A 56,237-nucleotide genomic window follows, 5' to 3' on the forward strand; every position below is an offset into this window, starting at 1 on the left:
TCTCGGCGCCCGTCGCGGGGTCGCGCCGCCGCTCGATGACGCCGGGCGCCGCCTCGTGCCGCGCGCGCACCCGCACCTCGGCCTCCAGGGGGAAGACCGCGTCGTCGGACCACACGGCCTCGGTGATCTCGGCGCCCGCCGCGTAGAGGTCGGCCTCGTCGCCGAGGCGCACCGCGCCGGTCGCCGCGTCGAGGCCCACGACGAACGCCGGGCGGCCGAGCGAGACGCCGATGCCCTTGCGCTGGCCCACGGTGAAGCCGTGCACCCCGCCGTGCGACCCGACCACGCGCCCGTCCCGATCGACGATCGGCCCGGGCCGGAGCCTGTCCGCCGCGCGCTCGGCCACGAAGGGCGCGTAGCGGCCGGAGGGGATGAAACAGAGCTCCTGGCTCTCCCCCTTGTCGGCCCCCGGCAGCCCGCGGGCGATCGCCTCGGCGCGCACCTCCTCCTTGGTCGACTCGCCGAGCGGGAAGAGGAGCCGCGACAGCTCGTCCGACCGGAGCATGTGGAGGAAATAGCTCTGATCCTTGTGCCGATCGCGGCCGCGGTAGAGGCGGGCGCCGCCCTCCTCCACGACGACCCGCGCGTAGTGGCCCGTCGCCACCCACGAGACGCCCAGCCGCTCCGCCAGCGGGAACAGCTCCCGGAGCTTGACCGAGCGGTTGCAGGCCACGCACGGGCTCGGCGTCTCGCCCGCGAGGTAGGCGTCGACGAACGGATCGACGACGTGCTCGCGGAACAGGGCGCGGCGATCGAAGGTGTAGTGCGGGATGCCGAGGTGGTCGGCGACCCGGCGGGCGTCGTGCTGATCCTCGGGCGCACAGCAGCGGCTCTTGACGCTGCCGTCGTCGGGGTAGTCCCAGAGGTGCAGCGTCACGCCGACGACCTCGTAACCAGCGTCGCAGAGGCGCGCCGCGGCGACCGAGGAGTCGACTCCGCCGCTCATCGCGATGAAGACGCGAGCCCCCGGGGAGGGCCGCTCGCCGGGCCGCGCCGCGCCGCCGGCCTCTCGGACAGGAGTTGCCATTTCCGTTCTTATAGCGTGAATCCCGCGCCGCGGTCGGGCGCCGCGGGCAAACACGCGCCACCACGCTCCGTCGGCGGCGCGCGGCGCCGCGCGGCGCCGCGCGGCCCGAGGTTCGGACCGGCTCGCCGCCATTCACCCTTGGCCACCCCCGCGGCGCGCGTGTACCGTCTGCCAGATGCCGAGCGGGGTCGTGCTCGTGATCGAGGACGAGGAGTATGTCGCGGACCTGCTCGCCACCGCGATCCGCGAGGCGGGTTACGAGGTCATCTACTGCGCCACCGCGGAGGCCGGGCTCTCGACCGCCTGCACCCTGGAGCCCGAGTGCATCGTCTGCGACGTCGGCCTGCCCGACCACGACGGCTACTGGGTCGCGCGCAACGTCCGCACCCAACCTTCGCGGGTGTCCGTGACCCCCTTCCTGTTCCTCTCCGCCCTCGATGACCAGCAATCCCGCCTCGAGGGGTTCCACGTCGGCGCCGACGTCTACATGACCAAGCCGTTCCGGGTCACCGAGGTCGTCGCGCAGATCGGGGCCCTCGTGCAGATGGCGTCCCGCCTGCGGCAGCGGCGGGACAGCCTCATGTCCATCCCCGCCTCCGTCGACCAGACCGCCATCGAGGGCGACCTCAGCCAGATGTCGATCGCGACCGTCCTCACGGTCCTCGAGATGGAGCGGCGATCGGGCGTGTTCGAGGTGATCAGCAAGAAGCGGCGCGCGCAGCTCGACATCGCCGAGGGGTGCATCGTCCAGGGGACCGTGGGCGGCACGCGCGTGTCGGCGCTCGCCGCGCTCCGCACCATGCTGGCCTGGAAGGTCGGGCGGTTCGCGTTCGTTCCGGGCAGCCGGCCGGTGCCGCCGGAGCGAAAATCGATCGCCGCCTACCTGCTCGAGGCGACGCGGCTCGAGGACGAGAGCGCCCGCGTCGAGCTGCCGATGCCGCCGTCGCGGCGCCGTCCGGAGCCCCGGATCGCGACGACGGCGCTCGGCGGGCCGTCGTCCATCCCGGACGACGTCGCGCCGCCGTCGTCGCGCGCGCCGCTCGGGGAGCTCCTGCGCCGCCAGCCCGGCGTCGCGCCGCGGAGGGCGGCCGACGGCGCCCTGGCGATCTCCGACGCGCCGCCGTCGCTCGAGCTGAGCTTCGAGCTCGAGGCCGCGCCGCCGCCGACGTTGCGGTCGCTCGCCCGCATGACGGCGAAGCCGCCGTCGAGCCGGCGCGGCGCAGACGAGAGCGATCCGCCCAAGAGCGATCCGCCCACGGTCCCACGCGGCCACGGCCGGCTCTCCCCGTCGAAGCCGCCGTCCCGCCGGCCGACCGCGCCGCCGTCCTCGCCGGGCCGCTCGGGCGAGCGGGGCGAGCTCTCCCGCGGGAGCGTCGCTCCCCTGACGACCCAGCCGGCGAGCCATGAAGCAGGTTCGTCGCGGTTGAGCCCGGTCCCCCAGCGACCAGCGCCCGCCCGGCCTCCCCGCCCCGACTCAAAGAAGCGCTGAGGTCGCTCCGCTCGCTCAATGAGCGTTACCACGCGAGCAGACGGGCGGTGGCCAAGAGCGTCGCCGATGACCCGGTGCGTTATCCTGCGACGACGGGCTCGAAGAGCCAGGTCGTATCGCCCTCGGCCGGCGACGAGCGCGGTCGGCACGCAACATGGCCAGCCGCGGTCGTTCCGACCTCGTTGGCTCGGATCCGCCTGTGCTCGACGTCACGGCCGAGCGCCTTCATCCAGATGCTCCCGCGCTCCCAGGAGCGCCGCGCTTCCGCCCGGCGACGGACGTTCGCGTCGCTTGCGCTCGTGTCGGATGGACCGACGGGGATCTTCATGCTGGCAGGGTTCGTGGAGCTCTCGCGCGCGAGCTTGTCGTTGCAGAACGCCGTGTACGCGACCACGCCGTCGATCCGGATGCCGAGGACGCCCCCGATGGCCAGGAGCCGCACGGCAGCCCACTCGAGCTGCTTTTGAACGTGCTCCCACGTGTTCGTCCCGACGGACCGCTTGAGCTCGACGATGTGCGCTTCGAACGCGTCGTCTCCCCGGGCCAGCAGCAGCGCGAAATCCGCGCATGTCGTCTCGCGCAGGAATTGCACGTCATCCGGTATCAGACGGAGCTCGACACATGAAGCGGCGCCGGCGAGAGAGCAGCTCACGCGAACGCCTTCGTCCTCGAGCTCGGCGATCTCCGTCGCGCGGAGCAGCTTCCAGCGACCGGCCCGGATCACCGCGAGGCGCTCCTCGATGGTCCCGGGCAGCCTCATCCCTCGACGTCGGGTTGCTCGAGGTCCATGGCCTCGTCGGTCAGCGCCGCGAGCTCGCGGTTGAACGTCGGGATGACCAGACCCGACGCCGTCTTCTTCATCTCGGTGACCGTGGTGCGCCCGCCGGGCGCGTCTGCCTCGAACTGGTAGCCCGCCACGTCGTCCACCTCGAGATAGTCGATCTCCTCGTAGCCGTGCTTGCGCTGCATCTCGGCCCGCCGGGGGTGCGCGCCGAGCTTCATGAAGTTGTTGATCTGCTGGCAGAAGTTCTCGCTGTGCGTCGTGATCCAGACGAAGAGCCCCTTCCGGACGAGGCGCACGATGACCTGCGCCAGCCGGCGCTGGAGCCTCGGATGAAGGTGCGCCTCGGGCTCCTCGATGATGAGCACGCGGTAGCCGCTGACGTGACGGAGCGTGACGACCACCGGGGCGAGCTCGGTGACGAGCGACGACGAGAGCTCCATCGGCAGCGCCGGCTCGCCCTCGGCGTACTCGTACATCACTTCGTTGAGCCCGACCCCGGATCGAAGCGCGAGCCGGCCTCCCATCGCTCGCTCGAGGAAGGCCGCTTCCTCGGGGTAGGCGCCCTCCTCGGGGCGAAGACCGACGAGCAGGTCGACGAAGTCGATGGCCGGCCGGGTCAGGTCGGGCGCGGGCGCGCGAGCGGCGCCGGTCTTGATGAGGGCGTCGCCGACGAGCTGCCGCGCGAGGCTTCGGTAGAGGAGCATGAAGCCCGTCCGTGACGCAGGGAGAAACACGGGGCCGGGATGGAAGGTGGGGCCCATGAGACGGAGGAAGACGGTGTCGCTCGCGAAGGGGTCGCTGGCACCTCCGAGCACGTCAGCGACGTGCTCCTTCGCCAGAAAGGCGATGACGGAGGCTCGTCGTTCCGCGTCCTCGGTCCCCGTGGCGTGCCAGAGCATGCCGTCGCGCTCACGAGCTGACAGCGAGACGAAAGGCTCCCCTTGCTCGTGACCGGCTTCCCAGCGGAACGAGATCTCCTTGGGAAGGGTGACGTCCCGCAGTTCGATCCTGCCGAGCTCGAAGCCTGACCGGTTGAACGTTCGCCTGGCGAGCTCGGCGCCGTGCTCTCGCAGCGTGTCGTTGACGATTTGCACGAAATCGGCGTGAACCTCGGGTGTGAGATCGAACGTCGGCTCGCGCTCGCGGCGCGCGAAACGCTCCTCGATCCACGCAACGCAGCGCTGGTAGGCAGCGCCGCGCGCCACGGGCAGCTCCCTCGTCAGCGACAGCAACCCCCAGAGCAGCGAAGCGAGGTAGGTCTTGCCGGTGTTGTTCCCGCCCACGAAGAGGAGCAACGGCCGGGCTTCAATCTCCGCACGGGCGATGCGGCCGAGATCCTCGACGAGGAGCTTCCAGGGGGGCTGCATGCGGAGGCGGCTCTTGTGCCACGTCCGGATCGCCAGGACCACATCCCGGCGAGTAGACCTGCCGCCATCGCACCGCCGGGGTTCGACCCCCCTTCGACCCTCCCCCTCGGCCACCCCGGACGGGGTTCGACCCCCCTCGCCCCTCCCCTTCGGCCACCTCCGCCGGGGGCCGAACCCCCTTCGACCCTCCCCTTCGGCCACCCCGGACGGGGTTCGCCCCCCCTCGCCGCTCCCCCTTCGGCTATCTCCGCCGGGGGTCGAACCCCCTTCGACCCTCCCCTTCGGCTATCTCCGCCGGGGGTCGAACCCCCTTCGACCCTCCCCTTCGGCCACCTCCGCCGGGGGTCGATCGCCAGCCGATCGGTCTGGCTTCGCGAAGGCGGCGAGCCCCCTCCCAGGGGGCCGGGCAGCTCGACAACGCCTCTCCTCAAGGGAGGCCTTCGTCCGGCCGGCCGGACAAGCCCCTCAGAGCGTCGCCTGCTGCTCCGCCTCGCCGGGATCGTGGTCCCGCAGGTAGCTCAGGTTCACGGCGTTCACGACGGCGTGCGCCACGAACGGCCCGACGAGCGAGCCGGTCGCGGCGAAGATGGCGCCGAGCCCCGCGCCGACGCCCGCGGCCCAGCCGACCCACACCCAGCGGCTCGGGCCCCGCATCTGGTGCATCAGGCCGAAGAGGAGCGCGCTCAGCGCCACGCCGAGCAGCGGCGTCAGGAGCCCGCGGAAGAGCAGCTCCTCCCCGAGGCTCGAGAGGCCCGCGAGGAGCAGGACCTGGCCGAGCGAGAGGTCGAGCGCGACCGGGCGGAGCTCGCTGTGCAGGCGCCGCGCCCAGCCGAACCGGGCCACGGCGACGCGCGTCATCGCGACGACCCCGGCCGCGAGCGTGAGGCCGAGCGCGGCGCTCATCAGCAAGGCGGCCAGCGGGGGCAGCGAGAGCCAGGGGCTCGGGTGGATCCACGGCCATCCATCCCGCACCACCAGGGCCAGCGCGATCGCCAGCGCCGAGAGGACGAGGTAGCCGGACGCGGCCCGCAGCGTCGCGTCGGCCCGGCCGGTCCGCGCCCACCGCGAAGCCCGTAGCGTCGCGTCGGTCCGGCCGGTCCGCGCCCATCGCGAAGCCATGCCCCATCATGGCACGCCCCCAGAACCCGGTGAAGCGGCGCGCAGCTTCAGGACCCCTGGCCGAGCGCCGGCAACCGGACTACGTGGACGGCCATGCACGCGACCGTGGTCATCTTCCCGGGCTCCAACGCCGATGCCGAAATGATCCATACGCTCCGCGACGTGCTCCAGGTCCGCACGTCGACCGCCTGGCACCGCGACGCCGAGCTCCCCGCTGGCACCGACCTCGTCGCGATCCCCGGCGGGTTCTCCTACGGGGACTACCTGCGCTGCGGCGCCATCGCGCGCACGAGCCAGATCGTCCCCGCCATCCGGCGGCACGCGGAGCGCGGCGGCCTGGTGCTCGGCGTCTGCAACGGGTTCCAGATCCTCACCGAGGCGGGGCTGCTCCCGGGGGCCCTCACCCGCAACGCGCACCTCCGCTTCGAGTGCCGCGACGTCTTCGTGACGCCGCGCGCCGAGGGGCCGTTCACGAGCGGCCTGCCTCGGGTGCTCCGCCTGCCGATCGCCCACGCTGAGGGGCGCTACCAGGCCGATCCGGAGACGCTCCGCAAGCTCGTCGAGGATCGCGCCATCGCGCTCCAGTACTGCGACCGGGAGGGGCTGGTCGGAGGTGACGCGAACCCCAACGGATCCGCCATGGACATCGCCGGCATCTACGGCGGCCCCCGGCGCAACGTGCTCGGGCTGATGCCCCACCCCGAGCGGATGAGCCAGCCCTTCCAGGGGCAAGGCTGCGCGGACGGGCGCGCCCTGTTCGACGCCGTGCTCCGCAGCGTGAACGGCGCCCGCGCCGCGTCCGCCGCGAGCGCGCCGTGACGCAGGCGCCGTCCGGCGACGCCCGCTGCCGCGTGTGCGCCGCGGCGCTCGCGCCGGGGAGCGCGCGCTGCCCGCAATGCAGCGCGGACCAGCGCGCCGAGGCGTGCCCGCACTGCGGCGGGGTGGCCGGCGTCTCCGCGCACCCCGAGCTGCGCTTCCGGTGCGACGTCTGCGGCGGCCCGCGCGTCCCGGTCGACGGCGACCGCGCGAAGCGATCCGGCCGCGAGGTGCCGCTGCTCCAGAAGGCGCGCGCCGCGGCCTCGGCGCGCTCGGTCTGGCGCGCGGCGGGCATCGCGGCGAGCGCGCTCTTCGGCTTCGAGGTGTTCCTGTTCGCCGTGATGCTGCTCGTCCTCAGCGCGAGCGTCGGGCTCTTCGCCGCGGGCCTGCTGACGATGGCGCCCGTCGCCGCCTTCGCCCTGTGGGCGTTCCGGCGGGCCAAGTCGCGGGGCCGGGACATCGCGCCCGCGCTCGACGCCGCCTGGGTCTCCGTCGCGTCCGACGTCGCCCGGCAGGCCGAGCGCCCGCTCACCGCCGGCGCGCTCGCCTCGGCCCTCCGCATCGGCGAGGCCCAGGCCGAGGAGCTGCTCGCGCTGCTCGAGGTGAACGACGTCGTGCGCGGCGCGGTGAGCCCCGCGGGCGAGTTCGGCTACGCGCCGAGGCTGCGCGTCGGCGCGGCGCCCGCGGGCGAGCCCGAGGCCGAGCGCGCGGCGCACGCCCTCGCCGCCGAGGAGGAAGCGCTCGCCGACGTGCCCCTCACGCAACGGACCGCCCATGTCGAGCCCACGAAGCGCTGATCCGAAGACGAAGCCGGGCGCCCCGCGGCAGAAGCCCCGCGCGCCCACGGAGGCTCGCGCGCCCCAGGAGGCCCGTGCGCCCCAGGAGACCCGCGCGCCCCAGGAACCCCGCGCGCCCCGCCCTGCGCCGCAGGCGCGCCGCGCGCTGACCAACGTGGGCGGCGAGACGCGGCTCGAGGGCGATCCGGGCGACGCGGCGATGCTCGCCCACGCGCTCGACGTGGCCAGCGCGAGGGACGCGGAGGAGGCGGCCCGCGCCCACGTGCACGGGTTCCACAGCTACCCGGCCCGGATGCACCCGGACACGGCCCGCCGGCTCGTCGAGGCGCTCTCGAGGCGGGGCGATCGGGTGCTCGACCCGTTCTGCGGCAGCGGCACCGTCCTCGTCGAGGCCCGGCTCGCGGGCCGCGCGGCGATCGGCGTCGACGCGAACCCCCTCGCCGTGCGCCTCGCCCGGCTGAAGGTGCAGGGCAGCACCCCGGGCGAGCGCGAGCGGCTCGTCGCCGCTGCGCGCGAGGTCGCGGCCGCCGCCGACGAGCGCCGCAAGGCGCGCGCCGGCCCGAGCCGCCGGTACGGCCCCGAGGACGTCGCCCTGTTCGAGCCGCACGTGCTGCTCGAGCTCGACGGGCTGCGCGTCGGCCTCGACCGCCTCGCGGGCCACGGCGCCGACGCCCTGCGCGCGGATCTCGAGCTCGTGCTCTCGGCCATCCTCACGAAGCTCAGCCGCCGCACGTCCGACACGTCGGAGCACGAGCTGCCGCGGCGGATCGCCGCCGGCTATCCGGCGCGGCTCTTCGTCCGCAAGGCGGAGGAGCTCGCCCGGCGCCTCGCCGACGTCGCCGCGCCGCTGTCCGCGAGCCCGCCCGCGCTCGTCGAGGAGGGCGACGCGCGCGCGCTGCGCGGCGTCGCGCCCGACTCGGTCCACCTCGCGGTCACGTCGCCGCCGTACCCGGGCGTCTACGACTACCTCGCCCACCACGAGGCCAGGCTGCGCTGGCTCCGGCTCCGGAGCGCGAGCTTCGAGCAGGACGAGATCGGCGCCCGCCGGCACCTCGATCCGCTCGGCCCCGAGGCCGGCCGCGCGCGCTGGCGCGAGGAGCTCGGCGGCGTGCTCGTCGCGCTCGCGCGCGTGCTGCGGAGCGGCGCGCCGCTCGTGCTGCTGATCGCCGACAGCGTCGTGGCCGGCGCGCCGGTCTACGCGGTCGACGTGGTGAAGGCCGCGGCCTCCGGCGCGCGCTTCGCGGTCCGCGCGGTCGCGTCGCAGCCGCGCCCGCACTTCCACCGCCCCACGGCGCGCGCCTTCCAGCGCCGCCCGCGCCACGAGCACGCCATCCTGCTGATCCGCGCCTGATCGGCCGAAAATTGCCCCGCGGCGCGCGCCCGTGGCAGGGTGCGCCGCGATCGAGCGGGGCGCGACGCGGCCGGCACCGGACGCCGGCGACGCCCCGGGCGCGCGACGATGACGATGACGAGAGCACTCCTCGGACTCCTCCTGTGCGGCACCTCCGTCCTCGGCTGCGGCAAGGCCGGCGGCGAGCCGGGGAGGGCCGAGCTCGAGAGCACGGGGGTCGACGCGTGCGACGGCTACCTGGCCGCGATGCTCGCCTGCGCCGGCAAGCTGCCCGCGGAGACGAGGAAGGGCCACGAGGCCGCGATCCGGATCGCGCGCGACGCGCTCGAGGCGAAGGCGGAGGCCGACGACGACGCGCTCGAGGGCGACGCGAGGGACGAGGCGCGCAGCGCGCTCGCGGCCGCGTGCCAGCAGATGAGCGAGGCGGTCGCCGAGCGCGCCCCCTGCGGCGGGTGATCGCGCGCGCGGGGGCCAGCGCGCCGCGCGTCACGTGAAGGTGGGCACCTCCGCCGGATAGTACTGCCGGAGGAACGACGCCCACTGCGGGCGCTTCTCGGCGTGGAACACGTCGCCCGCGAGCATGCTGGTGATGAGCTTGCGCATCGTGGGCCGCTGGTTCGGCTCGAACAGCGTCTCCCGGAAGTGGCCCTTGTAGAAGCCCTGCACGACGCCGAGGAACAGATCGACGGCGTAGCGGACCTCCGCCTCGTAGCTCGCGAACGCGGCGCGCGAGGTGTCCCCGGCCTCGAGCGCGCGGTGGATCGCCGTGGCCGCCAGATCGGCGCCCTTGATGGCGAGGTGCGCGCCCGTCGAGAAGAGCGGGTCGAGGAACCCGCCGGCGTCGCCCACGAAGAGCCAGCCGTCGCCGGCGAGCTGGTCGATCCGGTACGAGAAGTCGGCGAGCGCCCCCACCGGCCTCACGCGCCGCGCGCCCGCGAGGAGCTCCCGCGCCCAGCTGCTCTCGGCGACGGTGCGCTCGAAGAAATCGTCGAGGCTCTCCCCTCGCCTCCGGCTCCGGATCCAGCTCGACGACACGACCGCGCCGACGCTCGTCACCTCGCCGCGGAACGGGATGAACCAGAACCACCCGTGGTCGAAGATGACCAGCTGGATGTTGCCCTGGTGGATCCCGTCCTCGCGGACCACGCCCTCGTAGTGGGCGAAGAGCGCGGTCTTGTCGAGCTCGGCCAGCTGCGCCTTGCGCCGCAACCTCGAGGCGAGCAGCGTGTCCCGCCCCGTCGCGTCCACGATGATCGGCGCCCGGAGCTCCACGACGTCGCTCGCGCCGGCGCGCGCGGCCGGCGCGGCGTCCAGCGCGGCGCCCTCGGACCTCGCGCGCGGCCGCGCCCGCACCCCGACCGCGCGCGACCCGTCGAACAGCACCTCGACGGCCTCCCACGACTCGCGCACCTCCGCCCCGAGCTCCGCCGCGTGCCGGAGCAGCAGCTGGTCGAACACGTCGCGCTCCACCTGGTAGGCGAACTCGAACTTCGGATCGAACGCGTCGGCGAAGCTGTACGTCCGCGTCCGCCCCGTCGACGAGCACAGGAAGCGGGCGCCGTATTTGCGGAGGAAGCGCGCGTCGAGCTTCTCGTCCAGCCCGAGCCGCTCGAAGACCTCGCGCGAGCGCGGCAGCAGCGACTCGCCGATGTGAAAGCGAGGGAACGTCTCCCGCTCGAGCACGAGGGAACGGCGGCCGAGCTTGGCCAGCGACGCGGCGAGCGTCGACCCACCCGGCCCGCCGCCGAGAATGATTGCGTCCCAGCGATCGGTCATGCCTCCGTCGTATAATGCGAGGAGACGCCCGCGAAAATGCGGTCGCGGCGCGCGAGGCCAGCGCCGCGCCGACGCGCCGCTCGCCATCGGCGCGGGGCCCCAGCCAGGGCGCAGGAGGAAGCGGAGATGCCCACGGTCGTGTTCGAGGCCAGCGAGCTCGGCCCTCCCGTCTCCGCCGAGGCCGAGGCCGGCAGGCTGATCGACGTCTGCGACGACGCGCGCGCGCCGGTCGTGTTCTCGTGCCGCGACGCGCGCTGCGCCACCTGCCGCGTCGAGGTCGTCGAGGGGGAGCAACACCTCGAGCCGCCGGCGCGCGGCGAGCTCGAGCTGCTCGAGCGGCTCGGCGCCCCGCCGCGCCTGCGCCTCGCCTGCCAGGCGGTGCTCCGCGCCGGCCCTGGGCTGGTCCGGCTCCGCGGCGTGCGCGGCATTGGCGGGACCGGCGAACGGTGTTAAGGCAGCCCCGTCCTGAGGCCCGGCTCCGATGGAGGGCGAGACCCGGCGCCCCACGGCGCCGCCCGCGCGCGGCGACGGCGGGCGCCGCTCGCTCGGGCCGCGCTCCGCTGCGCAGCGGGCGCGGTCGCTCGCCGGGCGGACGGTGACGAGGCCGCGCGGAGGAGAGGAGTGGAGGAGACGTGACCAAAGCCAGGAAGCTGCGCGAGCTCATGGCCCGTCCGGGCCCGATCGTCATCGTCGGCGCGCACAACGGGCTCTCCGCGAAGATCGGCGAAGAGGCAGGGTTCGACGGGCTCTGGGCCTCCGGCTTCGAGATCTCGGCGAGCTACGCGGTGCCGGACGCGAACATCCTCACGATGGCGGAGAACCTCCACGCCGCCAAGATGATGAACAACACCTCGCTCCCCGTCGTCGCGGACTGCGACAACGGCTACGGCAACGCCGTCAACGTCATCCGCTGCGTCGAGGAGTACGAGGCCGCCGGCGTCGCGGCCATCTGCATGGAAGACAACATCTTCCCGAAGCGCTGCAGCTTCTACGCGGGCGTGAAGCGCGAGCTCGCCGAGGTCGAGGAGCACGCGCTCAAGGTCCGCGCGGCGAAATCGGCGCAGAAGGACCGCGACTTCGTGGTCATCGCGCGGACCGAGGCGCTCATCGCCGGCTGGGGGATGGATGAGGCGCTCCGCCGCGGCCGCGCCTACGCGGACGCGGGCGCCGACATGGTCCTCATCCACTCGAAGAGCAAGGACCCGGACGAGGTGCTCTCCTTCGCCCGCGCGTGGGATCGCCCGGGCACGCCGCTCGTCTGCGTGCCGACGATCTACCGCACGACCAACGTCGACACCCTGCACAAAGCCGGCTTCAAGCTGATCATCTTCGCGAACCACGCGATCCGCTCGTCCATCAAGGCGATGACGGAGACGCTCCAGACGCTCAAGCGCGAGATGTACACCGGCAGCGTCGACGACAAGGTGGTGCCGCTCGAGCGCGTCTATCAGCTCGTGGGCGTCGACAAGATGAAGCAGGAGGAGTCGAGCTTCCTGCCCTCCGGCAGCCCGGGCGTCACCGCGGTCATCCTCGCCGCCGGCCAGAGCCAGGGCCTCCTGCCCCTCACGGAGGAGCTGCCGAAGCCGATGCTCGACCTGAAGGGCAAGAGCATCCTCGAGCGGCAGATCGACGTGCTCAACGCGTGCGGCGTGAAGGACGTCGCCGTCGTGCGCGGGTACAAGAAGGAGGCGATCAAGCTCCCGAACGCCCGCTATTACGACAACGACGAGTACGCGACGACGAACGAGGTCGCCTCGCTCTTCCGCGCCTCCAAGGAGCTGAACGGGCCGTTCGTCTTCCTCTACGGCGACATCGTGTTCGAGCGCGGCCACCTCGAGAAGCTGCTCAAGAGCCCGGCCGACATCTCGATCGTCGTCGACCGCGCCTACGCCGAGGGCCAGCGGCCCAAGGACGCGCGCGGCGTGCCGGATCTCGTGGTCCTGAAGGACGCGCAGGAGGCCGGCTACCGCTTCGTGGGCGCCGACGCGCCGCACCGGGTGGCCCGCGTCGGCCGCGCGATCCCGGCGGGCGAGGCGCACGGCGAGTTCGTCGGCATGGCCATGTTCACCGCGAAGGGCGCGCGCCTGCTCACCGACTGCTACCGCCAGCTGCAGGAGACCCGCGCGAAGGGCAGCTTCCACGAGGCCGAGTCGCTCCGCAGCGCGACCTTCACCGACCTGCTCCAGGAGCTCATCGACCGCGGCGCGGACGTGCAGGCGATCGACGTCTACAAGGGGTGGCTCGAGATCGACACGTTCGAGGACTACCGCCGCGCCTGGGCCCTCATCAAGGAGTGAGCCGATGTCCCACGGTTCAGGAAAATCGTACGCGCCCGAGTTCGTCGCCGCGCTCAAGGACGCGGGGTTCGACTTCTTCGCGGGCGTGCCCTGCTCGCTCTTGAAGGGCCTCGTCTCGCAGCTCGAGGCCGACAGGGACGCCCGCTACATCTCGGCGACCCGCGAGGACAGCGCGATCGGGATGGCGGTCGGCGCCTGGCTCGGCGGCCGGCTGCCGATGGTCCTGATGCAGAACTCCGGGCTCGGCGTCTCCGTCAACGCGCTGGCCTCGCTCAGCACGATGTACGAGGTGCCCACGCTGCTCGTCATCTCCTGGCGCGGCGAGGGCGGCAACGACGCCCCGGAGCACATCATGATGGGCGAGATCATGCTCCCCATCCTCGATCTGATGAAGATCCAGCACCGCGTCCTCCGCGACGGCGAGCCGATGGGCCCGCAGGTCGGGTGGGCGAAGGACGTCATGCTCTCCACGAGGCAGCCGGCGGCGCTCATCGTCCCGGCGGGGGTGCTCGAATGAACAAGCTCGAAGCGCTCAAGGTGTTCACGGCGGCGGTCGGCAACGACGACCTCGTGGTCTGCTGCAACGGCATGATCGGCCGCGAGCTCTACACGACGCAGGACCGGCCCTCGAATTTCTACATGATCGGCTCGATGGGGCTCGGCCTGTCGATCGGCCTCGGCCTCGCGCTCGCGCAGCCGCGCAAGCGGATCTTCGTGCTCGACGGCGACGGCAACGTCCTCATGGGCATGAACGCCCTCGCCAGCGTCGGGAGCGAGCGGCCCGCGAACCTCCTGCACGTCGTCCTCGACAACCGCTCCCACGCCTCGACCGGCGGGCAGCGGACGATCTCGGGCGACGTGAAGCTCGAGTCGGTCGCCAGCGCCGTCGGCTACCGCGCCACGCACCGCGCCGACTCGGTCGATTCGTTCGACGCGTCGCTGCGCGCCGCGCGCGTGCAGCCGGGCCCGGTCATGGTCCTCGCCCTCGTCGACGGCGGCACCGTGAAGGGCATCGGCCGCGTCGCCGAGACCCCGCCGGAGCTCGCCGCCCGCTTCGCGGCCGAGGCGCGCCGATGAGGGCCATCCTGCTCGCCGCGGGGCGCGGCCGGCGCATCGGCCGGGACGCGCCCAAGTGCCTCATCTCGATCGAGGGCAAGACGCTGCTCGAGCGCCACCTCGTGAACCTCGCCGAGAGCGGCGTCGCCGAGCTGACGATCGTCGTCGGCTTCCGGCGCGAGATGATCGAGGAGGCCCTCGCGTCGCTCCGCGCCCCGCTCACGATCGAGCTCGTCGAGAACCCGCGGTTCGTCCACGGGAGCATCGTCTCGCTCCACGTCGCGGCCGATCGGCTGTCGGGCGGCGGGCTGTGGATGGACGCCGACGTGCTGTACCCCGCCGCGCTGCTGCGGCGCCTCGTGTCCTCGCCGCACGAGAACTGCCTGCTCGTCGACGCGGGCTCGGAGGAGAGCGGCGAGGAGATGATGGTCGGCGTCCGCGCCGGCCGCGTGCTGAAGATCGCGCGCCGCGTCGGCAAGGGGTGGGACCTCGCGGGCGAGACCGTCGGCTTCGCCAAGGTCGGGCCGCAGGGCGGCCGCGTGATGCAGCGCCTCCTCGAGGAGGAGGTCTCCGCCGGCCGCCTCGATCAGGAGTACGAGGCCGCGATGGACCGCGCCTTCCAGGAGGTGCCGTTCGGCATCGAGCGCGTCGACGACCTGCCCTGGACCGAGATCGACTTCGAGGAGGACGTGGAGAAGGCCCGCCGGCTGGCGAGCGCGCTCTGACGCGCGCCCTCTGACACGCGCCCTCTGACGAGACGAGACGCGCGGGCCCGAGCGCGGCGGCCGAGCTCAGGCCACGGCCAGCTTCCCGCGGCGGGACGCGCCGCGGAGGAACCAGCCGTTCAGCACGATGACCGCGACGATCCAGACGACCCCGCCGGTCGCGAAGAAGACCTGACCCAGCCAGAGCTGGTCCGCGAGGAGCGTCAGCACCACCAGCGACAGGAACGCGTCCCCGTTCGATATCGCCCAGAGCGCGCCGATGAGGCGCGTGAGCGGCGATGTCTCCTCCCGGATCAGCTGTTTTACCTGATCCGCACCGGTGGAGGACCGGCTCCGCTCCGGGTCGAACCACTCGTGTTCGAACGCGAGGTGCCCCATCCGCCCGATGAAGACATCGGCGTGGGCAAAGAACGAGGACGACGGGCCGAGCGCCTGGATCTTGCTGCGCAGCACGTCCACCGTCTCATCGGTGCCCCGCTCGAAGATCGAGCAGTACTTGAGCTTGAAGTAGTCCGAGGAAAATGAGCGCAACGCCCCCTGGAGCAGCGCGAGCAGCAGGATGCCGTTCGTGGACAGGACGGCGCTCCACGGGCCCTCGGGCGGCGGGTGAAGGTGGAAGTGCCAGAAGATGCCCGCGTACAGGAATGTCACACCGAGCCAGTCCGCCAGGGCGTCAATGGCGTGCCCTGCGGGGCTCGCCATCCGCTTGGCCCGCGCCAGCGCGCCGTCCACGCAATCCAGGATGGAGCGGAGCTCGAAGGCGAGCGCGCCGGCGGCGAGGTGCCGCGGATCATCGAACGTCACCAGGTACCCGGCGAGCGCCGCGAAGAGCGGCTGGACCAGCGTCACCTGGTTCGGGGTGACGGGCGTCCTCATCAGCGCTCGCACGATCCAGCGCGCGATCGGGTACCGGTAGTAGCGATTGAGCGGGTCCTCCATGCGCATTTTCCAGCCGCCGGGCACACCGCCGGACGGAGCGGCAGGCGTAGAGCTCTCGGTAGCAGCGCACGGTTCGGGCATCGGCGACTCCGGCGCGGACTCTAGGGCAGCTTCCCCCCGGAGACCAACTGGATTGAGCGCTCCGCGGACGTCGCCCGACGATGAGGCGCACGGGGCGCCGCTCGGGCGCTATGGTGTCCCCGTGGCAAGCAGGTCCTTCGGCGCGGCGCTCCTGCTCATGGCCGCCGGCTGCGCGGCGGGCGTGGGGTCCATCGGGGCCGTCCTCGGGAGAGACAACGAGTCGCAGGCGCTCTACGTGCGCGACGTACCGCGCGGGCTCGCCGCCGAGCGGGCCGGGCTGATCCCCGGCGACGAGATCCTCATGATCGATGGCGTCTACGTGCGGGATCTCTCCTCGGCCGAGGTGCGCGAGCGGCTCCGCGGCGCCGTCGGGAGCGCCGTCGAGCTCACGGTCGTCCGCGGCGGCGACGTGCGGCGCGTCCGCGTCGTGCGCAGCGAGCTCAGGGCGCACGAGGGGATCAAGCCGCGAGAGGAGCCGATCGTGCCGTGAGGCGCCGGGGGGCTCCTCACGGCGTGGCGAGCTCCACAAGCTCGGCATAGTGCTTGTTCGCATAGAACGAGAGCACGTCGACCGCGTCGCGCACCTCGCTCGGATCGAGGTCCTCGAGGCGGTACTCGACACTCAGGATCACGTCGCCCTCCTCGTCGGCCGAGAGCTTGGCCATGTTGATCTCGCGGTTCAGCTGGAGGAGGCGCCGCACGATCGCGTCGCCCTCCTCGGCCTCCATCGGGAGCCGCACGAACGGGATCACCGCGAAGACGACGAAGGGGGGCGAGAGCCGCACGAACAGGGGGAAGAGCCGCTCGGCCCCCTGAAAGTCGCTGCGCATCGTGTCGCTGGACACGACCTCCACAGCCCAGCCTTCACCCTCGAGGCAGGCCCTGATCTCGTCGAACGTCATGCGCGGCATCATAGCCGCTCGCGGCGCGCCACCGGGAGTGCGCAGGACGTGCGGCGGGGTGGCCGCGCCGCGATCGCCCGCGATCGCGGGCCGCCCGGCGCGATCCGGAGCGCGGCGCGGCTCCTTCGCCTGGCGCGCGTCGGTCGGGCGCGCCTTTCGCCGGCGCGCCCGACGGATGCGCGCCGGGGAGCGAAGTGCTGCCCGGGCAGCAGCGCGCGCGCAGGGTGGCCGCGCGCGGGGTGGCCGCGCGCGCGGTGGCCCATTCGCGTTCAGGCCGCGCGAGCCGACCCATCCGGCAGCTCGTCCGGCCGGCGCTTTTGTCCGCGGCCGGCCGCAGCCCGCGTTGACGGTGCCCCGCGCCCGAACTATGCGTAGAGGCCCGTTTTTCGAGCCCGCCGAAGGAGCGATTCATGCGCCGTTACCAGTTCACTTCCGAGTCCGTCACCGAAGGACATCCCGACAAGGTATGCGACCAGATCTCCGACGCGATTCTCGATGGCATCATCGAGAAGGATCCGACGGCCCGCGTCGCCTGCGAGACCCTGGTGAAGACGGGCATGGCCGTCGTTGCCGGCGAGATCACGACCTCGGCGTGGGTCGACATGCCGGTGGTCGTGCGCAACACGATCAAGGACATCGGCTACACCGACGCCTCGATGGGCTTCGACTACGAGACATGCGCGGTGCTCACGGCGATCGAGAAGCAATCGCCCGATATCTCCCGCGGCGTCACCGAGGGCGAGGGCCTCTTCAAGGAGCAGGGCGCCGGCGATCAGGGGCTCATGTTCGGCTTCGCGACGGACGAGACGTCGGAGCTGATGCCGTCGCCGATCAGCTATGCCCACCGCCTCGCCCGCAAGCTCGCTGATCTCCGCAAGTCGAAGAAGCTCGATTGGCTGCGCCCCGACGGCAAGACCCAGGTCACGATCGAGTACGAGGAGCACACGCCCGTCCGCGTGAGCGCCGTGGTCGTGTCGACGCAGCACAGCCCCGAGGTCAAGCACAAGACGATCGTCGACGCCGTGCGGAGCCTGATCATCGAGAAGAGCATCCCGGCGAAGCTGATGGATCGGAACACGAAGGTGTACGTGAACCCGACCGGCCGCTTCGTGGTCGGCGGCCCCTTCGGCGACGCCGGCCTCACCGGCCGCAAGATCATCGTCGACACCTACGGCGGCATGGGCCGGCACGGCGGCGGCGCCTTCAGCGGCAAGGACCCGACGAAGGTCGATCGCTCCGCCTGCTACTACGCGCGCTACGTCGCGAAGAACGTCGTCGCGTCGAAGCTCGCCGCGCGCTGCGAGGTGCAGATCGCCTACGCCATCGGCGTCGCGCAGCCGGTCGGCGTGCACGTCAACACCTTCGGCACGGGCCGCGTAGGTGACGAGGTGCTCGAGAAGTACATCATGCAGAACTTCGACATGCGGCCGAAGGCGATCATCGAGCAGCTCGACCTGCTGAAGCCCATCTACCGCAAGACGGCGGCGTACGGCCACTTCGGGCGCGACGAGTTCAGCTGGGAGAAGACGAACCGCGCGGCCAAGATGGGCGAGGATCTGCTGCGCCCGACGCTCTCCGCGGTGCCCGCGACCGTGAACGGCTCCGGCAAGAAGGAGCCGAAGCGCAAGGGCAAGAAGGAAGTGGGCGCCCAGGCCTGAGCGTCCGGAACGTCCCGCCCGGCACCGGTCGAGCGGGGCGGATCCGGCGGCCCACGCCCCTCGAGGGCCCGAGAGCGCCGGCGCGGTGAAAGCGCCGGCGCTCTCTGTTTTGTCGAGGCTCCGTCGATGCGGTCGCCCCTCTTCTTCGGCAGCGCGCAGCGCGCTGGACGCCCGCGCCTGGCCGGGAGCCAGTGCCACGATGTGGGCGTCCGACTCACAAAAAAGCACCGCGCTTCGCCGGGATGTGCTGACTGTTGCCGCGGCTTCTGCTGATAAAATCATCGCAGACTCCCGTATCGCCGGATCGACCTGAACCTCCTTGGCTCCATGCGACCTCGAGGAGCACCGATGACGCGTTGGTTGGATTTCTTGAGCCTCATGACCGCGGCGGGGTGCCTGAGCGTGGCCTGCACCGGGAACATCGGACCGGTGGGCGGCATCGCCGCTGGCGGGGAGGGCGGCGCCGGGAGCGCCGCCGGCCCCGGCGGCAACGCGCCGACAGCGACGACCGACGCGACGACCATCACCACGGCGTCGGGCGGCGCCGGAGGCGCGGCGAGCGTGGGGGGCGCTGGGGGCATGGACTGCGGCGGCTCGCCGGACGACGACGCGGACGGCGACGGCTACACGGAGCAGCAAGGCGACTGCGACGACTGCAACCCGCTCGTCAACCCGGGCGTGGTGGAGCTCGCGACGGTCGGCGGCGAGGGCGGCGCCGCGCCGGAGAGGGTCGACGACGACTGCGACGGCGAGATCGACAACCTGCCGGAGCCCTGCGACGACGACATCCCGATCGATGACGCGGATCCGCTCAAGGCCGCGAAGGCGGTCGAGCTGTGCAAGACGTCGTCCGGGCCCGGCGACTGGGGGGTGGTCTCTGCGGCCTGGGTCATGGTCGACGGCTCGCCGCCGCCGGAAGGGGCGGAACAGAACGCGAACTTTCACCTCGGGCACGGCATCCTGCCCAAGTTCGGGGCCAACATCCCGCCGAAGGCAGGCGCGCGGCTGCTCGCGCTCTCCAGCGGCACGGCGCGCCAAGCGAGCGACGAGGGGTTCGAGAGCCCGATGGGGTTCAACAAGAAGTACGAGGGCGAGTTCCCCGAGGGCTTCCCGAAGGACCCGCGCGACTGCGGCGATTTCGTGCCCTTGAAGCCGTCCGACCCGACCGCCGTCGAGATCGCGATCCGGGTCCCGACGAACGTCCGCGGCTTCGCGTTCAACATCAATTACGTCACCTACGATTGGCCGCTCGCCTGCACCGAGTTCAACGATTACTTCGTCGCGCTGCTCTCGCCGCGTCCGGCCAACCTCATCGACGGCCACATCCTCTTCGACAACAAGAGGAACGCGATGAGCATCAACAACGCCTTCATCGACGTCTGCAGCTGCGACGGCGGCCCGCCCTGCAACCTCGACGGCAGGGTGTACGCGTGCTCGAGCGGGACCAGCGAGCTGCTCGGGACGGGGTTCGAGGGCCGCGCGGGGACGGGCTGGCTCGTCACCTCCGCGCCCGTGGAGCCGGGCCAGCTGATCAAGATCCGGTGGGGAGCGTACGACGCCGGCGATCACCAGCTCGACTCGACCGGGCTCGTCGACAACTGGGTGTGGCTCGCCGAGAAGGACGAGACCGTGAGCACGGTACCCGTCGACCGGCCGCCGCCGGCCCCCTAGCGACGAGCGCGCCCGCGCCGGCGGCGGGTGCCGGCGCGGTTCTTCAGGCCGCGATCGGCGCGTCCGAGGTCGCCGCGCCGACGCCGCCGAGCAGCGCCTTGTACCAGGCGGCCGCCTCCGCCGCGCGGCCCGGCAGCGCGCGGCTGCCCCAGAGGACCGAGAGCGTGCGCGTCGTCCCCGCGTGGGTCTTGGTCCGCTGCGAGTCCTTCACGGCGTTCGCGCACGGGCCTTCCGCGTCGAAGACGCAGAGGAGCCCCGCGAGGTCGATCTCCTGCCCCGACGCGTTGAACACGTAGCGGGCGCCGGCGGGCGCGACGTCGATGCGGAGCGGCGGCCTCGCGCGGTCGAGATCGATCACGCTGATGGGCAGCCCGGTGTGCAGCGACACGGCGTTGCACGCGTCCACGGCCGCGTTGATGGTCGCGAGCGCGCCGCCCTCCGCGGCGCGGATGAGGTACTCGGAGGCCGGCTTGCCCCGGCCGGTCGGCTTGTAGCCGCCGTGCCGGAGCAGGTCGCGGACCGCCGACCGCACGGCGTCGTCCGAGCGGAACGGGGCCGAGGCCTTGTCGGACAGCAGGGCGCGGAGGGCGTCGCTCTCCGGCAGCTCGCCGAGCGGCGCGGGGAAGGTCGTGACGAAGGCGGCGGCTTCGAGCAGCGGATGTGCCGAGATCGTGAGCACGCGGCGCACTCTACACCAGCCGCGCTCAGTGGACCTCGTAGAACTCGACGCGGCGTAGATCCGCGCATTCCTGGCTGCCGTCCGGGTCTCCCAGGATGTGGATGTGGCCCGACTCGGGGACGGGGATCGCGACGGCGGCCGCCGGCTCCTCGATCTCGACGTCCTTCCCCTCGTCGAGGGAGACGCGCAGCGACAGCCCCGACGGCGAGCTCGAGGCCTCGACGTGGAAGGGCTGCTCGCGCTCCCACGAGAGGCTCTCCGTCTCCAGGCTCGCGGAGCCGTCGGCGCCCGTCACGGTCATCACGACGGCGCCGTCCGAGGCGCGGAGGAACACCCGCGTTCCGGAGTCGATGTAGAGGAGGTCGTGATCGGCGAGCTGCTCGCCAGAGGCGTAGTTGGGCGCGAACTCGAGGATCGCCTTGAACCACCCTTTCCAGATCAACCATTCAGCGTTGTTCGCAACCAGCGCGTCGGCCTCGCGCCGCCGCGCGCTGCCCGAGGTGGGGATGGCCGACGAGGGGTATCGCGCCGACTCGAGGTTCAAGAACGCGAAGCTCGCCGCGCTCTGCCGGGCGTCGTCGCCCGCCGCGGGATAGACCCAGATCTGCCCGGCGCGGGCGGTCTCGACGCCGGTGAAGTCGACGCGACGCCACGCGCGCGCCGGCGCGGGCACCCGCGCGCGCTCGTCGTTCTGGGCGGCGTCGTCGAACGCGAAGGCCCGTATCCACGCGAAGCCGCCCTCCTCCCCTTCCACGTCGCCCACCCAGCCCGAGACGGTCGAGATCGAACCGTCGCTGCGGTCGACCGGCACGTAGGTCGCTGCGGCCTGCGCGGCGTCTTCATCGGAGACGCGCCCGGCGGACAGCTCGCCGTCCGGCCCGCGCGCCTCCGCGAGGCTGGCCGCGTGGAGCGTGCGCCAGGGGCGCTGCGACGGAGTCGAGAGCGGAATCCGGTTCTCGCGCGCGCTCTCGAGGCTGAGCCCAGAGGGGCCGTCGTCCCGGATCCGGCGCGCGCGGGCCGCGTGCGCGGGGATTCCGCTCACGAGGGCGCTCTCGCCGATCTGCACGGTCTTGTCCGGAGTGGGGCTCTCCAGCGTCAGCCACCCCGGAAGCTCGTAGACCCCCGGCTGCGCCGGGGTGCTCGCGGACCACCCGTAGAGCATCCCGTTCGGCAGACCGTCCACGCTCCCCTCGCCGCCGCCCCCGCCATCGCCGGGCGAAGCGGGGGCGGCGCCCGCCCCGCTCCCTCCCGTGCCCTGCACGTCGAGCGTGCATGCGGCCCCCGTGCTCGCGACGAGGGCCGCCAACGGAAGGACCGTTGATGCGCGGCGGAGCGCGGCGGCTCTCATGGCGGGATGATTGTCCTCCCACTCTCTCGCTGTCAATCCTGGCACCGCACCGATCGAGCCTGTCATGCCGTGGTCGATCTCGTCCCTTCGCGACCGAGATCGACTACCCTGGCGGGCCGTGGATCCGGACTACCCCCGCTTGAAGCCGAGGTCGCCCATGGAACGCCGGCGCTCGACGAGCGCCGCAGCGTGGAGCCGACCAGGAGGCGCCGCGCCGCCGCTCGCCGAGCGGGTGATCCCGTGGCTCCTCGCGGCCGCTATCGCCGGATCCGTGCTCGCCATCGGCGCCGTCCATACGCCCACGCTGGCACTGGTGTCTTCGATCACAACGATCGCTGCCGCGCTCTCGCTCCGCACCGGCGCGCTCACCGAGGGACGATCGTTGGTGAGGGCGCTGCCGGTCCTCACGCTGCTCGGCTTGACCGCTTATACGCTGCTGCAGGCCGTGCCCCTGCCGCTCGCGTGGCTCGAGCGCCTCTCGCCCGCGAGCGCCGACATCTGGTCGCGCGCCCTGATGCCGCTCGGCGAGGCGGCGCCGCGGTACGCCAGCATCTCGCTCGATCCGGGGGCGACGCTGGTCGAGGCCGTGAAATGGCTCACGTACTCCGGCATCTTCATCGCCGCGGCGTTCGTCGGCGCGCGGCACGGCGCGAGGCTTGGAATCACCTTCGTCTTCGGCAGCGCGTTCCTCGCCGCGCTCACGACGATCGCCCACGGGCTGCTCGGCGCGACGCAGGTCTTCGGCCTGTATCAACCGCGGTTCTCGGTCGCGGCGTGGCATATCGGTCCGCTGCTCAACCCGAACAACCTCGCCGGGTACCTGAACCTCGGAATCCTCTCCGGCGTCGGGCTGCTGCTCACGAGCCGGCCGCTCCTGCCGGCCTGGGCTGCCGGGGTCGGGATCACCACGATCGTCGGGGTCGGCATCATCGCGTCCTCGCGCGGCGGGCTGCTCGTGCTGCCGCTCGGGCTCGCCCTCTTCGCGCTGCTCTCGCGGCAGCGGCGCGGCAGGCGGCGCTCGGGCGGCCGCATCCAGCGCCCGGCGGCCTGGCTGCTGAGCTTCGCCATCGCCGGCGGGGCCCTCTTGGCCGCGCTCGCCACCACGAACCGCACGCTCTCGGAGATCGCGGACGACAACCTCAACAAGCTGTCGCTGTTCTACGCGACGCTCCCGCTGATCGCGGACCACTGGCTCTTCGGCATCGGGCGCGGCGCCTTCGAGACGGTGTTCCCCGCCTACCGGCAGGAGCCGGGGAACATCGTGTTCACCCACGCGGAGAACTTCGCGATCCAGTGGGCGGCGGAGTGGGGCGTCCCGGCGGCGGCGGCCGCGCTCGTCGCGTTCGGCGTCGCGTTTCGCCCGGGCAAGATCGCGCTCCGCGGGAGCACGGCGGCGCTGGGCGCGTGGGTCGGCTGCGTGGTGCTCCTCCTCCAGAACCTGCTGGACCTCGGGCTCGAGGTGCCAGGCGTCGCCATCGCGCTCGCGGCGACCCTGGGCTCGCTCTGGGGCGAGGCCCACCGCGAGCGCCCGCGGCGCGGCGCTCCGGCGGACGAGGCCGACTCCGGGCGGTGGCGGCCGTGGCAGGAGGCGGCGTGCGCCGCGGCCGCCGGGGTCGCGCTGGTCGCCCTGATGCTGCGCTTCGGCTGGCGCGACGTCGACCACGACCGCCGGGCGCTCCGCGCCGTGAGCGACGCCGGGGCGGCGAGCGGCGCCGGCTGGCCGCGCTTCCGCGAGGATCTCCGCGCGGCGATGCTCCGCCACCCCGCGGAGCCGTACTTCCCGCTGCTCGGCGCGGTGACCGTGCTGCAGGGCCGGATCGAGAGCCCGATCCCGTGGCTCCAGCGCACGCTCGAGCGCGCGCGCCGCCACGGCCGCGCCCACCTCCTGCTCGCGGAGGTGCTCGCGTCGCGCGGCGCCAAGGAGCAGGCGCTCCTGAGCCTCCGCCTCGCGGTGGAGGACGACGCCAGCGTCACCGGCGCCGCCGCGGTCCTCGCCCGGCAATGGACCGAGCGCTGGGACGAGCTGCTGCGGGCGGTGCCGGAGGGCAAGGCCGGGGTCGAGATGCTCGAGCGCATGGCGATCGTGGGGGACCGCCGGGAGGCGCTGGACCTGCGCCTGCGCTGCGCGGAGGAGGCGGTCGCGCGCGACCCTGCGCGCGTCGGCGCGCGCTGGGCCGCGGGCACCGCGCTGCTCACGATGCTGGAGGACCCGAGCTCCGCCCGCTGCGGCGGCGACGAGGCGCAGCGGGGCGCCTGCGAGCGGCAGGTCGAGGCGCACGCGGCGGCGATCCAGGGGGCGAAGAGCGACTCGTTCCTCGCGGTCCAGCTGCGGGCGCGGCTCCTCCTCGCGCGCAAGAAGAGCGCGGAGGCCGAGCAGCTGCTCGCGCAGAGCTGCGAGCGGCTCGACAACCGGCTCGGCTGCCTCCGCCTGCGGGTCGTCGCCGCGTCGCAGCTGGGCACCTCCGAGCGGCTCCTCCCCGCGCTCCGCGACCTGATGCCGGCGGCGTGCAGCACCCACGCGGAGTGCGCGTCGGCGGCGACCTGGGTCGGCGACCTGCTCGCCGGGCGCAAGGACTACTCGTCCGCCGTGACCTATTACGCGCGGGCGGCGCAGGACGAACCGACGGAGGAGCGCCTCCTCAAGCTCGCCGACGCCGCGAGCGCGGCCGGCGCGCACGTCGAGGCGGCGAGCGCGCTGGAGCGCCTGCTGCAGCGCCGCGGCGGCAACGACGCCGAGCTGCGCCGGAGGATCCTCGACGAGCGGGCCAAGGCCCTGGCGCCTACGCTCTCGCCATAGGTAGACTGCGCGCCCCCTGTGGTCATGCGCGCCCCTGTCCGCCTCCAGCGAAGCGCCTCGTGAAGCTGTCGTCGTTGCTGCGCGCCCTGATGCACGGGGGCACGGGGGTCGCGTTCGCCGTCCTCCTGCCGCGGGCCCTCTCGCTCGCCGCGCAGTGGGTGCTCGCGCTCTCGTCCCAGCCCGCGGCCCTCGCCGCGCTCGCCAACTACATGTCGCGCGGGGTGGTCGCCGTCGCGCTGGTCCACGCCGGCCTCGCGCCGATCCTGGCGCGCCGGACGCGCGCGCTCTCGACGAAGGCGGGCCGCGCGCTCGCCGGCGGCGCGCTCGCGATGATCGCCGCGGTCGCCTTCAGCATCACGCTCACGCACGAGCTCGCCCTCGGGCTGGGCGGCGCGGCGGGGCTCATCACGGCCTTCTTCAGCGGGTGCTCGCTGCTCGCCGCGGCCTCGCCCAGCCTCTGGCCGCTCTTCCAGCGCGAGGGCCGGTATCTCCAGTCGCTCGCGGTGCTGCTCGTCTTCTCGCCTGGCGCGTCGATGCTGGCCGCGCTGGCCGGCCTCCCCGGCGGCGTGGCCACGGCCCTCGGGCTCGCCAGCGCCTCGCCCGCGCTGCTCCTGCTGCGCCCGACCCGCCTCCGGCGCGCCGCCCGCTACGCGGTGCTCATCGTCCGGCGGGCGTTCCCGTACTCCATCGCGACGTTCTCGACGGTGGTCGTCTATCCCATCTCGCTCAGCGTGAACCTGAAGTACATCGGCGAGCATCGCGTCGGGCAGCAGGTGCTCTACTGGTCGTTCGCCGTGGCCTTCTCGAGCGCCTCGCAGGCGTTCGCCGCGCGCGGCGTCTCGGGCGCGAGCGGCTCGGGCGACGAGGCGACCTGGCAGCCGCGCGCCCTGCGCGCCTGGCTGCCGGCGGGGCTCGCGCTCTGGGCCATCGGCGCCGTCATCTACGCGCTCTTTGCGATCCCGATCCCCTGGATCCCTCATACGGGGGCCGCGCGTGACGCCATGACGGCGACGATGCTGGTCTCCGTGGCGGGTCCGCTCATCACCGACACCTTGTGCGTCTACTTCTCCGGCCCGCGTTCGCGCCGCGCGCTCCCCATCGGCAGCGTGCTGAGCAGCGCCTGTGTGGCCGGGGGCCTCCTCTTGGCGCCGGAGCTCCTGGTCCGCCATTTCGGCGTGTTCGGCCCCTCGGCGCTGGTCGGCGTGGCCCGCCTCGCCTTCGTGATCGACGTGCCCATGCGCCGCTACGCGCTCGGAGCGATGTTCCTGCTCATCGCCGCGTACGCCGCCGCGCTGGCGCTCGGGCAGGGCGTTAGCTTCTAAGTACCGCGGGTCAGCAATCCCGCCAGGGATCTGCCTCGCGAGAGAAGAGAGATTCAACGCAAAGGCGCAAAGGGCGCAAAGACGCAAAAAAGCATTAATATTGATTCTTTTGCGCCTTTGCGCCTTTGCGCCTTTGCGCCTTTGCGCTTTTGCGTTAAATTCTCTCTCTGGATCCGTTGGCTGGACTCTAGTCTCGACTTGGGTACAGCGGTCCGGCGTCGGCAGCTGTACCCACCTCGGCGCTAGGACCGCGCGGCGCTCCCGCGGCGGCGCGCCGGAACGGCCGCCGTGGCTCGGGCCCTGCCGAGGGCGAGGAGCGCGAGCGCGATCCCGCCGAGGCCGGCCGCCCACGACGCGCCGGGCTGCCCGGGCGCCTCGGAGCAGGCGCAGCCCCGGCCATAGAGGAGCGTGTCCAACGGCAGCGCGCCGTCGGCTCCGCCCGCGCCGGGCCCACCGGCCCCCGCCCCGCCGGCGCCGCCAGCGCCCGCCCCGCCAGCCCCACCGGCCCCGCCGCCGCCACCGCCGGCCCCGCCGGCGCCGGCCCCACCGGCGCCGGCGCCGCCGGCCCCCGCCCCACCGGCGCCGTCCCCACCGGCGCCCCCTTCGCCCTGCGGCATGCGCACGATCACCCCGTCCGACCCGCGATCCGGGGAGAGCCCGGCGGCGGAGACCGCGCGGACGCCGACGTAGTACTTCGCCCCGTCGAGGAGCGGCAATCGGTCGATGGACGCCTCGGAGACGTCGCCGACGTCGCGCCACGGCGGCGAGCTCACGTAGTTCCCCTCGCCGCCCACGACCGCCACCTGGTACGACGTCGCCGCCGGGACCTTCGACCACTTCACGTGGAGGGTGTCCCGGGTCTCGATCTCGTCGACGTCCTCGCTGGGGCTCGCGATCGGATCGATCTCCCAGACGAACTCGGGCGCGGGCAGGATCTCGTGCCGCAGGTCGTAGAGGTAGCCGTCCGCGACGCTCACGACGATGTCGTCGTGGCCGTCGCCGTCGGTGTCCGCGAGGATCGGCGAGCCGACCGGCTCGCCGAAGGCGTACGACCACAGGAGGCGCTCCGAGCACGCGTCGACCGCGTAGAGGAAGCCGTTCGTGGAGCCGATCACGACGGCGGGGCCCGCGGACGGGAGCCCGGTGAGGTTCCGCGAGATCGCGGCGTCGCTGAGCTGGCCCATGACCGCGCCCGCCCGCTCCGCGGCCTGCTCGTCGGGGAACACGGCGTCGCCGGCGAGCACGATGGAGCTCGACTGGCCGGCGCCGGGGCCGTCGAGCTTGGTGAACGTGAGGCGCGCCGGCTGCAAGTACGAGCCCTCGACGAGGAGCGACCTCCCCTCGCACCTCGCGATCGCGCCGTGCGGGTACGGCCGGCTGTTCGCGGGCCCCTTCCAGAGCGCGGAGCTCAGATCGTGCGGCAGCGTTCGCTCGGGGTGGTACCCCCCTTGCAGCGTCATCTCGAGCTGCTCGTCGCCCGCCACGTCCGCGAGGATCGGCATGAAGTAGGGGAACCGCTCGGTGCTCTCGCGGAGGGCGCGGCCGTCCCGGCCCGACAGCACCCGGGCGGAGTTGATCGCCACGACCACGTCCTCCCCCCCATCGCCGTTCCAGTCGGCGATCGCGACGGCCTGCGTCCCGGCCGAGGCGCTGAAGTCGTCCTTCCATCGCACCCCGCCGCTCCGATCGAGCGCGAGGATCTCGGTGCGGTAGGCGGCGTCGACCGTGAGCGCCACAAGCTCGGGCGCCCCGTCGCCGTCGAGGTCTCCGTGCAGCACGTCCCACGCGGGCGGCTTCTGCACCGCGGTCTCGCCCGTCTGCCTGCCGTTCGCGTCGAGCGTCACGACGGCGTACCTCGGCGGATCGACGAGCGGGTGGCGCCGCCGGAAGCACGCGAGGGTCGCCGGCGATCCGTCGTCGGCGGGCCAGATCGAGGCGCCGAACGCGTCGACCACGCGCCAGGCCGGCTTGGCCGGCGCGACGTTGCTCGCGTCCTCGGACGCGATCCGGACGAGATCGCCCCGGCTATCGACGACGACAACGCTGTCGGCCGTGTCCCCCGGCGACAGCTTCGCCGCGATCGGCGCGCGGCCGAAGTTCACGTAGGCGCCGGGGCCGGCGAGGTAGCCGCCGACGCGCAGCCCCGGCACGACCTCGCGCCCCTCGTGCACGAGGTTCGTCGGCGCGAGCGAGGCGTCGAGCAGCGTGAGGAAGCCGTCCTCGCGGGAGACCATGAGCCGCGGCGACCCCGGAGACGTCGCCGCCGGCGCGTCGAGCGCCCCGACGCCGACGCCGAGGCCGACCCGGTAGGCCGCGGCCGGCGAGGCCCCGTCCGCGCGCGTCGCGTACGCGGTGACCACCACCGGCGCCGAGGTCGACTCGAGCACGAGCTCGCCGCGCCCGTCGCCGTCGAGATCCGGCATGATCAGCGCCTGGGTGAGCCCCGTGTGCTGCGCGCGCTCCCAGTCGTACCGCGTGCGGACCAGCTCCCCGTCGAGCGACCAGAGCCGCTCGACCCGCTGCCCTGCCGCGCGGCTGAACCGGAACGCCGACACGCGCTCCTCGCGCGAGGCGAGGATCCACTGCTCGGCGCCGGACTCTCCCGGGACCGCTCCCTGCACGATCTCGTCGGGGATGACGGCGAGCTCGGCGCCGGTGGCCGCGTCGAGCACGAAGGACGTCCACGTCTCGCCCGTCTTGCCGCTCGCCAGCACCTCGAGCGCGCCGTCGCCGTCGAGGTCCCAGACGAGGCGCGTCGGCGCCCGGGCGTCGCCGCCGTCGTTGGGGCTGAGCGTCTTCCGCCAGGCGACGGCCAGCGACGGGCTCTCGCCCGGCCTGTACGCGAGCAGGGAGACCTCGCGCGCCCCCTGCACGCCGAACACCCGATTCTGGAAGCACAGCGCTTGCTGGCGGCTCGGGTGGTCGCCCAGCCGCACGGCCTCGCACATCGCGCCCCCGAGGTGCATTCCGACGAGCCCGGACTCCGCGAAGACGTCCCCAGACCCGGAGACGAAGAACAGCCGGTCGTGAGAGGACACGAGGAGATCGGCAGTTCCGTTCCCGTCCCAGTCGCCCACCGTGTCGATGGCGGCGTTGCAGTGCGAGCGCTGCGGCGGGGGGGGCAGCGTCTCCACGGCGCTGAACCCCCGCGCGAAGCTGTAGATGACGCCCGGGCTGTCGGTCTTCACCGCGCAGCAGCCGCACTCGTCGAGGAACAGATCGAGGTGGCCGTCATCGTTGAAGTCCGCGAGGCGCGCTGCGCCCAGCACGCCGAGCTCCGTGGCGTGCTCCATCCACAGGATGACGCCGCTCGCTCCATCGAGCACGGCCGCCCCGGCGCCGGTCACGGCGACCACCTCGAGCAGCCCGTCCCCGTCGAGATCCTCGACCGCCTGCAGCCCCCGGAAGTCCATCGAAGGGGTCCTCCAGCGGGTGAAGCCCTGCGGATCGGACAGCGTCACGCGCCCTCCGGAAGCGAAGAGCAGGTCGATCTCGCCATCCTGGTTCACGTCGCCTGCGAACATGCTCCTCGACGTGAGCGTGCCGCCCAGGTACGATCGCCAGTAGGGAGCCGGCTTGGCGATATTGCTCGTGGACGACGTGGCGCCCGTGCGCTGCGGGTCGTGACGGGCAGAAGGCCAGTCTGCAAACGCGTCGCTCCCGGCGAAGAGGAGCGCGGAGCACGCCGCCATCGCGCCTGCACGCGTTACCATCGATGACCGTGTCATTCTGCTTGTCCTCAGCGAGCGAGCGTAGCGCTGCGCACGCGGCCGAAGTGTAATCCATCCCGGAGGAGCGGCAGCAGCGAGCAAAAGTCCTCCCAGCGCGCGCTCCTCCGCGCCGCCGCCCGGGCGTTCAGGCCGTGGACAGCCCGACGTGCGCATGTTATACTACATCCCCGCCCAATTCGGAACACCGGCTTGAATTTTGGGGACTTGGGGAGCACCTTAGCCCTCCGCGCGGACCCCTACCCTGGGAAACGCGCTTAGAGCGTACGACTTATGGCTGACGAATTCAGAGCCCCAGCGCCTTCCCTGTCCCCCAGCGACGCTTCGGCCGAGCGCTCGTTCGATCTCGTCGCCGCCTGGCGCATCATCAGCAAGCACTGGGCCACCGCGCTCGCGACGATGATCTTCGTCGCCCTCAGCGTCACCTTCTACACGCTCGGACAGAAGAAAATTTATCAGTCGACGGCGACAGTGCAGTTCGATCCGAATCCTCCGAGGCCGCTCGGCCGCGGGGTCGACGCCGTGGTCGACATGGGCACTGGGTCGTACTGGAATAACCGCGATTATTACGAGACCCAGTACAAGGTCATCCGGTCGACGCGGGTGGCGCTCGCGGTCGTCGCCCAGCTCAGCCTGCAGAACGACACTTACTTCCTCGAGGATCTCCCGAAGGACGCGGCGGCCCCCGCGCCCAAGTCCGTGACCCCGGAGGAGGCCGCGGACCTGCTGCTCGAGCGGCTCTTGGTCGAGCCGGTGAAGGACAGCCGCCTCGCGATCGTGCGTTACAACGATGCGGATCGCGAGCGCGCGCAGCGCGTGCTCGCCACCCTGATGGATGTGTACATCGAGCAGAACCTCGATGAAGCGCTCGCCTCGACCAACTCGGCCGTCGACTGGCTGAGGACGCAGCTCGACAAGCTGAAGAACGACCTGGAGGCGAGCGAGACCTCGCTCCACGAGTACAAGCTCAGCAACAATATCCTCGACGTGGACTTCGAGGACCAGACCAACCTGCTTCGCGAGGAGATGAAGCAGATCAACGACGCCCTCACGTCCGTGCGCACGCGACGGGAGGAGTTCGCCGCGCGGAGCCTCGAGCTGTCGAAGGTCGACCCGAACAGCTCGACCGAGCTCCCCGCCTCCGAGCTCATCCAGAGCCCGGTGCTCCAGATGCTGCGGGCGCGACAAGAGGAGTGCGTCCGCGAGCGCGACTCGCTCATCGGCTCCGGCAAGGGCGAGAATCACCCGGAGGTCCGCGCGGCCAACGAGCGGATCGCCGCCAACAGGAGCGCGCTCATCGCCGAGGTCAAGAACGTCCAGGGAGCGGTGAACCGCGATCTCGCCATCGTGAAGCGCCAGGAGGCGGGCCTCGCGACGCTGCTCGAGAACGCGAGGAAGCAGGCCTTCGAGCTGAACTCGCTGAAGATCGAGTACGACCGCCTCCGCAGGACCAAGGACAACACGGAGAAGCTCTACCAGCTCGTGCTCGAGCGCACGAAGGAGAGCGACCTGCAGCGGATGATGCGGGTGAACAACATCCGCGTCCTCGACCGGCCGAGCCGCCCGATCGAGCCGCTGCGCCCCCGCGTCCCGACCAACATCGCGGTCGGCATCTTCGCCGGGCTGCTCCTCGGGATCGTGGCGGCGCTCGGGCGCGCGCTGCTCGATCGCACCCTGAAGACGCCGGATGAGGTGGAGCGGGAGCTCGGGCTGCCCCTCCTCGGCCTCTTGCCGGAGTTCGACAAAGGGAACAAGCGGGAGGCCGAGCTCCGCAGGGCGAACCGCCGCGGCAGGCGCGCGGCCCAGCCGGGCCGTCGCGAGCTCGTCGTCCACGATCAACCGAAGAGCGGGATCGCCGAGGCGGCCCGCGCGATCCGGACCAACCTGCTCTTCATGGCGCCCGACCGCCCGTACAAGACGCTGCTCATCGCGAGCGCCGGGCCCGCGGAGGGAAAGACGACGGCGGTCTGCTGCATCGCCGTCGCCATGGCGCAGGCAGGGCAGAGGGTCGTCCTCATCGATTGCGACCTCCGCAAGCCGCGCCTCCACCATATCTTCGGAAAAGGCATGGAGATCGGCGTCACGAGCGCGCTGCTCGACGACTCGGTCATCGACGACGAGAGCGCGCTCAAGACGGAGGTGGAGAACCTCTATGTCATCCCCGCGGGCCCCATCCCGCCGAACCCGGCGGAGCTCCTGCACAGCGATCGCTTCAAGGCGCTGCTCCGCAAGCTCCAGGGCCGCTTCGACCGCGTGCTCATCGACAGCCCTCCCCTGGTCGCGGTGACCGACGGCACCGTGCTGTCCACGCTGGTCGACGGCACCGTGCTCGTCGTGCGAGCGGCCATCACGACGCGCGACTTCGCGCGCCACGGCATCCGGGCGCTCTACGACGTCGGGGGCAAGACCGTGGGGGTCGTGCTGAACGCCGTCGACCTGAACCGCAAAGAGTACGGCGTCTACCACTACTACGGCTACAAGAGCGACGGTTACGCCCAGCCGCCTGCCGAGCCTGCGCCCGGAGGCCCCGCGGAGCCGCCTCCGCCGCCCCTGCCGAATTGAGGAGCCCCGGCCCTTGATGTCCTTGAGGCCCCCTGGCGCGTGGGGGATCCCCCGCGCCCCCGGCGCTCGGCGCGCTGCCAAGGCAGCCGCCGCCCGGGCGAGGGCGCCCCGCGTCCGGCTCGGGGCGGCGCTCCTCGTCGCCGCCCTCGCGGCGCTCGGCCCTGTCCTCGAGGGGTCGCTCGGCAGCGGGCTCGGGTGGACCCTCGGCATCGTGTTCCTGACGCTCGTCCCGTCGCTCGCCCGCGCCGGCGGCCCCCGCTTTCATCCGCTCGATCCGGAGACGTACGTGCCGGCCACGTACTTCCTCAGCGTCGCTTACACGCCCGTCCTGCGCCTGCTGATGTCCAGCAGCCTGCATCTGTCGAGCCGCGACGAGGCGGCCTTGGAGGTGGCCTACGTCGGCGCGGCCGGGTGCGCGATCGTGTGCACCGCCCTGAGCCGGCCCCCCGAGGCGCCGAACGTGGAGCGCCTGGTGCCGGTGCACAGACCGAAGGCGATCCTGGACCAGGACTGGGGGAACCTGGTGGTCGGGCTGCTCGGGCTCGGGCTCGTGTTCGCGTGGATCGCCTCGATCGGCGTGAGGCGGTTCTTCACGCTGAGCTACGCGGACACCTACCTCGAAGGGTTCGGCAAGGGCATCCTGATCTCGGGCTGGTACCTGATCCAGCTCGCGGCCGTTTATTTCTTTCTCCGGTACGCGTCGCTCCGCAAAGCCCGCCTGCGGGCCCCGATGCTGGTGTCCGTCGCCGGGGCGTCGTTCCTGATGAGCTTCCTGCTCTACACGGTGACGGGGCGGCGGGGAGCGCTGATCTTCGCCGTCGCCTCCGTCGGGCTCGCGCTGCACGCCTACGGGATGCAGATCCGGCGCCTGTGGCTGGCCATCGGCGTGGTGTGCGCCGTCTTCTACGGCATCGCCATCGACGGCTTCCGCTTCAAGCAGGGCAGCGGGCTCGACGCGCAGATCGAGTCGGCGGCCGCGCGCATCGATCAGACCGAGAACGTGATGGAGATCGGCGAGCTCCAGCGCATCTATGAGAACCTCGTCAACATCGTGAACGAGAAGCCTCCCCTCGTGGATTACCCGGGCGAGAGCTGGATCAACGCCGTCCTCATCCTCGTTCCCAGCCCGGTCTGGCGCGACCGGCCGCTCGCCCTGTCGCAGCGCTATGTCCTGTGGAAGGATCCCGACCTCGCGCGGCGTGGCGGCGGCCTGGCGCTGAGCGCCGCCGCGGAGGGGTACCTGAACTTCGGCCTCGTCGGTACCTTCATCCAGATCTCGGCGATGTGCGCCCTCTTCTTCATGCTGCCGCTCGTCCTGGCAGCCGCGCGCGACACGTCGCTCCTCGGCCGTGCGACCGGCGCGTGCCTCGCCTCCTTCTCGTACAACCAGTTCCGGGGCGAGCTCACCGCCCTCCTCAAAATCTCGTTCACGCTGGGTTTCGCGGTCCTCGTGGCGATCTTGACGGCCTCGTTCGTCAAGGTCGTGCGGCGTAAGCTCGCTGCCATGGGTAAAGTGCGCCATGGATATGAGCGGCCCCTGCGCCACAGACGCCTCGGCCAGCCGTCATCGTCGGGCCAGTAGGGCCCCCGCGTCGCCGTCCGGGTGCCGGCGGCCTGCTTCGCCTCGGTCCGAGGCTGCAGCGGCCGCGGGCGCGAGCTCCGCCAGGAGAACGGCCGAACCAACCCCCAACGAGGATCTGGCCTGAAGCGCCACGCAGATCATGCGCATCCTTTACGTCTCCCCTTACTTCCCGCCCGAGCCGGGCGCCCCCGCGGCGCGCGTCTCGGAGCTCGCCCGAGCCTGGCGTCGCGCCGGACACGAGGTCACCGTCCTCACAGGTCTGCCGAACCACCCGACCGGGGTCGTCCCGCCCGAGTACCGAGGTCGGGTCCGCATTGAGGAGGACTTCCATGGAGTGCGGGTCCTCCGCACGTGGATCTACGCCGCCCCCAACCGGGGCACGGTGCGGCGCTCGCTGGCGTACGGGTCGTTCGCCGCCTCCGCGCTGACGCTCGCGCAGCTCGCGTTGCCGCCGAGCGACGTGCTCATCGCGACGAGCCCCCACTTCTTGACGGCCGTCGCCGGCTACGGGCTCGCCGCGCCCCGCCGGCTGCCGTTCGTCTTCGAGGTGCGCGACCTTTGGCCCGAGTCCATCGTGGCCGTGGGCGCGCTCCCGGCAGGGCATCCGGTCGTGCGTGGGCTCACGGTCGTCGAGGAGCAGCTCTACCGGGTGGCCGACGAGATCGTCGTCGTCACGCAGAGCTTCCGCGAGCGCCTCGTCGCCCGGGGCGTGCCCGCCGACAAGATCGAGGTCATCCGCAACGGCGTCGATCTCGGCCGGTTCACGCCGTCGCCGCGCGACACGCCGCTCCGGGCGAAGCTCGACCTCGGGGACCGCCTCGTGGTGGCGTACGTCGGCACGCACGGGATGGCGCACGGCCTCTCCGCGGTGCTCGACGTGGCCCAAGGCCTGCTCGCGCGCGACGACATCCGCTTCCTCTTCGTCGGAGAGGGGGCGGAGCGGGCGAGCCTGGGGGCGCGCGCGCGTGAGCTCGGGCTCACCAACGTGATGTTCCTCGGCGCGCTCCCGCGCGACGCGATCGCCGAGGTGTACGCCACCGCCGACATCTGCCTCGTTCCCCTGCGCAAGACCGAGCTGTTCGAGACCGTGATCCCCTCGAAGATCTTCGAGATCCTCGCCATGGCGCGCCCGGTCGTGATCTCGGTCGACGGCGAGGCACGGCAGATCGTCGAGGAGGCGCGCGCCGGCATCTTTGCTCCGCCCGAGGACGTGCCGGCCATGACCCGGGCCATCGTCGAGCTCGCGTCCGACGCGGACAGGCGGCGCCGCATGGGGGAAGCGGGGCGATCCTACGTCATGCGTTCGTTCGATCGCGACGCGCTCGCGCGCGACTACATCGAGGTGCTGGAGCGCGTGCTCCTTCGCTCGGGCTCTCGAGGAGAACAGGGGAGAAGCAGGGCATGAACCTCCCGCGCATCGCCCGTACCGTGGCGCAGCTCCATCCGATTCAAGTGTTCGCCCGCCCGCTCGCGCTCGGTCAGCGCGCGCTCGGCAAGGTCCCCACGTCGGCGCGACCTCCGCGCATCCGCCCCGGCTTCGCCCCGCCGCGCGCGCGCTTCGCGGCCTTCGCCGACGCCGAACGAGCGCGCGGCGGCGCGCGCCTGGCCGCGATCCCCGAGGGATCGCTGCTGCATGCGTACGAGCGCGCCTACGGCTACGAGCTCGGGGCCGATCCGACGCTCGAGGCCCCGAGCGCATGGGACGACCCCATCGCGTCGCATCCGTTCCCCGCCTCGGTGCGCGCCCGTCGGCTCGCGGTCGCCGCGCGCCTCGGGCGTCCTGGGCTCTCGGCCGAGCTCGGGCGCGCTTGTCGGGCCATCGCGCTCGGCCTCGAGCTGCACCTGCTCGGCAATCATCTGGTGGAGAACGCCATCGGGCTCGTGTGCGGCGGCGCGGTGACCGAAGGGCTCGAGGCCGAGGCGTGGTGGAAGCTCGGCTCGGCGCTCCTCGCCTGGCAGCTGCCGGAGCAGTTCCTGGAGGACGGCGGGCATTTCGAGCTCTCCGCCTCGTACCACCTCGCGCTGACGGCCGCGTTGCTCGAGGCGATCGAGCTCGCGCAAGCGTCCGGGCGCGAGGTGCCCGAGCTCTGGCGGACAACGGCCGAGAGGGCGCTCTCGTGGGCCGCGGCGGTCCGCGCTCCGGACGGCACCTATCCTCTGTTCAACGACGCCGCGCTCGACGCCGCGCCCGAGCTCGATGTCGTCCTCGGCCTCGGCGAGGAGCTCGGCCTCTTCGATCCGGCCCGATCGCCCGGCGCAGCGCCGGACGGCGCGCCGTCGCTCCACCGCCTCGCCGCGACCGGCTGGGTGATCCTGCGCTCCGGCGCAGGGGCCTGGCTCGCGTTCGACGCCGGGGCGGACGGGGCGTCTTACCAGCCGGGGCACGTGCACGCCGACGCGCTCACGTTCGAGCTGTGGATCGGGGGCGAGCGCGCCGTCGTCGATTACGGCGTCTCCAGCTACAAGGCGGATCGCGATCGGGAGGAGACCCGGGCCACGCGCGCGCACAACACCATCGAGCTCGGCGGCGCCGACTCGAGCGAGGTGTGGAGCGCTTTCCGCGTCGGCCGCCGTGCCCGCGCCGAGGTGCGCCGGATCGAGCAGGCCCGCGCGCATGTCGCCGTGGAGGCTGAGCACGACGGATACCGGTTCCTCCCTGGAGCCCCCGTGCACCGGCGGGCGCTCGAGCTCTCCGAGCGGGAGCTCGCCATCCGCGACGAGATCATCGGCGGCCGGACGAGCGCGTGCTCGCGGCTCAGGCTCGACGAGGCCGCGTTGCGGACCGGATCGATCGCGATCGAGGGCCGGGCGCTCACGCTGGACCGGAGCTCGGGCGTGTGGTTCCCCCGCTTCCGGCAGCCGCAGGCGGCGGTGGTCTTCGCGGGGAGCTTCCAGGTCCGGGGCGGCTTTCGCGGCGGGTTTCGCGTCCGGTGGTGACGCGCCTCGCCCGAGCGTGGGCCGGGCGATCGACGCCCCTGGAGAGCGTTCCTCGGCCGCGACCCCTGACCTGATTCAACCTTCCAGGACTGCGTGGGATTCGAGAACCGGTGATAAAGCGCGTTCGTCGTAGCGTTCGAAGCGACGACGTGATGAGCGCGCTCTACGGTGTCTCGTGGATTGTCCTGCGGGCCCAGCGGTGGAGGCCGAAGGCCGCTGGACGAGGCGGCTCAGACCACCGACAGGCGCCCCTGAGCGAGCGGCTCCAGCGTGCGCGAGGACGGCCGGCGCAGCAGCAGCCGCTCCGCCGAGTCGGCCACGAGCTGCAGCAACATGTCCGCCTGCGGGTTGACCGCGCTCTCCTCGCTGTCCCAGCGGAACCGCAGCTCGACGGTCTCGCCCCCGAGGTCGAAGGTGAACACCGCGGCCACCGCCTCGCGCAGCTGCAGCGGCGTCGCGATGTCCCGCGTCCAGGTCCAGGGCTTCACGCGCGCGCTGCCGTTCGCGCCCTTGGAGCTCACCTCCATGGCCAGGAGCCGCGCCTCGGCCGCGAAGCGCTCGAGCACCACGCGCAGCCGCTCGGGCCCGCTCGCGGTCTCGATCTCGAGCAGCGCCCGCGGCACGGCGCGGCGCAGCGCCTCGACGACCGCCTCCCGCGAGCGCTTGGAGGCGGCGGGGCGGGCCCCGAAGAGCGCGAACGAGCCCGCCGCGCGCACCACGATGAAGAGCACCGCGCTGCAGGCCACCAGCGCGAAGCCGATCTCGTGCGAGCGGCCGACGTACGCCACGAGCGCCACCACGGTGAAGAGCAGGCTCAGCCCGTAGAGGATCAGCACCGCGCCGCGGTGCGAGTGGCCTTTATCGAGGAGCTTGTGGTGGATGTGCGACCGGTCTGCCGAGAAGATCGGCCTGCGGGCGATGAAGCGCCGCACCATCGCCGAGATCATGTCGAAGATCGGCAGGCCCAGCGCGAGCAGCGGCACGAGGACCGCGAGCGCGGTACCACCCTTGGCCGTGCCCACGCCGAAGAGCGGGATCGCCGCGAGCATGAACCCGAGGAACATGCTCCCGGTGTCGCCCATGAAGATCGTCGCGGGATGGAAGTTGTGGAACAGGAATCCGACGATCGCGCCCGCCAGCGTCGCCGCCAGCAGGCAAATCACCAGGTTGCCCGGGTAGCCGCCCAGGTATGCGGTGATGAAGTTGGCGACGCACGCGAAGAAGCCCACGCCCGCGGCGAGGCCGTCGAGCCCGTCGATCAAGTTGACCGCATTGATGATCGCGACGAACCAGGGGATCGTCACGAGAAAGGACAACGGCCAGAAGGAGACGTGGCCGAAGTACGGCAGCGTCACACACTCGAGGCGGAGCCCGCAGATCCACGCGATCGACGCGGCGAGGATCTGCGCGAGCAGCTTGTGCCGCGCGCGCATCCCCTTGGTGTCGTCCCAGGCGCCTGCCGCCGCGATCGTCAGCCCGCCCGCCAGCAGGCCCGCGACGAGCGAGCGCTGCGAGAACCACTGAAGCGCGATGTCGGTTTGCAGCGCAACGAGGATGAAAAGCGGCAGCAGAAAGCCTGCAACGATGGCGAGCCCGCCAAGGCGCGGGATGCGCCGGGTGTGCACGCGGCGCGCGGTCGGCTCATCGACCGCCCCCACAGCGAACGCCACCCTCCGCGCGAGCGGCGTCGCCGCCCAGGAGAGCACCAGCGCAAGGATAACCGCAGTGAGCGTACTTACCATCGCTCTCCTTCCCTTTGGGAGTCCCCCCCCCTTTTGGTGCAGCGCGGAGCGCGATATTCATAGCTCGTCATCATAAAACGCCAGAAAAGCCTTGGTCGATGTGCCCCTACTACCTCAACAATGCGCCCGAGACAACCCGGGGGGCAGGTTACGGACACAAGTGTGCGCGTCAGGTAAGAAAAAGCCCTAGTAAGCCAACCTTCCGTCATGGTGAGAGATCACACACTTTACACTTACACTGTAAATATCTATGTTTGAGGCGTTTCGCGGCGGTCGATGATCGGAAAAATGCGGCGTCAGTGTCCGTCGATTCCCTAGTTGTCGCGCGGATCGTCGGCAGCCACGACGCAAGTCAAACTTGCTGATCGCTCGATTCCGACGGTCTGTGCGGCGAGCACAATGCACCTCACCGTTCGTCCAGGTGCGATGATCCGCAACGCGCTGCCCGCGACGTCCGTGCTCGAGGCGCTCCATTCACGGTGACGTTGGCTCCGAGGATGGTATTGCCGAGCTCAGCCGACCTGACCCGGCATAGGCGTCCTCGCCTCACCCCAGGAATGTACCTTCCAGGGTTGTCTCTTCGGTTGCGGAGAGCCTGTCAGAGCGTGACATCGTGGCTCCGGCTGCAACGGCGGCGACCTCAACCTGGGAGGCCGACGGCGACCTCAACCTGGGACGGCGGCCTCAACCTGGGACGCCGGCGGCGACCTCAACCTGGGACGCCGGCGGCGACCTCAACCTGGGAGCCGCGGCGACCTCAACCTGGGACGCCGGAGCCGCGGCGACCTCAACCTGGGACGCCGGCGGGGCGACCTCAACCTGGGAGCCGCGGCGACCTCAACCTGGGAGCCGCGGCGACCTCAACCTGGGAGGCCGGCGGGGCGACCTCAACCTGGGACCGCCGAGCCGGCGGCCTGGGCGCCGCTCCCTGCCGGTACCAGTACAAGCCGGTTGACAGCCTCCGTCCAGCGCCCTAGAAGGTCCGCAACCCTCACGCGTACGTAAGGGTCAGGGTTTCAACCTGGCGCACCCATGACGACCCGGCACCACCTCCCTGTCGCGCACGAGCACAGCATCGACGGGCCCATCCTGTCCAGAACGGACGGAACACGGGCCGGGGGCTGCGCTGAGGCCGAGGAAGACGAGCGCCTCCTGCAGGTGGGCGACATCGCCAAGGCGACCGGGAAGACGGTGCGGGCCATCCACCACTACGAGGAGGTCGGGCTGCTCAGGCCGCACGCCCGCTCCAAGGGGCGCTACCGGCTCTACGACCACGCGGCACTCACCCGGGTCCGGTGGATCGGCAAGCTCCACGACCTCGGCCTGTCGCTGAGCCAGATCCAGCAGATCGTCTCGACCTGGGAGTCGTCCTCGTCGGCCCCCGGCGCCATGTCGCGCATCCGGGACGTCTACCAGCAGAAGCTCGAAGAGGTGCGGGAGCAGATCGCGCACCTCGAGAACCTCGAACACGAGCTCGTCGCGAGCCTCGCCTACCTCGACACCTGCGAGACGTGCGACCCGGCAGAGCTCGTCGCCGCCTGCACGAACTGTAATCTTCACGACAAGAGCAAGGCTGAGCCCGAGCTCGTCGCCGGGATCCGCGGCGGCAATGGGCAGTGCCGCCAGGGCTCGAATCACCGCTGAGCGAGAACATCATGGCCATCCAACTTCCGATCTACATGGACTACCACGCGACGACCCCGGTCGATCCGCGTGTCCTCGACGCCATGCTGCCGTACTTCAACAGCAAGTTCGGCAACGCCGCGAGCCGGAGCCACGTCTTCGGCTGGACCGCCGAGGAGGCCGTCAGCCACGCTCGCGAGACGCTCGCCAAGTTTGTCGGCGCGTCGAACCCGAAGGAGATCATCTTCACCTCCGGCGCGACCGAGAGCGACAACATCGCCATCAAGGGGGTCGCCGAGTTCTACAAGGACAAGGGCAACCACATCATCACGAGCGTCATCGAGCACAAGGCCGTGCTCGACACATGCAAACGGCTCGAGAAGCAGGGCTACGAGGTCACCTACCTCAAGGTCGACAAGTACGGGATGGTCGACCCGGACGACGTCGCCAAGGCGATCACCGACAAGACGATCCTCGTCTCGATCATGCTCGCCAACAACGAGGTCGGCACGGTCCAGCCCATCGCCGAGATCGGCAAGATCACGAAAGCGAAGGGCATCCTCTTCCACAGCGACGCGGTGCAGGGCGTCGGGAAAATCCCCTTCAACGTCGAGCAGATGGGGGTCGACCTCGCGTCGGTGACGGCCCACAAGATCTACGGGCCGAAGGGCATCGGCTGCCTGTACGTGCGCAGGTCGAAGCCGCGCGTCCGCATCACCGCGCAGATGGACGGCGGCGGCCACGAGTTCGGCATGCGGTCCGGCACGCTCAACGTGCCCGGCATCGTCGGGTTCGCCAAGGCCGCCGAGATCCTCCTGGAGGAGGGCGAGGCGGAGTCGGCGCGCATCCTGTCGCTGCGCGAGCGGCTCCGGACCCGGCTCTGGAAGGAGCTCGACGCCATCCAGCTGAACGGCTCGCCCGATCGGCGCCTGCCGGGCAACCTCAACGTGTCGTTCAGCTTCGTCGAGGGCGAGGCCATGATGATGGCGATCAAGGACGTGGCCGTCTCCAGCGGCTCGGCGTGCACGAGCGCCAGCCTCGAGCCCTCCTACGTCCTGCACGCCATGGGCATCGGCGACGACCTGGCCCACTCGTCCATCCGCTTCGGGCTCGGGCGCTTCACCACCGAGGAAGAGGTCGATCACGTCGCCGACCTCGTGATCCGCAAGGTGAACAAGCTGCGCGACATGTCGCCGCTCTACGAGATGCACAAAGAGGGGATCGACCTCAACAGCGTGCAGTGGGCGGCCCACTGAGGGGCCGCGCAGGCCCGTCAGAGCAAGGTTTCGAGAGGAAAGGAAACGGTCGAGGAGAGAGCCATGGCATACAGCAATAAGGTCATCGAGCACTACGAGAACCCCCAGAACGTCGGCACGCTCGACAAGAATGACGAGCGCGTCGGCACCGGGCTCGTCGGCGCTCCGGCCTGCGGCGACGTCATGCGCTTGCAGATCAAGGTCGGCGAGGGCGGCGTCATCGAGGACGCGAAGTTCAAGACGTTCGGCTGCGGGTCGGCCATCGCGTCGTCGTCGCTCGCCACCGAGTGGCTGAAGGGCAAGACGATCGACGAGGCGGAGACGATCAAGAACAGCATGATCGCCGAGGAGCTCCACCTGCCCCCGGTGAAGATCCACTGCTCGGTCCTCGCCGAGGACGCGATCAAGAGCGCGATCGCCGACTTCCGAGCCAAGCAGCAGGCGAAGAAGGAGCTCGGCGGCGCCGCGCCCGCGGGCGCCGCCGAGGGCACCGCGACGGCGAGCGCGAAGTAACACACCGGCTTCCGGGGCGGCCCGGAGCACCGGAGAGGGAGCAGCGCCATGCAGACCAGCGAGGAGACGACCACGACCAGAGCCGCGGACGGCGGGGCCCAGCCCGCGCCCGCCGCGGCGGATGCCGCGCCCGCGCAGAGCAGCGGGGCCGCGGGAGAGGCGGAGGCCAAGTCGAAGCGGACGATCTCGGTGAGCGACGCGGCGGTCCAGGCCATCCGCGCCCAGCTCGCCAAGCGCGGCACGCCCGAGGGCGCCATCCGGGTCGGGATCCGCGGCGGCGGCTGCTCCGGGTTCTCCTACGTCATCGAGTTCGAGGACAAACCGCCCCGATCCGGCGATTTCGTCCTGGAGTTCGCGGAGCCGGGCAAGGCCACGGTGCGCGTCTTCTGCGACAAGAAGAGCATCCTCTACCTGGGCGGCTCGGTGCTCGACTGGGAGAAGACGCTCATGTACCAGGGCTTCAAGTTCAAGAACCCGCACGAGGCGACGCGCTGCGGCTGCGGGCACTCGTTCACGGTGGCCTGAGCCGCCGCTGGGAGCGCCCGCCCTCGCCGCCGAGGCGCTCCTCCCCAGAGCACGTGATGACCGATCCCTTCGATATCCTGGGCGTCGAGCCTCGGTTCGACCTCGACCTGCGCGCGCTCGAGCAGCGCCACCGCGATCTCTCGCGCGCGCTCCACCCCGATCGCTACGCGGGCGCCCCCGCGGCCGAGCGGAGGCTCGCGCTGGGGCGCGCGATCGAGGCGAACGACGCCCTGCGCGTCCTCAGGGATCCGATCCGCCGGGCCGAGGCGCTGCTCCAGCGCGCCGGGATCGCGCGGGGCGAGGAGGGCGAGCAGAAGGCCTCCCCCGCCCTGCTGATGGAGATGATGGAGTCGCGCGAGGAGCTCTCCGAGGCGTCGAAGCGGCGCGATCGCGCGCGGATCGCGCGTCTCGGCGACGGGATGCGGGCGCGCGAGCAGGCGACCCTCGCCGCCATCCAGGCGGCCTTCGCCGCCGCAGGGGGCGACCCGGAACGGATGAAGGGCGTGCTCGCCATGCTGAGCGAGCTCCGCTACATCCGGCGCTTCCTCGACGAAGTGAGCGCAATCGAAGAAGAACTCGCGGATCAGACATGACCCTCCTCGAAATTTTCGACCCCAAGGCAAGGCCCAGCCCGATCGGCATCGATCTCGGGACGACGAACTCGCTCGTCGCCCGCGTGCGCGACGGCCGGCCCGTGGTCATCGACGACTGCAACGGCGAGCGGCTCGTGCCGTCGGTGGTGCACTACGACGAGCGCGGCCACGCGATCGTGGGCGACAGCGCGCGGCGGATGGCGCAGAGCCACCCGCGCGAGACGATCGTCAGCGTGAAGCGCTTCATGGGCCGCGGCGCGAACGACCCGGAGACGCGGCGGCTCGGGCCGTACGAGTTCGTGGAGCCGAAGGGCCCCGACGACGCGAAGAGCGTGCGCTTCAAGGTGCGCGACCAGGTCGTGACGCCCGTCGAGGTGTCGGCGGAGATCCTGAGGGAGCTCCGCACCTCGGCCGAGCGCGAGCTGCGGTCCGTGGGCGGCGCGGTGATCACGGTGCCGGCCTACTTCGACGACGCCCAGCGGCAGGCGACCAAGGACGCCGGCCGGCTGGCCGGGCTGGAGGTGCTGCGCCTGCTCAACGAGCCGACGGCCGCGGCGCTCGCGTACGGGCTCGACAAGCAGCAAAACGGCCTGTTCGCCGTCTACGACCTCGGCGGCGGGACGTTCGACATCACCGTCCTGCTGCTCGACGACGGGGTCTTCCAGGTGAAGTCGACCGGCGGCGACAGCGCGCTCGGCGGCGACGACATGGACCGGGCGCTCGCCGAGCGGCTGCTCCAGGAGATGGGCGCGGCGCGGCGCACGCCCGAGGTGGTGCGGCTCGCGCTCGACACCGCCCGCAGCATCAAGCACGCGCTCACCGACGCGGAGCGGGTCGAGGTCGAGCTGCCCGCGCAGGCGGGCGGCGGCCAGCCGGCGTCGAAGGTCGTGACCGTGACCCGCGACGAGCTGAACGCGCTCATCGCGCCCATCGTGGAGCGCACGGGCGCGGCCTGCCGCCGCGCGCTCCGCGACGCGGGCGTCCAGGCCGCGGACGTCGACGGCGTGATCCTCGTGGGCGGCGCGACGCGCGTGCCGTACGTGCGCGACTACGTGGCGAAGCTCTTCGGCAAGGAGCCGCTCAAGGACATCGATCCGGAGGAGGTCGTCGCGCTCGGCGCGGCGATCCAGGCCGACATCCTGGCCGGCTCGATGGAGCGCGCGGACGAGGTGCTCCTGCTCGACGTGCTGCCGCTGTCGCTCGGCATCGAGACGATGGGCGGCGTCGCCGAGAAGATCCTGCCGAGGAACACGACGATCCCGGCCGGGGCGCGGCAGGTCTTCACGACCTACGCCGACAACCAGACCGGGTTCGACCTGCACATCGTGCAGGGCGAGCGGGAGCTCGCCGCCGACTGCAGGTCGCTCGCGCGCTTCGTGCTGAAGGGGATCCCGCCGATGCCCGCGGGCATGGCGCGGCTCGAGGTGACGTTCCGCGTGGACGCCGACGGTCTGCTCGGCGTGACCGCGCGCGAGCTGACGACCGGGGTCGAGCAGAAGGTCGAGGTGAAGCCGAGCTACGGGCTGACCGACGAGGAGGTGGAGAACATGCTCCTCGCGGCGCTCGACCACGGCGAGGAGGACCTGCTCAAGCGGCGGCTCGTCGAGGCGCGGGTCGAGGGCGAGCGCGTGGCGATGGCGACGCGCAAGGCGCTCTCCGCGGACGCCGACCTGCTCGGGCCAGGCGAGCGCGAGGCGATCGAGGCGGCGCTGAGCGCCCTCGACGCGGCGATCCGCGGCGACAAGCCGGGGCTGATCCAGGCGCGCACCGACGCGCTCGACGACGCGACGCGCGCGTGGGCGGGGCGGCGGATGGACCGCGCCGTGGCCAAGGCGATCGCGGGCAAGCAGGTCGAGGACGTCGAGGCGAACGTCGCCGCGGCGAAGGGCGTGGACGCGCACCTGGCCGAGCACCGCGGGGACGACGCGGGCCGCGCGGCGGCCGAGGCGGGCGGCGCCAGCGCGGCGCAGGCCGCCGTCGAAGCGAGGAGGAGCTGATGGCCAAGGTCCGCTTTCTGGCGCACGGTCGCGCGTGGGAGGTCGAGGTCCCGGTGGGGTCGACCGTCCTCCAGGCATCGAAGTCCGTCGGCGCCCCCGAGGGCGATGCGTGCGGCGGCGTCTGCGCGTGCTCCACCTGCCACGTGTACGTCACGAAGGGGCGCGAGCTCCTCAGCGAGGCCGAGGAGGACGAGGAGGACATCCTCGACAAGGCGTTCGACGTGCGGTCGAGCAGCCGCCTCGGCTGTCAGGCGAAGATCCTGAGGGACGGCGATATCGAGGCGGAGATCTCCCGGGAGAGCCTCGACGCCTTCTACAACGAGCACCCGAACGTGAAGGATCCGCGCAAGGGCTGAGCCCTCCGCGCGCCCGCCGAGCGCGGGCCGGCCGGGGCCGGGGTCACGACGGCGGTCTCGACTTCGCCGGCGGCTTCGGCTCGCGCGGCGCGGGCGGCGGGTTGCGGAGCTTGTCCAGCTCGGTGCGCGCCTCCGCGGTGATGCGGCGAGCGATGTGGGCGAAGGCCGAGGCGGCCTCCTTGGCGGGCGGCGTCGAGACGATGGCGACGAGGTGCTGCGCGGCCGTCTTCCTGCCGATGGGGACGAGGAAGAAGGTCAGGGCGGCGAGCAGGAAGACGATGCCGTTCGTGAGGCGCTTGAAGAAATCGCCGACCACAGGCGCCGAGGGTAGATGAGCGAGCAGCCTGGGCCCAGTTCTTGGGGGTCGTTTGCCCTTCGACGAGGCGCCGGAGGCCGCGCGCCGACGCCGAGCGCGCGGGCCGCCGCACGGCCGCGGCAGGCCGCCCCGTGACCGCTGCCCCTTGCCAGAGCGCCGGGGTCTCACGACAGATCACGGGTGGCTCGACCGGGGGCACCGAGCCGTGGAGTCCGGCCGCGCCGGTTCCATGCAGCGCTCGGCGCGTCCCCCCGGCGAGAGCCGGAACAAGGAGGGGACGAAAATGCTCAGGCCTGTTTTATTCACCATCTTGATCGGGACAGCGATCCTGCCGGCCTCGGTGGCCGCGCAGGGGCAGGGTTCGACAGGGCATCAGGGCCAGGCTGGCGAGGTCAAGCTCAGCAAGGCTGACCGGGAGTTCGTCGAGAAGGCTGGCCAGGGAGGGCTCCTCGAGGTGCGGCTCGGGCAGGTCGCGCAGCAGCGCGCCGCGAGCCCGGAGGTGAAGCGCTTCGCGCAGCGGATGATCGACGACCACTCCGCGGCGAACAAGCGGCTCGCCCAGGTCGCGCAGCAGAAGGGCATGCTCGTGCCGCAGGAGCTCGACAAGGATCACCGCGAGAAGGTCGACAAGCTGTCGCAGAAGACAGGGACCGAGTTCGACCAGGCCTACATGAGCGCGATGGTCGACGACCACGAGCACGACGTCGCGAAGTTCGAGAAGGCCTCGAAGGAGGCGAAGGACGCCGATGTGAAGGGCTTCGCCGCCGCGACGCTCCCGCAGCTCCGCGAGCACCTCGCGATGGCGAAGCAGATCCACGGCAAGGTGAAGGGGAAGTAGCGGCGCGGGCGCGCCGGCCGCGCGCGGCGCGGCGCGGCGCGGATAATGCTCGGCCGAGGGCCGGCTCAGGCGACGACGCGCGCCGCGCGCTCGGGCGCCGCCGCGGGCGGCGGGGTCGTCCTCGACCTCGCCGCGCCGCGGACCGGCGCGAGCTTGCCCCGGAGCTTCTGGTACGCGGCCGCGTCGATCGGCTCGCCCCGCACCCAGGCGCGGAGGAACGGCAAGACGCCCGTCTCCCACGCGGCGCTGAGGCGCAGCGCGAGGAACTCGCCGTAGAGCGCCGTGAAGAGCGTCTCGAGCTCCTCGATGAGGTACATGCGCTCGTAGAACTGCTCGTCCACGGCGTCCTTGACGACGCTCGGGATCTTGACGCCCGCGAGCGCGAACGCGTCGGCGTTGAAGAGGAACGCGTACTCGAGCTCTCCGCGGGTGACGCGGACGCGCGCCTGCGACGGGAGCTTGCCCTGGCGCAGCGCCTCGTGGGCCTCGGGGGCGCTGCTCGGCGCCGCGCCCTTGAGCCGGCTCTGCTCCTTCTCCTGGACGAGCGTGATCTGCCCCTCGAGCCAGAGCTCGCAGACGCCGAGGGCGTCGAGGGAGAAGCGGCCCTCGAAGAGCTCGCTCTCGAACCAGAGCCAGACAAGGAATTCTCGGCCGACGAACCGGCGCTGCTCGATCAGCTCGGCGAGGCTCACAGGGCACCTCCAAGGGTCGATTCGGCGTGGAAGACGGTGGGCTTGAGCACCTCGAACGCGGCCAGCTGCTCGCTCGTCAGGCCGAGCTCGCGGGCGGCCGTGTAGGGGCTCTCGGGCACGAGATCGAGCTCGAAGGTGTCCTCGAAGAGCTCCGCGAGCCCCTCGTGCGCGCGCGGCGACTGGTTCCAGAACCGCACGACGCCGGCCTCCAGGTTCCAGGAGAGGTCGACGACCTTCATCACTGGCATGAGCTGCGCGCGGAGCTTCCTCGACACGACCGCGCGGAGCTCCTCCTTCTCGCGCCGCCCGAGCTTCTCGCGGCCGCGCTTGGCGAGGTGCTCCCGCTCCGCCTCGGCGAAATGCGCCTTGAAGAGCGCCGCGGGCACCTGCCAGCGATCGGTCCTGAGGCCGAGGTTGAGGTACGAGTTGAAGAAGATCTTGCCGTGATCGAGCTCGCAATCGAGCGGGTTCTCGATGGAGCACCACCCGGCGCGCTGCTCCGCGTCCTCGTCGACCGTCAGCGGCCGGAACGCGCGGAGCTGGATTCGCTCGACGAACTTGTCGCGGAACCCCTCGGGGAGGTCGCCGCGGACATAGAACTTCGAGAATGAGATGGATCCTTTGAGTGCGCCCAAATGATCGTCCTTTCGTCCCGTGAAGGCGACGGAGGTAGCCGAGCGGATCTGGGGGGTCAAAAAACCGGACGCCGCGGCGCCGCCGTGGCGGCGACGCGCGGCGAGGGCGCCGGCCGCCCGGGGGGGGGGCGGCGCGGCGCGCTCGGATCAGAGCGGCTGGGCGAGCGGCGGGCGCCGCCAGCGGCCCGCGAACGGGCCGGTGAGGTAGAAGCGGTAGCGAAGGAAGTACGGCCGGTCGTCGGGACCGCAGAACGCGACGGTGGACCGCACGAAGCGCCCGAAGGCGTCGTCGCCGGGAGCCGCCGCGGACCTGTGGCCGAGGGCCGGCGCGGGCGTCGCGGGGAAGCGGGGCGGCTCGCCCGCGAGGAACCCGTGCGGCAGCGCGCACGGCGCGGGCGGAGGAGGCGCCGGCGACGCGTCGCCGCCCGGGTCCGGAGCGGCCGCCTCCTCGGGGGGGACGTCGGTCGCGGCAGCGACGCAGGCCGCCGCGGCGCCCGCCGGCGAGATGAGGAGAACCAGCACACACAACGCGCCGCCGCTCGCCCTGGGCACCGCCGCCTCCGTTCACGAGGCGCAAGGCCGGCCGGAACGCCGGCGGTCGCGGCCGGTACACCGCGCCTGCGCACACGGCCGAGGAGCAACGGCGATGCCGCGCCGCCCGCGAAGCAGGGGCACGCGCCCAGCAGGAACGCGCGCAGCGCAGGGGCGCTGCGCGCGCGCTCGAGAGGACCCGCGGCGAGCGGGCGCGCTCGAGGAACGGAGAGATCAGACGTTGAAGAGGAAGTGCGTGACGTCGCCGTCCTGGAAGACGTACGTCTTGCCCTCCACACGAAGCTTGCCGGCGCTGCGGATGGCGGCCTCGGTCCGGTGCTCGACGAGGTCGTCCACGCTGTAGACCTCCGCCCGGATGAAGCCCTTCTCGAAATCGCTGTGGATGACGCCCGCGGCCTGCGGCGCCGTGCACCCGACCGGGATCGTCCAGGCGCGGATCTCCTTGGGACCGGCCGTGTAGTAGCTCTGGAGGCCGAGGAGCCGGTAGGCCTCGCGCGCGAGCGTCGCGAGCGCCGGCTCCTTCATGCCCAGGCTCTCGAGCATCTCCGCGCGCTCCTCGGGCGCGAGCTCGTTCAGCTCGGCCTCGAGCTTGCTGCACACCGGCACGACGCCGCTGCCCTCGGAGGCGGCGCGCTCGCGCACCTTCGCCGCGAGCGGGCCCGTGCCGGAGACGTCGGACTCGTCGACGTTCGCCACGTAAAGGACCTTCTTCGAGGTGATCAGCCCGAACGTCTTCACGACCTTCCGCTGCTCCTCGTCGAAGGAGAGCCCGCGGACCGGCTTGCCCGCCTGGAGCGCCTCGAGACACTTCTCCATGAGGGCGATCTTCGGCAGGAGCTCCTTGTCGCCCTTCGCCTGCTTCTTCGTGCGCTCCAGCATCCCCTCGAGCGAGCCGAGGTCGGCCAGCATGAGCTCCGTCTCGATCGTGTCGATGTCGCGGAGCGGATCGACGCCGCCGTCGACGTGCACGACGTCGGCGACCGTGAAGCAGCGGACGACGTGGAGGATCGCGTCTACCTCTCGGATATGGCTCAGGAATTTGTTCCCGAGCCCCTCGCCCGTGCTCGCGCCGCGCACGAGCCCGGCGATGTCGACCACCCGCACCATGGCGGGGACGATCTTCTCGGTCTTGATGTACTTCGCGAGCGTCGCGAGCCGATCGTCAGGGACAGGGACGGCGCCGACGTTGGGCTCGATCGTGCAGAACGGGTAGTTCTGCGCCTCGGCCTTCGCGGCCGTCAGGGCGTTGAACAGGGTGCTCTTGCCCACGTTGGGCAGTCCGACGATGCCGACCTCGACGCTCATGGCGCGCACGTCTAGCACAGGGAGGGTCGCGCGGCCCGGCGCCGCGGCAGATCCGCCCTAAGGGGCTTCCGGACCCGAGATGGTTTCGCGGCCGTCCGTCAGCGCCGCGCGCGAGCCGGCGCGCGCAGGGCGCCGGCGAGGTGGTCGACGAACGCGCGCACCCGCGCGGGCAGAAAGCGCGACGGGAGGTACACCGCGACGACCCGGCGGCGCACCGGCAGCCACCCGGCGAGCACCTCGCGCAGGCGGCCGGCGGCGACGTCGTCCGCGACGAGGTACGCGGGGAGCTCGGCCAAGCCGAGGCCGGCGCGCGTCGCCTCGAGCACCGCGAGGACGCTGTCGCTCGAGAAGACCGCGGGCACCCGCGCCGGCGCCTCGGCGCCGCCGGGCTCGACGAGGCGAAAGACGACGTGCGACGCGCCGCCCGGGCCGTAGCGGAGCCCGGCGTGCGCGCCGAGCTCGGCCGCGTCGCGCGGGGCGCGGCGCCCGCGGAGGTAGCCCGGGCTCGCGTAGAGGCCGCGCCGGTCGTCCTCGAGCGGGCGCGCGACGAGCTCGGCGGGCGGGGCGGTGACCATGCGGACCGCGACGTCGATCCGCTCCTCGACAAGGTCGGCGAGCCGGTCGCCGCAGCGGAGATCGACGGTCACGCCCGGGTGCTCGGCCTGGAAGCGCGCGCAGATCGGGGCGACGCGGCACGCGCCGTAGACCGCCGGCGCCGCGACGCGCAGCGGGCCGCGCACCGCCTGGTCGCGCGCTGCGATGTCGCGCTCGAGCGACTCGACGTCGGCGAGGAGCTGCCGGCCGCGCGCGACGTACGCCTCGCCGAGATCGGTGAGCGAGACCCGGCGCGTCGTGCGCTGCACGAGCCGCACGCCGAGCCGCGCCTCGGCGCGGGAGACGGCCTTGCTCACGGCCGACGGGGTGAGCCCCAGCCGCTCCGCCGCCGCGGAGAACGAGCGCAGATCCGCGATCGCGACCAGGAGCCTCAGCGCGTGCGCGGCCTCGCTCGGGTCGATCGATGAACCGAGCTCACGAATCTTGGCCTCCACGCGCCGATTGTACGCCGCATCCGCCGGAGGCCGCCGCCCGGCGCTCGCTCGAGGTGCCTCGCGCGCTCCTCCTGCCCGCGCGCGGGAGGGCCGGCCGTCAGCCGAAGAACGCGCGGATCGCGGCCGCCACGCGCGCGACCTCTTCTCCGGTGAGCTCGGGGAAGATGGGGAGCGCGAGCGTCTCGCGCGCGGCGGACTCGGCGACCGGGAGGGCGCCGGCGGGCGGGCCGAGCGGCGCGAAGCAGGGCTGAAGGTGGAGCGGCGCCGGATAGTAGATCTCGGTGCCGACGCCCCGCGCGGCGAGGAAGCTCCGCAAGCGGTCGCGCAGCGACGCGTCGTGCAGGCGAATCACGTACTGGTTGAACGTGTGCCCGGCGTCGCCGGCGTCCGGCAGCGAGATCGGCAGGCCCGCGCCGCCGAGGAGCGACGCGTACTGCGCGGCGTGATCGCGCCGCCGCTCGAGGAGCGCGCCGAGCCGCGGCAGCTTGCGCCGGAGGAGCGCCGCCTGGAGCGCGTCGAGCCGGAAGTTGCCGCCGACCAGCGTGTGGCGATGCTTCTCGCGAGCGCCCTGCGCCCGCAGCGCGCGGACGCGATCGGCGAGGTCGCCGTCGTCGGTGGTCACGAGCCCGCCGTCGCCGAAGCCGCCGAGGTTCTTGGTCGGGAAGAACGAGAAGCACCCGAGGCGCCCGAGCGCGCCCGCGCGGCGGCCCGCGCGCTCGGCGCCGAACGCCTGGGCCGCGTCCTCGATGATCGGCACGCCCCGCGCGACGGCGAGGAGCTCGTCCATGGGCGCGCAGGCGCCGAAGAGGTGGACGGCGACGACCGCCCGGGTGCGCGCGGTCAGCGCGCGCGCCAGGGAGGCGGGATCCAGGTTGAAGGAGCCGGGGAGCACGTCCGCGAAGACCGGCCGCGCGCCGGTGCGATGGACAGCGCCGGCGGTCGCGAAGAAGGTGTACGCGGGGCACACCACCTCGTCGCCCGCGCCGACGCCGAACGCCATCAGCGCGGCGAGCAGCGCGTCGGTGCCGGACGAGACGCCGATCGCGTGCCGGACGCCGAGGTACGCGGCGCACTCCGACTCGAAGGCCTCGACCTCCGGACCGAGGATGTAGCGGCCGCTCTGGACCACCGACTGGAACACGGCGGTGAGCTCGCCCTGCATGGCGAGATCGCCGCGGGCGCGGTCGAAGAAGGGGACCGGCGGCGTCATCCCTCGTCGTCCTCCGCCGGGGGGAGATCGCGGTAATGGCGCGCGGCCGCGGCGCGGGGCGCCGGCAGCGGCGCGTCCTCGTCGAGATCGAGGCAACGGACGATCTCGCCGCGGCGCTCGTAACGATAGCCGCTCTCGGGGCAGCGCATCAGGCCGTCGCCCGAGGCGACGAGCTTGTGACCGTGGCGGCTCATCCAGCCGGTGCGCCGGGCCGGCACGCCGGTGACGAGCGCGTAGTCGGGGACGTCGCGGGTGACCACGGCGCCGGCGCCGATGAACGCGTGGCGCCCGATCGTGACGCCGCAGACGATGGTGGCGTTGGCGCCCACGGTGGCGCCGCGGCGAAGGCGCGTCCTGTCGAGGAAGGCGCGGCGGTCGATCTGCGCGCGCGGGTTGACGACGTTGGTGAGGACGGCGGAGGGGCCGAGGAACACGTCGTCCTCGACCAGGGCGCCGTCATAGACAGACACGTTGTTCTGGATCCGGACGCCATCGCCGATGACGGCGGTGCCCGCGACGAAGACGTTCTGCCCGAGAACGCAGCCGCGGCCGATGCGCGCGCCCGCGGAGACGTGGCAGAAGTGCCATATCCTCGTGCCCTCGCCGATGTCGCACGGCTCGTCGATGCACGCCGACGCGTGCGCGAAGAACGGCCTCGCGGGCTGGCTCACGGCGCGGCCTCCGGCGCCGGGTCGGCGGGAGGCGCGAGGCGCCGGGCGCGGTCCTCCGGCGCGGCGCGGTCCTCCGGCGCGCCGGCCGCCGAGGGCGCGGCCCAGAGCCCGAAGGCGCCGCGCGTCGCGAGCGGCGGGCCGGCGAGGTCGAGCACCGACGGACGGACGCGCCCGATGAGGTAGACGGCGCCCAGCGCGGCGGCGCGGCGCGCGAGCGACGCGGGGTCGTCGAAGCTCGAGCGGACCGGAGGATCGCGCGGGTCGATCGAGCGATCCGGGTGCGCGCCCCAGGGACGGCCCAGGGCGGCGAGCGTCGCGAGGTGGCCATAGTCGACGACCTCGATCAGGAGGGGCGCCGAGGGAGGCGTGAGCTCCGCGGCGGCGCGGCCGATGGCGACCTCGTCGGTCCGCGGGTTGAAGTGCTCGCGGCGGAGGTGCGGGCGGAAGAAGAGGCCGACGCAGAGCACGGCCACGAGCGCGCCGGCGAGCGCCCGCCGCGCCCCGGACGAGGCGCCGCGGAAGGCGCGCGCCAGGAGATCGCCGACGGCGAGCGCGAGCAGGAGCAAGGCGAGGAGGGTGGCGCGCTCGGGGTGATGCGTGGGCGCGCCGTCGCGCACGAGCGCGAGCGAGAGCGCGGCGATCTGGAGGGCGGCGACCGCGCCGGGGAGCGCGTACGGACGGGCGGCGCGGAGGAGCGGCGGGAGCGGGCGGGCCGCCCCCGGCGCGGCGCCGCGGCGGGCGCGCCAGGCGACGAGGGCGAGGGCGATGGGGCTCAGGAAGAGCTCGGGCTCCTCGCGGACCATCGCGGCGGGATACGCGAAGAGCCGCAGCAGGGAGCCGTCGCTGCCCGGGCCGAGCGCGCTGCGGTACGAGGCGACGCGGGCCAGGAAGTGCAGCGCCTCCCCGTGGGCGACGCGGTTCCAGGCGATCCACGCGGCGGGCCCGGCGAGCGCCGCGAGCGCCGCGAGCGCGAGCGTCGCCTGCGCGGCGCGGCCCTGGCCGAGGCGGACGGCCGAGAGCAGCGCCATCGCCGCGAAGACGGCGGCGACGGGCCAGGGCTCGTACCGGGAGAGCGTCGCCAGCGCGAGCGCGAGCGCGCCGAGGAGGGCGCGGCCGGCCGGGGGCGCAGGCCCGGCCGGCGGCGTGACGAGCGACGCCACCGCGAACAGCGTGAGCGCCGCGGTCGGCAGCTCGGGGACCGTCGCCACGCCGAGGCAGGCGCTCCACGGAAAGGCGCCGGCGACCAGCGTGCCGGCGAGCGCGGCGCGGCGGTCGCCCGTGATCCAGCGGGCGGAGATGTAGATGAGCGCGGACGACGCGACGCCGAGCGCGAAGGCGATGGCGCGGGCGACCTCGAGGGTCGGCGCGAAGACGCGGAAGAGCGTGCCGTTAAGCCAGAAGGGGACGGGGAGCCAGCTGGTCCCGGTCGGGTCGAGCCGGGGCGCGTGGGCCCACGCCTGCGCGAGGACCACGCGCGCGAAGTCGTCGTCGCTGACCGCGCGGAAGCCGAGCGCGACGACCAGCGCGGAGACTGCAGCCTTGGCGAGGGCGACGAGGGCAAGGTCGCGCGCGAGAGGGACGGCGGAGGTCACGGCCCCGGCCGCGAACGACCCCGCGTCGAGCGCGCTGCCCGCCTCCCTCCCCGGCGCGGGAGCGGGCCGCAGCACGCGAGCCTACTTCTCCTGGGATCGCTCGAACTCGCGCAGCTCGCGGTCGCCCGCCGACGAGAGGTAGGCGAGCGCCACGCTCGTCGTCATGAAGACGGCGGCGCAGATGGCCGTGAGGCGGGTCATGAAGTTGCCCGCGCCGCGGCCGCCGAACACCTGGGCCGTCGCGCCGCCCATGGCCGAGCCCATCCCGCCCCCGCGGCCCTGCTGGAGGAGCACGACGAGGATCAGGAACAGACAGACGAACACGTGCACGATGTTGAGGAACGTGTGAAGCATCGGCGTCTTTCTGCTGGGTCGTTCTGGCCCGCGCGACGGGCCCAGGGGCAAACGTGCGAGAGGGGTGCGAGAGGGCAGGCCGGCGCCCCCGCCGCGAGGCGGGGGCGGCCCGCCGATCTACCCCTGTTCGGCGCGCTCCGCCAGTCGGTGCGCGGCGTCGACGATCTTGGCGAAGCCGGCGGCGTCGAGCGAGGCCCCGCCGACCAGGGCGCCGTCGATGTCGTCCTGGCCGAGCAGCCCCTCGGCGTTGTCGGCCTTCACGCTGCCGCCGTAGAGGATGCGCGTGACGCCGGCGAGGTCCTCCGAGGCCTTCGCGAGCAGGCCGCGGATGAACGCGTGCACCTCCTGAGCGTCCTCGGCGCGCGCGACCTTGCCCGTCCCGATCGCCCAGACCGGCTCGTAGGCGATGACGCCGAAGCCGGGCTGCTTGGCGAGTTCGTCGAGGAAGGCGCGGACCTGGCGCTCGACCACGGCGAGCGTGTCGCCCGCCTCGCGCTGCTCGAGCGTCTCGCCGACGCAGACGATGGGGCGCAGCTCGGCCGCGATCGCCGAGGCGACCTTCCGGGCCACCGCCTCGTCGGTCTCCGCGAACAGCTGCCGCCGCTCGCTGTGGCCGAGGATGACCCAGGTCGCGCCCGCGTCCTTGAGCATGCCCGAGGAGATCTCGCCGGTGAACGCCCCGGAGACCTCGGCGCTCATGTTCTGCGCGGCGATGCCGACCTCGCTCTTCGCCTCCGCGAGCTCGTGCGCCACGGCGGCGATCGCGGTGAACGGCGGCGCGACCACCACCTCGGCCCGGGTGAGCTCGCGGGTCGCCTTGGCGACGGCCGCCGCCAGCGGGCAGGCGTCCTGCCCGCCGGCGTTCATCTTCCAGTTGCCGGCGATGAGCGGACGACGCGAGCCCGCCCGCGGGGCGGCGCCCGTGGCTTCGGGCGCACCCCCGTCGTTCACGGGCTTCACTCGCTCACCTCGGCCGACCGGAGCGCCTCGACGCCCGGCAGCCGCTTGCCCTCGATGAGCTCGAGCGAAGCGCCGCCGCCGGTCGAGATGTGATCGAAGCCCTTGGCGATCTGCTCGCCGGCCTGCTTGACCGCCGCCGCGCTGTCGCCGCCGCCGACCACCGTGAAGCCGGACGCGCCGCTCATGATGCGCGCGACGTCGAACGTGCCCCTGGAGAAGGCGGGCGTCTCGAAGAGGCCCATCGGGCCGTTCCAGAACACCGTCTTCGCCTTCTCGATCGCCTTGCCGAACAGATCGACAGAGCGCGGGCCGATGTCGAGCGCCATCGTGCCCTCGGGGATCGCGTCGACCGACGCGGCCTCGCCCTGCGTCGCGTCGATGCCCGAGGCGACCACGGCGTCGACGGGGAGCAGGAGCTGGATGCCCCGATCGCGCGCCTTGCTCATGATCGTGCGCGCGAGCGGGAGCTTGTCCTCCTCGATCCGGCTCTTCTGCACGTTCTTGCCCTGCGCGGCGAGGAAGGTGTTCGCCATCGCGCCGCCGATGCACAGGGTGTCGACCACGTTGAGGAGCGCCTCGACGACGTCGATCTTGTCGGAGACCTTGGCGCCGCCGAGGACGGCGACGTACGGCTTCTCCGGGCGATCG

General features: G+C 72.3%; 51 protein-coding genes (2 of these 51 cut by a window edge). 27 read left to right on the forward strand and 24 right to left on the reverse strand.

Annotated features, from left to right (window positions below; all coding sequences use genetic code 11):
* On the reverse strand, positions 1-946 hold the 5' portion of the coding sequence (mnmA, locus tag WME98_RS13400) for a tRNA 2-thiouridine(34) synthase MnmA (protein WP_061625435.1). The gene continues 131 nt to the left of window position 1, outside the view; the window shows 946 of its 1,077 coding nt (coding positions 1-946); the start codon lies at positions 944-946; the stop codon falls past the left edge of the window.
* A gap of 256 nt (positions 947-1,202) precedes the next feature.
* Between mnmA and WME98_RS13405 the strand changes: the two genes are divergently transcribed.
* A complete protein-coding gene (locus WME98_RS13405; RefSeq protein WP_437951664.1) occupies positions 1,203-2,516 on the forward strand; it encodes a response regulator in 1,314 nt (437 codons plus the stop codon).
* A 79-nt stretch (positions 2,517-2,595) separates the two neighbouring features.
* On the opposite strand, the gene WME98_RS13410 is transcribed toward WME98_RS13405, so the two are convergent.
* The 3 genes from WME98_RS13410 to WME98_RS13420 form a co-directional block, all read right to left on the reverse strand.
* Positions 2,596-3,276 (reverse strand): hypothetical protein, encoded by a 681-nt coding sequence (locus WME98_RS13410; protein WP_437951665.1) that lies wholly within the window; start codon positions 3,274-3,276, stop codon positions 2,596-2,598.
* Positions 3,273-4,667 carry an AAA family ATPase gene (locus WME98_RS13415; protein WP_437951666.1) on the reverse strand — a complete coding sequence of 465 codons (1,395 nt, stop codon included), beginning with the start codon at positions 4,665-4,667 and terminating at the stop codon, positions 3,273-3,275. Before WME98_RS13415 ends, WME98_RS13410 begins: the two co-directional genes overlap by 4 nt.
* Before the next feature lie 465 nt (positions 4,668-5,132).
* A complete protein-coding gene (locus WME98_RS13420; RefSeq protein ID WP_061625437.1) occupies positions 5,133-5,786 on the reverse strand; it encodes a CPBP family intramembrane glutamic endopeptidase in 654 nt (217 codons plus the stop codon).
* Between the two features lie 93 nt (positions 5,787-5,879).
* Here WME98_RS13420 and purQ point away from each other — a divergent pair, with 93 nt between their 5' ends.
* The 4 genes from purQ to WME98_RS13440 all read left to right on the forward strand — a co-directional run bounded on the left by purQ (position 5,880) and on the right by WME98_RS13440 (position 9,206).
* The gene (purQ, locus tag WME98_RS13425) at positions 5,880-6,605 is read left to right on the forward strand and encodes a phosphoribosylformylglycinamidine synthase subunit PurQ (protein ID WP_061625438.1); all 726 of its coding nucleotides are present in this window, start codon (positions 5,880-5,882) and stop codon (positions 6,603-6,605) included.
* A complete protein-coding gene (locus WME98_RS13430) occupies positions 6,602-7,399 on the forward strand; it encodes a zinc ribbon domain-containing protein (protein ID WP_437951667.1) in 798 nt (265 codons plus the stop codon). The genes purQ and WME98_RS13430 overlap by 4 nt, the downstream gene beginning before the upstream one ends.
* Positions 7,377-8,750, forward strand: a complete 1,374-nt coding sequence (locus WME98_RS13435) for a DNA methyltransferase (protein ID WP_437951668.1) — start codon at positions 7,377-7,379, stop codon at positions 8,748-8,750. Before WME98_RS13430 ends, WME98_RS13435 begins: the two co-directional genes overlap by 23 nt.
* A 114-nt stretch (positions 8,751-8,864) precedes the next feature.
* A complete protein-coding gene (locus WME98_RS13440; RefSeq protein WP_437333696.1) occupies positions 8,865-9,206 on the forward strand; it encodes a hypothetical protein in 342 nt (113 codons plus the stop codon).
* Between the two features lie 30 nt (positions 9,207-9,236).
* On the opposite strand, the gene WME98_RS13445 is transcribed toward WME98_RS13440, so the two are convergent.
* Entirely contained in the window at positions 9,237-10,526 is a 1,290-nt protein-coding gene (locus tag WME98_RS13445; RefSeq protein ID WP_437951669.1) for an NAD(P)/FAD-dependent oxidoreductase, read from the reverse strand.
* A gap of 126 nt (positions 10,527-10,652) precedes the next feature.
* On the opposite strand from WME98_RS13445, the gene WME98_RS13450 reads away from it, so the two are divergent.
* The 5 genes from WME98_RS13450 (at position 10,653) to WME98_RS13470 (ending at position 14,604) form a co-directional block, all read left to right on the forward strand.
* Positions 10,653-10,979 carry a 2Fe-2S iron-sulfur cluster-binding protein gene (locus tag WME98_RS13450; protein WP_437333697.1) on the forward strand — a complete coding sequence of 109 codons (327 nt, stop codon included), beginning with the start codon at positions 10,653-10,655 and terminating at the stop codon, positions 10,977-10,979.
* Between the two features lie 179 nt (positions 10,980-11,158).
* Positions 11,159-12,823, forward strand: a complete 1,665-nt coding sequence (locus tag WME98_RS13455) for an isocitrate lyase/phosphoenolpyruvate mutase family protein (RefSeq protein ID WP_437951670.1) — start codon at positions 11,159-11,161, stop codon at positions 12,821-12,823.
* A 4-nt stretch (positions 12,824-12,827) separates the two neighbouring features.
* On the forward strand, positions 12,828-13,340 hold the full coding sequence (locus tag WME98_RS13460; protein WP_437951671.1) for a thiamine pyrophosphate-binding protein: 513 nt from the start codon (positions 12,828-12,830) through the stop codon (positions 13,338-13,340).
* On the forward strand, positions 13,337-13,900 hold the full coding sequence (locus WME98_RS13465; protein WP_437951672.1) for a thiamine pyrophosphate-dependent enzyme: 564 nt from the start codon (positions 13,337-13,339) through the stop codon (positions 13,898-13,900). Before WME98_RS13460 ends, WME98_RS13465 begins: the two co-directional genes overlap by 4 nt.
* Positions 13,897-14,604 carry an NTP transferase domain-containing protein gene (locus tag WME98_RS13470; protein ID WP_437951673.1) on the forward strand — a complete coding sequence of 236 codons (708 nt, stop codon included), beginning with the start codon at positions 13,897-13,899 and terminating at the stop codon, positions 14,602-14,604. Before WME98_RS13465 ends, WME98_RS13470 begins: the two co-directional genes overlap by 4 nt.
* 66 nt (positions 14,605-14,670) lie before the next feature.
* Here the strand turns inward: WME98_RS13470 and WME98_RS13475 are convergent, their stop codons facing one another.
* Positions 14,671-15,543: a CDP-alcohol phosphatidyltransferase family protein gene (locus WME98_RS13475; protein ID WP_061629115.1), complete on the reverse strand. Its 873-nt coding sequence runs from the start codon at positions 15,541-15,543 to the stop codon at positions 14,671-14,673.
* A 202-nt stretch (positions 15,544-15,745) separates the two neighbouring features.
* Here WME98_RS13475 and WME98_RS13480 point away from each other — a divergent pair, with 202 nt between their 5' ends.
* A complete protein-coding gene (locus WME98_RS13480) occupies positions 15,746-16,114 on the forward strand; it encodes a PDZ domain-containing protein (protein ID WP_437333701.1) in 369 nt (122 codons plus the stop codon).
* A gap of 16 nt (positions 16,115-16,130) precedes the next feature.
* Here WME98_RS13480 and WME98_RS13485 read toward each other — a convergent pair whose 3' ends face one another.
* Positions 16,131-16,526, reverse strand: coding sequence for a YbjN domain-containing protein (locus WME98_RS13485; protein ID WP_437951674.1), 396 nt, complete (start codon positions 16,524-16,526; stop codon positions 16,131-16,133).
* A 410-nt stretch (positions 16,527-16,936) separates the two neighbouring features.
* Here WME98_RS13485 and metK point away from each other — a divergent pair, with 410 nt between their 5' ends.
* Both metK and WME98_RS13495 read left to right on the forward strand, forming a co-directional pair.
* Positions 16,937-18,184: a methionine adenosyltransferase gene (gene metK / locus WME98_RS13490; RefSeq protein WP_437951675.1), complete on the forward strand. Its 1,248-nt coding sequence runs from the start codon at positions 16,937-16,939 to the stop codon at positions 18,182-18,184.
* Positions 18,185-18,532: 348 nt separating this feature from the next.
* Positions 18,533-19,855: a hypothetical protein gene (locus WME98_RS13495; RefSeq protein WP_437951676.1), complete on the forward strand. Its 1,323-nt coding sequence runs from the start codon at positions 18,533-18,535 to the stop codon at positions 19,853-19,855.
* A gap of 43 nt (positions 19,856-19,898) precedes the next feature.
* Here the strand turns inward: WME98_RS13495 and WME98_RS13500 are convergent, their stop codons facing one another.
* From WME98_RS13500 to WME98_RS13510, 3 genes are all read right to left on the reverse strand, one after another.
* Complete coding sequence (locus tag WME98_RS13500) at positions 19,899-20,534, reverse strand: phenylalanine--tRNA ligase beta subunit-related protein (protein ID WP_044989384.1); 636 nt, start codon at positions 20,532-20,534, stop codon at positions 19,899-19,901.
* Between the two features lie 25 nt (positions 20,535-20,559).
* Positions 20,560-21,840 (reverse strand): phage head spike fiber domain-containing protein, encoded by a 1,281-nt coding sequence (locus WME98_RS13505; protein WP_437951677.1) that lies wholly within the window; start codon positions 21,838-21,840, stop codon positions 20,560-20,562.
* Positions 21,841-22,011: 171 nt separating this feature from the next.
* On the reverse strand, positions 22,012-22,164 hold the full coding sequence (locus tag WME98_RS13510) for a hypothetical protein (RefSeq protein ID WP_437951678.1): 153 nt from the start codon (positions 22,162-22,164) through the stop codon (positions 22,012-22,014).
* Between the two features lie 31 nt (positions 22,165-22,195).
* Between WME98_RS13510 and WME98_RS13515 the strand changes: the two genes are divergently transcribed.
* Positions 22,196-24,679, forward strand: a complete 2,484-nt coding sequence (locus tag WME98_RS13515) for an O-antigen ligase family protein (RefSeq protein ID WP_437951679.1) — start codon at positions 22,196-22,198, stop codon at positions 24,677-24,679.
* 59 nt (positions 24,680-24,738) lie between these two features.
* Positions 24,739-26,001 carry a hypothetical protein gene (locus WME98_RS13520; RefSeq protein ID WP_437951680.1) on the forward strand — a complete coding sequence of 421 codons (1,263 nt, stop codon included), beginning with the start codon at positions 24,739-24,741 and terminating at the stop codon, positions 25,999-26,001.
* A gap of 242 nt (positions 26,002-26,243) precedes the next feature.
* Here WME98_RS13520 and WME98_RS13525 read toward each other — a convergent pair whose 3' ends face one another.
* Positions 26,244-29,714, reverse strand: a complete 3,471-nt coding sequence (locus WME98_RS13525) for an FG-GAP-like repeat-containing protein (protein ID WP_437951681.1) — start codon at positions 29,712-29,714, stop codon at positions 26,244-26,246.
* A gap of 288 nt (positions 29,715-30,002) precedes the next feature.
* On the opposite strand from WME98_RS13525, the gene WME98_RS13530 reads away from it, so the two are divergent.
* The 4 genes from WME98_RS13530 (at position 30,003) to WME98_RS13545 (ending at position 36,810) form a co-directional block, all read left to right on the forward strand.
* Positions 30,003-32,291, forward strand: coding sequence for a GumC family protein (locus tag WME98_RS13530; RefSeq protein ID WP_437951683.1), 2,289 nt, complete (start codon positions 30,003-30,005; stop codon positions 32,289-32,291).
* 16 nt (positions 32,292-32,307) lie between these two features.
* Complete coding sequence (locus tag WME98_RS13535; protein WP_437951684.1) at positions 32,308-33,873, forward strand: hypothetical protein; 1,566 nt, start codon at positions 32,308-32,310, stop codon at positions 33,871-33,873.
* Positions 33,874-34,012: 139 nt separating this feature from the next.
* Entirely contained in the window at positions 34,013-35,278 is a 1,266-nt protein-coding gene (locus WME98_RS13540) for a glycosyltransferase family 4 protein (RefSeq protein WP_437951685.1), read from the forward strand.
* A complete protein-coding gene (locus tag WME98_RS13545) occupies positions 35,275-36,810 on the forward strand; it encodes a heparinase II/III domain-containing protein (protein ID WP_437951686.1) in 1,536 nt (511 codons plus the stop codon). The genes WME98_RS13540 and WME98_RS13545 overlap by 4 nt, the downstream gene beginning before the upstream one ends.
* Before the next feature lie 230 nt (positions 36,811-37,040).
* Here the strand turns inward: WME98_RS13545 and WME98_RS13550 are convergent, their stop codons facing one another.
* Positions 37,041-38,552 carry a glycosyltransferase family 4 protein gene (locus WME98_RS13550; RefSeq protein WP_437951688.1) on the reverse strand — a complete coding sequence of 504 codons (1,512 nt, stop codon included), beginning with the start codon at positions 38,550-38,552 and terminating at the stop codon, positions 37,041-37,043.
* 1,032 nt (positions 38,553-39,584) lie between these two features.
* On the opposite strand from WME98_RS13550, the gene WME98_RS13555 reads away from it, so the two are divergent.
* From WME98_RS13555 to WME98_RS13585, 7 genes are all read left to right on the forward strand, one after another.
* A complete protein-coding gene (locus WME98_RS13555; RefSeq protein ID WP_437951690.1) occupies positions 39,585-40,196 on the forward strand; it encodes a MerR family transcriptional regulator in 612 nt (203 codons plus the stop codon).
* Between the two features lie 17 nt (positions 40,197-40,213).
* Positions 40,214-41,431: an IscS subfamily cysteine desulfurase gene (locus WME98_RS13560; protein ID WP_437953977.1), complete on the forward strand. Its 1,218-nt coding sequence runs from the start codon at positions 40,214-40,216 to the stop codon at positions 41,429-41,431.
* A gap of 63 nt (positions 41,432-41,494) precedes the next feature.
* On the forward strand, positions 41,495-41,944 hold the full coding sequence (iscU, locus tag WME98_RS13565; protein ID WP_437951692.1) for a Fe-S cluster assembly scaffold IscU: 450 nt from the start codon (positions 41,495-41,497) through the stop codon (positions 41,942-41,944).
* Between the two features lie 48 nt (positions 41,945-41,992).
* Positions 41,993-42,469: a HesB/IscA family protein gene (locus tag WME98_RS13570; protein ID WP_061623029.1), complete on the forward strand. Its 477-nt coding sequence runs from the start codon at positions 41,993-41,995 to the stop codon at positions 42,467-42,469.
* 56 nt (positions 42,470-42,525) lie between these two features.
* A complete protein-coding gene (hscB, locus tag WME98_RS13575) occupies positions 42,526-43,062 on the forward strand; it encodes a Fe-S protein assembly co-chaperone HscB (RefSeq protein ID WP_061623028.1) in 537 nt (178 codons plus the stop codon).
* The gene (gene hscA / locus WME98_RS13580) at positions 43,059-45,059 is read left to right on the forward strand and encodes a Fe-S protein assembly chaperone HscA (RefSeq protein ID WP_437951693.1); all 2,001 of its coding nucleotides are present in this window, start codon (positions 43,059-43,061) and stop codon (positions 45,057-45,059) included. The genes hscB and hscA overlap by 4 nt, the downstream gene beginning before the upstream one ends.
* The gene (locus WME98_RS13585; RefSeq protein WP_437607172.1) at positions 45,059-45,415 is read left to right on the forward strand and encodes a 2Fe-2S iron-sulfur cluster-binding protein; all 357 of its coding nucleotides are present in this window, start codon (positions 45,059-45,061) and stop codon (positions 45,413-45,415) included. The genes hscA and WME98_RS13585 overlap by 1 nt, the downstream gene beginning before the upstream one ends.
* A 43-nt stretch (positions 45,416-45,458) precedes the next feature.
* On the opposite strand, the gene WME98_RS13590 is transcribed toward WME98_RS13585, so the two are convergent.
* Complete coding sequence (locus WME98_RS13590) at positions 45,459-45,731, reverse strand: hypothetical protein (protein WP_061623026.1); 273 nt, start codon at positions 45,729-45,731, stop codon at positions 45,459-45,461.
* A gap of 310 nt (positions 45,732-46,041) precedes the next feature.
* On the opposite strand from WME98_RS13590, the gene WME98_RS13595 reads away from it, so the two are divergent.
* Complete coding sequence (locus WME98_RS13595) at positions 46,042-46,569, forward strand: DUF4142 domain-containing protein (protein ID WP_437951694.1); 528 nt, start codon at positions 46,042-46,044, stop codon at positions 46,567-46,569.
* A gap of 65 nt (positions 46,570-46,634) precedes the next feature.
* Here WME98_RS13595 and WME98_RS13600 read toward each other — a convergent pair whose 3' ends face one another.
* The 11 genes from WME98_RS13600 to WME98_RS13650 all read right to left on the reverse strand — a co-directional run.
* Positions 46,635-47,261 carry a hypothetical protein gene (locus tag WME98_RS13600; protein ID WP_061623024.1) on the reverse strand — a complete coding sequence of 209 codons (627 nt, stop codon included), beginning with the start codon at positions 47,259-47,261 and terminating at the stop codon, positions 46,635-46,637.
* Positions 47,258-47,896 (reverse strand): hypothetical protein, encoded by a 639-nt coding sequence (locus WME98_RS13605; protein WP_437951695.1) that lies wholly within the window; start codon positions 47,894-47,896, stop codon positions 47,258-47,260. Before WME98_RS13605 ends, WME98_RS13600 begins: the two co-directional genes overlap by 4 nt.
* A 147-nt stretch (positions 47,897-48,043) precedes the next feature.
* Positions 48,044-48,448, reverse strand: coding sequence for a hypothetical protein (locus tag WME98_RS13610; RefSeq protein WP_437951696.1), 405 nt, complete (start codon positions 48,446-48,448; stop codon positions 48,044-48,046).
* Positions 48,449-48,661: 213 nt separating this feature from the next.
* Positions 48,662-49,753 (reverse strand): redox-regulated ATPase YchF, encoded by a 1,092-nt coding sequence (gene ychF / locus WME98_RS13615; RefSeq protein ID WP_437315428.1) that lies wholly within the window; start codon positions 49,751-49,753, stop codon positions 48,662-48,664.
* A 98-nt stretch (positions 49,754-49,851) separates the two neighbouring features.
* Positions 49,852-50,802, reverse strand: coding sequence for a LysR family transcriptional regulator (locus WME98_RS13620; RefSeq protein ID WP_437951698.1), 951 nt, complete (start codon positions 50,800-50,802; stop codon positions 49,852-49,854).
* 97 nt (positions 50,803-50,899) lie between these two features.
* Positions 50,900-52,012, reverse strand: coding sequence for a DegT/DnrJ/EryC1/StrS family aminotransferase (locus WME98_RS13625; RefSeq protein ID WP_437951699.1), 1,113 nt, complete (start codon positions 52,010-52,012; stop codon positions 50,900-50,902).
* Entirely contained in the window at positions 52,009-52,683 is a 675-nt protein-coding gene (locus WME98_RS13630) for an acyltransferase (RefSeq protein ID WP_437951700.1), read from the reverse strand. Before WME98_RS13630 ends, WME98_RS13625 begins: the two co-directional genes overlap by 4 nt.
* Positions 52,680-54,350: a hypothetical protein gene (locus tag WME98_RS13635; RefSeq protein ID WP_437951701.1), complete on the reverse strand. Its 1,671-nt coding sequence runs from the start codon at positions 54,348-54,350 to the stop codon at positions 52,680-52,682. The genes WME98_RS13630 and WME98_RS13635 overlap by 4 nt, the downstream gene beginning before the upstream one ends.
* Positions 54,351-54,356: 6 nt before the next feature.
* Positions 54,357-54,629 carry a preprotein translocase subunit SecG gene (secG, locus tag WME98_RS13640; RefSeq protein ID WP_044986773.1) on the reverse strand — a complete coding sequence of 91 codons (273 nt, stop codon included), beginning with the start codon at positions 54,627-54,629 and terminating at the stop codon, positions 54,357-54,359.
* Positions 54,630-54,746: 117 nt separating this feature from the next.
* The gene (gene tpiA, locus WME98_RS13645) at positions 54,747-55,496 is read right to left on the reverse strand and encodes a triose-phosphate isomerase (RefSeq protein ID WP_437953978.1); all 750 of its coding nucleotides are present in this window, start codon (positions 55,494-55,496) and stop codon (positions 54,747-54,749) included.
* An 89-nt stretch (positions 55,497-55,585) separates the two neighbouring features.
* Positions 55,586-56,237, reverse strand: partial view of a phosphoglycerate kinase gene (locus WME98_RS13650; protein ID WP_061622049.1) — the 3' portion only. The gene runs 584 nt beyond the window's last position; the window shows 652 of its 1,236 coding nt (coding positions 585-1,236); its start codon lies off the right edge, out of view; the stop codon is at positions 55,586-55,588.

Origin of the sequence: Sorangium sp. So ce296, from assembly GCF_051529605.1 — a bacterium.
GTDB classification, from domain to species: domain Bacteria; phylum Myxococcota_A; class Polyangia; order Polyangiales; family Polyangiaceae; genus Sorangium; species Sorangium cellulosum_D.

What these genes read in the sequence shown, in the direction of transcription:
- WME98_RS13405 (WP_437951664.1), top strand. Translation starts at nt 1,203, where the DNA reads ATGCCGAGCGGGGTCGTGCTCGTGATCGAGGACGAGGAGTATGTCGCG.
- WME98_RS13410 (WP_437951665.1), bottom strand. Translation starts at nt 3,276, where the DNA reads ATGAGGCTGCCCGGGACCATCGAGGAGCGCCTCGCGGTGATCCGGGCC.
- WME98_RS13415 (WP_437951666.1), bottom strand. Translation starts at nt 4,667, where the DNA reads ATGCAGCCCCCCTGGAAGCTCCTCGTCGAGGATCTCGGCCGCATCGCC.
- WME98_RS13420 (WP_061625437.1), bottom strand. Translation starts at nt 5,786, where the DNA reads ATGGCTTCGCGATGGGCGCGGACCGGCCGGACCGACGCGACGCTACGG.
- purQ (WP_061625438.1), top strand. Translation starts at nt 5,880, where the DNA reads ATGCACGCGACCGTGGTCATCTTCCCGGGCTCCAACGCCGATGCCGAA.
- WME98_RS13435 (WP_437951668.1), top strand. Translation starts at nt 7,377, where the DNA reads ATGTCGAGCCCACGAAGCGCTGATCCGAAGACGAAGCCGGGCGCCCCG.
- WME98_RS13440 (WP_437333696.1), top strand. Translation starts at nt 8,865, where the DNA reads ATGACGAGAGCACTCCTCGGACTCCTCCTGTGCGGCACCTCCGTCCTC.
- WME98_RS13445 (WP_437951669.1), bottom strand. Translation starts at nt 10,526, where the DNA reads ATGACCGATCGCTGGGACGCAATCATTCTCGGCGGCGGGCCGGGTGGG.
- WME98_RS13450 (WP_437333697.1), top strand. Translation starts at nt 10,653, where the DNA reads ATGCCCACGGTCGTGTTCGAGGCCAGCGAGCTCGGCCCTCCCGTCTCC.
- WME98_RS13460 (WP_437951671.1), top strand. Translation starts at nt 12,828, where the DNA reads ATGTCCCACGGTTCAGGAAAATCGTACGCGCCCGAGTTCGTCGCCGCG.
- WME98_RS13465 (WP_437951672.1), top strand. Translation starts at nt 13,337, where the DNA reads ATGAACAAGCTCGAAGCGCTCAAGGTGTTCACGGCGGCGGTCGGCAAC.
- WME98_RS13470 (WP_437951673.1), top strand. Translation starts at nt 13,897, where the DNA reads ATGAGGGCCATCCTGCTCGCCGCGGGGCGCGGCCGGCGCATCGGCCGG.
- WME98_RS13475 (WP_061629115.1), bottom strand. Translation starts at nt 15,543, where the DNA reads ATGGAGGACCCGCTCAATCGCTACTACCGGTACCCGATCGCGCGCTGG.
- WME98_RS13485 (WP_437951674.1), bottom strand. Translation starts at nt 16,526, where the DNA reads ATGACGTTCGACGAGATCAGGGCCTGCCTCGAGGGTGAAGGCTGGGCT.
- metK (WP_437951675.1), top strand. Translation starts at nt 16,937, where the DNA reads ATGCGCCGTTACCAGTTCACTTCCGAGTCCGTCACCGAAGGACATCCC.
- WME98_RS13495 (WP_437951676.1), top strand. Translation starts at nt 18,533, where the DNA reads ATGACGCGTTGGTTGGATTTCTTGAGCCTCATGACCGCGGCGGGGTGC.
- WME98_RS13510 (WP_437951678.1), bottom strand. Translation starts at nt 22,164, where the DNA reads ATGGCGAGCACGGATCCGGCGATAGCGGCCGCGAGGAGCCACGGGATC.
- WME98_RS13525 (WP_437951681.1), bottom strand. Translation starts at nt 29,714, where the DNA reads ATGGTAACGCGTGCAGGCGCGATGGCGGCGTGCTCCGCGCTCCTCTTC.
- WME98_RS13530 (WP_437951683.1), top strand. Translation starts at nt 30,003, where the DNA reads ATGGCTGACGAATTCAGAGCCCCAGCGCCTTCCCTGTCCCCCAGCGAC.
- WME98_RS13535 (WP_437951684.1), top strand. Translation starts at nt 32,308, where the DNA reads ATGTCCTTGAGGCCCCCTGGCGCGTGGGGGATCCCCCGCGCCCCCGGC.
- WME98_RS13540 (WP_437951685.1), top strand. Translation starts at nt 34,013, where the DNA reads ATGCGCATCCTTTACGTCTCCCCTTACTTCCCGCCCGAGCCGGGCGCC.
- WME98_RS13545 (WP_437951686.1), top strand. Translation starts at nt 35,275, where the DNA reads ATGAACCTCCCGCGCATCGCCCGTACCGTGGCGCAGCTCCATCCGATT.
- WME98_RS13550 (WP_437951688.1), bottom strand. Translation starts at nt 38,552, where the DNA reads ATGGTAAGTACGCTCACTGCGGTTATCCTTGCGCTGGTGCTCTCCTGG.
- WME98_RS13555 (WP_437951690.1), top strand. Translation starts at nt 39,585, where the DNA reads ATGACGACCCGGCACCACCTCCCTGTCGCGCACGAGCACAGCATCGAC.
- iscU (WP_437951692.1), top strand. Translation starts at nt 41,495, where the DNA reads ATGGCATACAGCAATAAGGTCATCGAGCACTACGAGAACCCCCAGAAC.
- WME98_RS13570 (WP_061623029.1), top strand. Translation starts at nt 41,993, where the DNA reads ATGCAGACCAGCGAGGAGACGACCACGACCAGAGCCGCGGACGGCGGG.
- hscB (WP_061623028.1), top strand. Translation starts at nt 42,526, where the DNA reads ATGACCGATCCCTTCGATATCCTGGGCGTCGAGCCTCGGTTCGACCTC.
- hscA (WP_437951693.1), top strand. Translation starts at nt 43,059, where the DNA reads ATGACCCTCCTCGAAATTTTCGACCCCAAGGCAAGGCCCAGCCCGATC.
- WME98_RS13585 (WP_437607172.1), top strand. Translation starts at nt 45,059, where the DNA reads ATGGCCAAGGTCCGCTTTCTGGCGCACGGTCGCGCGTGGGAGGTCGAG.
- ychF (WP_437315428.1), bottom strand. Translation starts at nt 49,753, where the DNA reads ATGAGCGTCGAGGTCGGCATCGTCGGACTGCCCAACGTGGGCAAGAGC.
- WME98_RS13625 (WP_437951699.1), bottom strand. Translation starts at nt 52,012, where the DNA reads ATGACGCCGCCGGTCCCCTTCTTCGACCGCGCCCGCGGCGATCTCGCC.
- secG (WP_044986773.1), bottom strand. Translation starts at nt 54,629, where the DNA reads ATGCTTCACACGTTCCTCAACATCGTGCACGTGTTCGTCTGTCTGTTC.
- tpiA (WP_437953978.1), bottom strand. Translation starts at nt 55,496, where the DNA reads ATGAACGCCGGCGGGCAGGACGCCTGCCCGCTGGCGGCGGCCGTCGCC.